The following is a 56,439-nucleotide window of genomic DNA, read 5'->3' on the forward strand; positions in this document are numbered from 1 at the left end:
ACCTGCGCTTGCGTCGACCACGCCGTCCACCCCAGCGCGGGAGCCAGTTCGGCGACCAAGTCCTCCAACCCCGCAGCAGCCACAGCGTCGGCGTGACGCTGGAACGCCGCACCCACACCCACACCCTCGTTGTCGTTGTCGTTGTCGGGGTCGGGGATCGGGGTGGGGCCGCGGCGGGCGCGGCGATAGATCGGGGCCAGGGCGGCCAGGTCACGGATCCGGTTGGCGTGGACAGCGCCGATGATCGCCTGCCCGGCGCGCATCCGCGTCAGCAGCAGGCCCGCGGCCGCGACCTCTTCCCGTTCAGCGCGTACCGCCGCCACCGCCGCCCAGGTCGCGGGGTCGCAGGTGTGCAGCCAGCTGCAGAAGACGGCGACGGCGGTGTCGGTGGCCTCATCGGGACCGGGCAGGGCACGCAGGTGCTCATCGAGGTGGTCATAGACCGCGGCCAGTTCGGTCTGGGTCAGGCCCGCCGGGCCGGGCAGGCCACCGGCGGCTGCGGTGGCGCGGCGGGCGTGGTGGTGACGTTCGGTGCGGGGCCCGCGCATCGGTGGCCGGTTCAGCACCCCGGGGATGCGGACGCGGCGGTGGGTGCGCCGCGGTGGGCGCGCCGGCGGTTCCGCCAACTCACCAGACGATTCACCAGATGGCCCACCAGACAGGTCAGTGGACAGCTCAGCGGACAGCTCGGTAGGGGAGGCGGCGGGCTGGTCAGCACAGGAGTCGGCGGGGACTGTTTCCTCCTGCCTGTTGCTGCGTTCGGCGCCGTCCATGCCGGCAAGTCTATCGCACAGGTGTTCGATCAGACAACCCCCAGTGGGGCTGTGAGCTGGGCTGATGTGGTTTCAGGCGCGGACGCGCAGCCCTCGGGGGGTGGCCGTGAACCCTGCTGCCTCCAGAGCCGTCGCCAGCGGTGAGGAGCCCGGAGTCAGCACCCCCGCGCCGTCGGCCTTCTCCACCGTGAGCCGCCCGAGGGCGCCGTCCCGGACCGCGAGGGCGAGCGCGTCGGCGCCGGCCTGCAGCGCCTCCACCTCCTCGGTGAAGGACAGCAGCGTGCGACCGCCCCGCTCGACGTAGAGCACCAGCTCGCCGTCGAGGAGCACCACCAGTGCCCCGGCCTTCCGGCCGGGCCGGTGGCCCGCGGCCCCTGCCTCCCCGCGCTCACCGCGCTCCGGCCACGGCAGGGCAGCTCCGTAGGGGTTGGCGGGGTCGGCGGCGGCGAGCACCACGGTGCGGGGGCGGTCGGCCTCGGACGTCCCCGGAGCCCCGGGCGCGACCGAACGGCCCTGCCAGTCGCCCCGGCCGATGGTCGACAGCGGCCGCGACGCGGCGCGGAGCCTGTCGACCGCGCCGGTCGAGGCGAACTGCGAGGCGCCCAGCCCCTCCACGAAGTAGCCGCGGCGCACGCGCCCCGCCTCCTCCATGGCCGCCAGCACCCGGTACACGGCGGCGAACCCGCCGGGCAGCCGCTCGGAGGCGACCGCTCCGCGCGTCAGGACGCCGTGCCGGTCCAGGAGCACCTCGGCCGTCACCGAGGCGCGCAGGGTCGGGTCGGGCTCGAGCTCGGGCAGCAGCGACCAGCGGCCCACCGTGCTCGGTGGACCCGTCCTGGGTGCCCCGCCGAACCCGCCACCGGCGCTGCCGGGCCGCCCCAGCCCACCACCGGCGCGGCCGAGCCCGCTGTAGCGCGACCCCGTCCGCCCGTAGCGCGAGCGGGGCGCGGCCCGCGGCCCCTTGTGCGCCGTCTTCCCGCCGGCCAGCCGAGCGCGCAACGGCGCGAGGGTGTCGTTCGTCGCGTACCCGCCCCAGGCGAGGTCCCACAGGACCCGCTCGAGCGTGGCGTCGTCGACACCGCCCTCCTCGGTGGCGTCCAGCGCGGAGGCCACCGAGCGGAAGAAGTGGGCACCACCGTTCCCCAGCACCTCGAGCACCGCCCGGTGGACGTCGGTGAGCTCGAGGGACTCGTCCGGCAGCGCGAGCGTGACCGGTGCGGCGTCGGCGGTGTGCAGCGACACCCACCCGTCGTCGCCGGGCAGCGACCCGTGCCCCTGCCACACGACCTCGCCGGCTGCGGTGAGCTCGTCGAGGAGGGAGCGGGAGTACCGCTCCACGCGCACCGGCAGCACCAGCGACTCCAGGGCGCTGGCCGGGACGACCGCGCCGGCCAGCTGCTCCACGGCGCGCAGCACGCCGTCGGCGCCGCGCAGGCGCGACCCGACCTGCTGCCACGCGGGGAGGAAGCGCGCCAGGTCGCGCGGGGGAACCGGCTCGACCTCGGAGCGCAGCGCCGCCAGCGACCGGCGGCGCAGCAGGCGCAGCACCTCGGCGTCGCACCAGTCGGGTGTGGAGCCGGGGACCCTGCCGTCAGCGCTCAGCGCACCGTCGAGCGCGAGCCGCACCTCGGAGGGGAGCAGGTCGCCCGAGACCACGCGACCCGAGGAGGACAGGCGACGGAGGGCGTCGACGACCACGGCCACGCCGGTCCCCAGCCGCGCCGCCACGGTCGCGGCGGTGAAGGGCACGTGCGTGCGCGCCCAGCGCGAGACCAGGTCGGCCACCGGGTCGGGGACCGGAGCGGTGAAGGCCTCCGGCACGCCCACCGGCAGGGCGGCACCGAGCGCGTCGCGCAGCCGGCCGGCGTCCTCCACGGCCGCCCACCGCTCCTCCCCGGCGATCCGCACCCGGATGACGCGGCGCGAGCCCTCCAGCTCCACCAGCCAGGACGCGGCCTCGTCGGGGGCGGCGGACCGGGCCGCCACCTCGGCGGTGGTGAGGGGACCCAGCACGCGCAGCAGGTCCGCGACGTCCTCCGCGTCGCGGCTGCGGCGGTCCTCGGCGAGCCGTTGCAGCTCGGCCTGGGTGCGGGTCAGCTGCTCGGGGTCGAGCAGGTCGGCCAGTGACGCGCCGTCGCCGCGGCCCAGCAGCTCCGCCAGCAGGGTCGGGTCGAGCGAGAGCGCCGCCGCCCGCTTTTCCGCCAGGGGCGTGTCGCCCTCGTACAGGAACTGCGCGACGTACCCGAACAGCAGCGACCTCGCGAACGGCGACGGCTGCTCCGTGGTCACCTGCACCACGCGGACCGCCCCGGAGCGCAGGTCGCGCAGCAGCGCCTCCAGACCCGGCACGTCGAAGACATCGGACAGCACCTCGCGCGCGGTCTCCAAGACCACCGGGAACGACGGGTACCGGCTCGCGACCTCCAGCAGTTGCGCGGCCCGCTGCCGCTGCTGCCACAGCGGTGTGCGCCGATCAGGACGACGACGGGGGAGCAGCAGCGAGCGTGCCGCGCACTCGCGGAACCGGCTCGCGAACAAAGCCGAACCGCCCAGCTCGGCCGTGACCAGCGCCTCGACGTCCTCCGGTTCGACGAGGACGGCCTCCAGCACGTCCGGCGGCTCGCTGCGGGCGGACAACGGGTCGTCCCAGGCTCCGTCGTGGCTGGAGAGCAAGTCGAGGTCGGGCAGGCGCAGGACGATGCCGTCGTCGGAGGACATCGCCTGCGCGTCGAGACCGAAGCGCTCCCGCAGGCGAGCCGCCAGGGCCAGCGCCCACGGCGCGTGCAGCTGCGCGCCGAAGGGGGAGTGGACCACGACGCGCCAGTCGCCCAGCTCGTCACGGAACCGCTCGATGACGATCGTCCGGTCGTCGGGGAGGTGGCCGGTGGTCTCGCGCTGCTCGGACAGGTAGGCGTGCAGGTTGTCGGCGGCCCATTCGTCCAGTCCCGCGGCCAGCGCCCGTTGGCGGCCGGCGTCGTCGTCGCCCCCGTCACCGAGCAGGGCGCCCATCTCGCGGGTGAAGGCGCCGATGGCGCGGCCCAGCTCGTAGGGGCGGCCCACCGCCTCGCCGTGCCAGAACGGCAGCTTGCCGGGGACGCCGGGTGCGGGGGTGACGAGCACGCGGTCGTGGGTGATGTCCTCGATGCGCCAGGTGGAGGTGCCCAGGGTGAAGACGTCGCCGACGCGGGACTCGTAGACCATCTCCTCGTCGAGCTCGCCGACGCGCCTGCCGGGGCCCTCGCCGGAGGCGAGGAAGACGCCGTACAGGCCGCGGTCGGGGATGGTGCCACCGCTCGTGACCGCGAGGCGCTGGGCGCCGGGGCGGCCGGTGAGGACGCCGGTGGTGCGGTCCCACACGATGCGCGGTCGCAGCTCGGCGAACTCCTCGCTGGGGTAGCGCCCGGCGAGCATGTCGAGCACCGCCTCCAGTACGCCGCGCGTCAGGCCGGAGAAGGGCGCGGCGCGGCGGACGAGGCGCTCCAGCTCGTCGACCGTCACCTCGTCGAGCGCCGTGATCGCCACGACCTGTTGGGCGAGGACGTCCAGTGGACTGGCCGGCACGCGCAGCGCCTCGATGCCGCCGGTGCGCATGCGCTCGGTGACAACGGCTGTCTGCACGAGGTCGCTGCGGTGCTGGGGGAACAGGACACCGCGGCTCGTCGCGCCCACCTGGTGGCCCGCGCGGCCCACGCGCTGCAGCCCGGAGGCCACCGACGGCGGGGAGCCGACCTGGACGACCAGGTCGACCGCGCCCATGTCGATGCCCAGCTCCAGGCTGGAGGTGGCGACGACGGCGGGCAGACGGCCGGCCTTCAGGTCTTCCTCGATGAGGGTCCGCTGCTCGCGGCTGACCGACCCGTGGTGGGCGCGCGCGAGCACGGGCGCATCGGCCGGGAGGCCCTTGGACTGGCCCGCCTGCGCCATGACCTCCGCGGGCGTTCTGCGCGTGGCGGGCTGCTGACCAGCGTCGTAACCTTCACCCTCATCCTCGACTTCAGGTTCAGGGTCAGGTGCGTGGCGTTCGGCCCAGACCTCGTTGAGGCGCGTGGTGAGGCGCTCTGCCACCCGGCGGGAGTTGGCGAACACGATGGTGGAGCGGTGGGCGACCACGAGGTCGACGACGCGCTCCTCGACGGCCGGCCAGATGGACCGGCGCTGCGGCTCTCCGGTGGCGAGCCCCGTGAGGTCTTCCTCGGAGCGCTGCCCCAGCTCGCCCATGTCGGGGACGGCGACCACCACCGACAGGTCCCACGACTTGGCCGACGGGGGCTGCACGATCGTGACGGGGCGCCCGCCCGCCAGGAACCGCGCGACCTCCTCCACGGGCCGGACCGTCGCCGAGAGCCCGATCCGCTGGGCGGGCCGTGCGCCGCCGGCCTCGAGCAGGGCGTCGAGACGCTCGAGGGTCAGGGCCAGGTGCGCCCCGCGCTTGGTGCCCGCCACGGCGTGCACCTCATCGAGGATCACCGTCTCCACGCCGGCCAGCACCTCGCGGGCCTTGGACGTCAGGAGCAGGAAGAGCGACTCGGGCGTGGTGATGAGCACGTCCGGAGGGCGGCGCGTGAAGGCGCGGCGCTCGTCAGCGGGGGTGTCGCCCGAGCGGATGGTCACGCTCACCTCAGGGACGGGGGCCCCCAGGCGCTGCGCGGCGTACCCCATGCCCAGCAGCGGCGAGCGCAGGTTCCGCTCGACGTCCGTGGCGAGCGCCTTCAGCGGCGAGACGTAGATGACGCGCGTGCGGCGCAGCGGGTCTTCCGGGCGGCCCTGCACGGCCAGGCGGTCGAGCGCCCACAGGAACGCCGAGAGCGTCTTGCCCGAGCCGGTCGGGGCGACGACGAGCGCGTGCTGGCCGCTCGAGACGGCCCGCCAGGCGCCTTCCTGCGCCGCGGTCGGGCGCTCGAAGGCGCCGCGGAACCACTCGCGGGTGGGCTCGGAGAAGCGGTCGAGCACGTCGTCCTGCGGCACGTGCTGGATCGTCGCACCGACCACCGACAACGGCCCCTCAGGCGAGCAGCGGCTCCAGCGCTGCGGCGCAGCGGCGTGCTGCGTCGAGGTGGTCGAGCGGGGGTCGCTGGCGCGGTCCGGTGAGCACGACGGCACCCACCAGGGCCGCGTCCCCGCTGCGGACGGGCGCGGCGAGACAGGCGACGTCGTCGTGGACCTCACCCACCTGGACGGCCCAGCCGTGCTCGGCGACCTCGTCGAGGCGCGCCTGCAGCTGGTGGGGGCGGACCACCGTCTCCGTCGTCGTCCTCGTCCTCCTTGCGGTCAGGCACCACGGCGGAGCACAGTGGGACAACCATGAGCCTCGCCCAGGAGAGACAGCTGGGCTCGCCCGTGCCGGTGCTGCGGGTGCTGGACGGCGCCGTCGGGCGGGAGTTCTATGAGCTGCTCGGGTTCGAGCTGCTGTGGGAGCACCGCTTCGAACCCGACATGCCGCTCTACCAGCGCCTCCGCCGCGACGACGTGACGCTGGACCTGTCCGAGCACTACGGCGACGGCGTGCCCGGCACCGTGATCTGGGTGCCGGTGCGCGACGTCCGCGCCCTCCACGCCGAGTTGCGCCCGAAGCTGTGGGCCCACCAGCGGCCCGGGCTGCACGAGGACGCGCCCGGCGGGCCGACGTTCACCGTCGGCGACCCGTACGGCAACCACCTGCGCTTCTGCCAGCCGCCCGAGTAGCGGGGACTAGCGGGGCGGGGGCAGCAGACCGCGGGACATCGCCACCGTCACGGCGGCCGTCCGGTCGTCCACGCCGAGTTTGGTGAAGACGCGCAGCAGGTGGCTCTTCACCGTCGCCTCGCCGATGAACAGTTCCGCCGCGACAGCGGGGTTGCTCAGACCGCGCGCCACGCACGCGAGCACCTCGGTCTCGCGCGCGGTGAGGCGCTCGGCGGCAGGTTCGCGCATCCGCGTGAGCAGCTTGGCCGCCACGGGCGGCGCCAGCACGGTCTCCCCGCGGGCGGCGCGGCGGACGGCGTCGGTCAACACTGCGCGGGGCGCGTCCTTGAGCAGGTAGCCGGTGGCGCCCGCCTCGACGGCACGCAGGATGTCGGCGTCGGTGTCGTACGTGGTCAGCACGAGGATTCGTGATGCTGGATGCGCAGCCTTGAGCCGGCTCGTCGCGGTGACCCCGTCGACCCCCGGCATCCGCAGATCCATGAGGACGACGTCGGGGCGGTGCTCCTCGTAGGCCGCGAGCACGCCCGCGCCGTCGTCGACCTCGGCGATGACGGCGAGATCCGCCTCTGCAGACAGCAGCGCGACGATGCCGGCGCGGACGACGGGGTGGTCGTCGACGACGACGAGGCGCAGCGCGGTCGACCCAGCGGCAGTGGTCATGCGGGCACCCTGACGCGCAGCACGCACCCGGCGCCACCGTCGGTGCGCGCGGTGAGCTCGGCGGACCCGCCGACCTGGGCGGCGCGGGCGGCCATCGCGGCGAGTCCGTACCCGATGCGGGGCCCCTCGTGGTCGCGGAACCCGGTCCCGTCGTCGGTGACGGTCAGCTCGACGCCCTCGACGTCCACGGCCAGGGCGACGGTGGCGTGGGTGGCGGCTCCGTGCCGGCGGGCGTTGCCGAGGCCCTCCTGTGCGGCGCGCAGCAGCACCACCTCCGCCTCGCTGCTCAGCGTCGGCAGCGTCGTGGGCAGGTCGAGGTCGACGGCGGTGCCATCCGTCGCGGTGGTGCGTGCGGCGAGGCGCTCCAGCGCGCTGAGCAGGCGCGCCCCTGGTTCTGCGCCGGTGAGGTCGGGGGGCGTGTGCGCGGCCACGATGGCTCGTGCCTCGGCGAGGTTCGCGCGAGCCGTGGCCTCGATGAGCTCGAGGCGCTGACGCGTCTCGCCGTCCTGAGCTGCTTGGGCGAGCGCCACGATCGACAGGAATCCTTGGGCCAGGGTGTCGTGGATCTCCGCCGCCATCCGCTCGCGCTCGGCGAGCACCCCGCGGGCGTGCTCGGCGGAGGCCAGCTCCGCGCGGGTCGCGGTCAGCTCCGCCAGCAGGGAGGCCCGCTCGTCGCTCTCCCGCACCAGGCCGGTGATCCACAGTCCGAGGACGATCGCGGCAGCCGACTGCAGGAAGGCCGTGGCCAGGGCGTCCGGCACCGCGGACAGCGTCCATCCCGCTTGGCCCAGCTGGACCAGGCCGAGGGCCGCCGGCACGACGATGACGACGACGACCGCCGGCGCGCGCCGGGGTGTCATCGCCCACGCCTGCGGGAAGAACACGAACAGCGGCGCGAGCGCCAGGCCAGGGCTCAGCGCGAGCGATAGCACGACGAGGCAGGCAGCGATGCCCGCCGTGTAGAGCGCGTAGCCCGGCATCGAACACCGGTCGGTCAGTAGGGGCGTACCGACGACGCCGTACAGCACCGCCGCGGCGGTGAGGGCCGCGACGGCCGTGAGCCGCTCGGGCAGCGGCGCACCGGCGAGGGCCAGCACGGCGACGGCCGTGACGGCCAGCACGCCGTACCACGCGGCGTGCCAGCCGACCCGGCTGCGCTCCCAGAAGTCCACTCAGCTGTCCCCGCGGCGGCGCCAGCGGAACGTGGTCCGGCACAGCACCAGGCCCAGCACCGTCCACCCTGCGAGGACCAGGGCGATCAGGCCGAGCTGCCACTCGCCGGCGGGCTCGGCGGCGGCCATGGACTCCGGCAGCAGCGCCGCCCGGAAGCCCTCCGCCATCCACTTCAGCGGGAACACGGCGGCCACGTCCTGCATCCACCCGGGCAGCTGGCTGTAGACGAAGAAGACCCCCGAGATGAACTGCAGCACGAGCACAACGGGCGCCGTCACCGCGTTCGCCGACCGCCCGGTGCGCGGCACGCTCGAGTAGGCGATGCCCAGCAGCGTGCCCGCCGCCGCACCCAGCACCGTGACCCACGCCAGGGTCCACCACTGCTGCGGCCCGGCGGGCAGGTCGACGTCGAACAGCAGGTGCGCGGCCGTCAGCAGCACCGCCATCTGCACGACACCGGTGACGACGACGAGCCCCACCTTGCCGAGGAAGTACGCCGCCGGCGGCATGGGGGTGCCCTCCAGGCGCTTGAGCAGGCCGTCGTCGCGCTCCACCGCGATGGAGATCGCCAGGGACTGGAAGCTCACCAGCAGCACCCCCGAGGCCGCCATCCCCGCGGTGAAGTACTGCGTGAAGCTCACGCCGGGCGCCACGTCGCCGTCGAACACCGACCCAAAGATGAACAGGAAGATGATCGGGAAGAAGACGTTGAAGACGAGCGCGTCCCAGGAACGGGAGAGCTCCGTGAGCTCCACCACCGTCCGCGCCCACGACGTGCGCAGCAGGAACGCGGGGGAGCGGAAGGCCGAGGCGTCGGCGGCGGCGCGGGTGCGCGGGCCCGCCGGCGTGGTCGGGGTCGTCGTCATCGGGACACCTCGGCGGGGGTGAGCAGGGACAGGTAGGCGTCCTCGAGGGTGGGCCTGTGGACGCTGAGACCGTCGGGCTCGCCGCCCGCGGCATGCAGGCGCCCGACCAGCGCCGCCGGCTCGCCCGTCAGCTCGGTGCGCCAGGTGCCCCCGGCGTCGCGCCAGCGGACGGTGGCCGGGGCCCGGTCGCGGTCACCCAGCGTGGCGGGGGTCCCGGTGGCCACGATCCGGCCGCGGTCGATGACGGCGAGCGCGTCGGCGAGCACCTCCACCTCGTCGAGGTAGTGGGTGGTCAGCAGGATCGTCGTGCCGTCGGCGGCGAGCAGCTGCACGAGCGCCCAGAACTCGCGGCGGGCCTCCGGGTCGAAGCCGGTGGTCGGCTCGTCGAGGAAGAGCAGCTCCGGGTCGCCGATGATCCCCAGGGCGACGTCGAGGCGCCGGCGCCTACCGCCGGACAGCGCGCTGGCGCGGGTGCGGGCGTCGTCGGCGAGGCCGACCTGCTCGATGACGGCCTCGGGGCGTCGCGGGTGCGGGTAGAACGTGGCGAACTGGCGCACGACCTCGGTGACCGTGAGGTCGGACAGGTCCTTGGTCGACTGCGCCACGATGCCGATCCGTGCCCGCCACGCGGGTGTCGGGCGGCCCGGGTCGGCGCCCAGCACGCTGACCTGGCCGGACGTGCGGGCGCGGTAGCCCTCGAGCACCTCCACCGTGGTCGATTTGCCCGCTCCGTTGGGCCCGAGCAGGGCGAACACCTGGCCGGCGGGCACCTCGAAGGAGATGCCGTCGACGGCGTGCTTGGGCCCGTAGTGCTTGTGCAGGTCGGTGACCCTCACTGCTGGCTCGCTGCTCATGGGACGAGCGTGCCGGGTGAGCGGGGTGGCGCGGCAGGTGCTGCCGGTGGGTCGGGCCCTCCACCGATCGGTGGAGAGGCTCAGAGATGCCTGGTCGTGAGGTCAGTGGCCGTGATGGCGGCCGTGAGGAGCCAGAGCCGCTCGGCGTCAGCCTCGTCGACGGCGTAGGGCTTCACGCCCCCGTCGTCGACGGTCCCTGTGGGGGCGCTGATCCGGGCGACGTCGCAGTCCTCGAGGTAGAGGCCTCCCCGCCCGTCGAGCAGGGGGGAGGTGACGGCCCACAGGCCCGTCGCCGCTCCCTGGGTCGGTGTCTTGAAGTCGCGCCCGACCACCCTGCCGTCAGCATCGACCCAGCCGAGATCGACCTGCTCGGCGAGGGGGAGGTCCCGCTGGAGCCCAGTGATGATCTTTCCGGGGTGCAGAGCGAAGGCGCGCACGCCACGGTGGCGACCGAGCCGGTCCAGGTGCACCGCGAACAGCGCGTTCGCCGTCTTGGACTGCCCGTACGCGGCCCACTTGTCGTACCCGCCCAGGAAGTGCGGGTCACGCCACCGGACACCGGAGACGTGGTGCCCCGCGGAGGAGTAGACGACCACCCTGGCGCCCGCGCGGGCGAGCAGTGGGAACAGGCGGGTGACCAGCGCGAAGTGGCCGAAGTGGTTGACGCTGAGCTGGTAGTCCCATCCCGGCCCCACCGGTCGCCGAGGAGTCGCCATGACACCCGCCGCGGCGACGAGGACGTCGATGCGGTGGGCCCGGCGGGTGATCTCCTCGGCGACGCGCGCGACGCTCCCGAGGTCAGCCAGGTCGAACCCGTCGACCACGATCGCGCCCTCGATGCCGTGCAAAGCACGCGGCGCCGTGTCGGCGCTGCGGGCGAGGACGAACACCCTCGCCCCCGCTGCGGCGAGCGACCTCGTCGTCTCCAGCCCGAGACCCGAGGTGCCTCCCGTGACCAGGGCGGTCCGGCCGTCGAGGCGGGCTCCGGCCATGACCTCGTCGGCGGTGGAGGCCGCGGAGAACCCAGATCCGAGAGGGTGCTGATCGCTCGACGTCACGACGCCGACGCTAGGATCTAGAGCCCGCTCTAGGTCAACGGAGGGGTTGTGGATCGTGCCGGTCCCGTGGAGTTCTCGATCGGCGAGGTCGCGTCCGCCGTCGGCATAAGCGTTCACGCGCTCCGGTTCTACGAGCGGCGAGGTCTCCTGGTCGGTCCTGTGCGACGCACCGCCGGCGGGCGGCGGCGGTACACCGAGATCGACGTCGACTGGCTCCGTATCTGCATACGCCTCCGCGCGGCCGGCATGCCGCTCACTGCACTGCAGCGGTTCGCTGCTCTCGTGCGCGACGGCCCCGGCAACGAGGGCGAACGCCTCGCTCTGCTCGATGCGCAGCGAGAGCGGGTCGAGGAGCAGATCCGGGCCCTGGAGCAGGCGCGGGAGATCATCGCGTGGAAGGTGGACACCTACCGCCAGCACCTCGAGGGTGGGAACGGCGGCGCCCTCTGGGATCCGGCTGCCGACCGTGAGGCGAACGGCTAGAGGTCGACCTCGACGCGCTTGGTGCGCGAGGTGTGTCCACGGACCACGCTCACGCGGCTGGGTGCCACTCCGAAGTGCTCCGCGAGGGCCTTGACCAGCCCGGCGTTCGCGGCGCCGTCGACGGCGCGCTCGCGGACGTGCACGACCAGCGCGCCGTCGTCGTCGGCCTCGACGAAGGGACCGCGCCGACTGCCGGGCTTGACCCGGACCGTGACCTGCACCTCAGACGAGGGCGGGTCGCTGCTCCGGGACCAGGCGGCCGGTGCGGGCGGCCCATACCTCGAAGACCACGGTGAACAGCGGCGGGACGCTGCACACGAGTGCCGTGACGAGCGTGCCGAAGCTCCAGCGCAGCACGCGCCACGCGATGACCGCGAGGAGCAGGTAGGCGACGAACGCCGCCCCGTGGATCGGGCCGAAGATCTTCACGCCGACCTCGGTGGTGTCCGTTGCCAGGTACTTGAAGTACATGCCGGTCAGCAGGCCGACCCAGGTGAACGCTTCGAAGATGGCGACGGCGGTGAAGGCTCTCAGGGTCAGGCGCTGGCGGCTCGTCAGGGCATCGGTCGCAGGCACCCTCCGATCACACCACGTGGCATGGCCTGCTCGCAGCGCTGGGGGAGGATGGGTGGGATGCGCCACAGTGAGTTCTGGCAGCTGGCCGACGCTGTCTTCGGGCAGGGGTACGCCCGCTCCCTGGCCTCGGACATCGTGCTGAGCGACCTCGGCGGCCGCTCCCCGGTGCAGGCCCTCGATGACGGTGTGCCCCCGCGTGACGTGTGGGTGGCCCTGTGCGACGCCCAGGACGTCCCGGACGACCGGCGCTGGCTCGACCCCCGCGTCAGGCGGGCTTCACGGCCTGGAGGGTGAAGCTCAGCGGCACGCGGTCAGCGGCGTCGCCCGGCAGGGCCCACTCGCCACCAGCGACCTCGACCATATGCGCCATGGCCTGCCAGGGGATGCTGCGGTGCTCCGTCAGGCCTGTGACCTGCAGTCCTGCGGCGAGCACAGCGGTGACGAGCTCACCGAGACCGTGGTTCCACTCCGCGCTGCGGGTGTGCGTGAAGACGTGCTCGGTGGCCACGTAGGTGCCGGGCTCGTCGAAGACCGTCGGCTCCTCGCGCTCGAACCATGGGTAGGAGAGCACCAGTTCACCGTCGGTGCGGTCCTGGTCGAGGGCGTTGAGCGCCGGGTGGCCGTCGCGCACGAGCAGCCGCCCACCGGGGGCGAGCAGGTCCGCCACGAGCTGGGCCCAGTCGGTGATGCGCGGTAGCCAGCACAGGGCGCCGATGCCCGTGTAGACGAGGTCGTAGCGACCGGCGCCGACCGCGGCGAGCACCGCGGCGCCGTCGCTGACGTCAACCTGGTGGTAGTCGATGTCAGCATCGGCGCGCGCGGCCAGGGTGCGCGCCTGCTCCAGGGCGTTGGGGGAGAAGTCGACGCCTGTCATGTGCGCCCCGAGCCGGGCGAGGGAGAGGGTGTCGGTGCCGAGGTGGCACTGCAGGTGGATGCCTCGCTGGCCCGCGATGTCCCCGAGCAGCGGTCTGTCGAACGAGACGACGTCCGACAGGTGCTCCTGGTCGCAGATGAACACCTCGAACCCGTAGTCCGGTGACGCGGCGTGCACGACGGCGCGCTCGTCCCAGGTGGTGAGGTTCAGGTCCACCGCCGCGCGTGCGTCCACCGGGACATGGTGCACGGATTCACTCGTCTCGGGGGAGCAGCATCGCGCCGACGCTCCACGAGCGGTCTTCGGCGTCGTGCCGCAGCCCGGAGGTTCCCCGTCGTTCGCCCCGCTGGAGGACGAGGACCAGGGCGATGACGGCGAGCGCCGGGATGGTGGCGACCAGGGCCAGGATGATGTCCATGGCATGATCTTGACGTTCGGCCATGATTGGCCACCAGTGGCAAAGATGCCACCTGACATCGACTTCCTGCCACGTTCCGTGGGAGGCTGCGTCCGTGGTGATCCGCGATGTCGCCGTCCTCGTCCTGCCCGGCGTGGCTCCCTTCGAGCTCGGCATCGTGTGCGAGCTCTTCGGCCTCGACCGCCGCGATGACGGCCTGCCTTTCTACGACTTCGCCCTCGTCACCGAGCGTCCCGGCCTCGTGAGGACGAATCAGGGGTTCTCGGTGCAGGTCGAGCACGGGCTGGAGCGCGCGGCCTCGGCCGACCTCGTGGTGACCACCCCGGTACCCCGGGGGACGACGGCGAGCACCGAGGTGATCGCGATGCTGCGCGCCGCACACGAGCGGGGCGCGACGTTCCTCGGGGCCTGCAGCGGCACCTACGTGCTGGCCGACGCGGGCCTGCTCGACGGGCGGCGGTGCACGACCCATTGGAAGTACGTCGACGACTTCGCCTCCCGCTACCCCGCGGCGTCCGTGGACTGCGACGTGCTCTACGTCGAGGACGGACCCGTCATCTCCAGCGCCGGGTCCGCCGCCGCGATCGACGCAGGCCTGCACCTACTGCGCCGGGAGCTGGGAGCGGCCGCCGTCGCCACGATCGCCCGGCGCATGGTCGTGCCGCCCCACCGCGACGGCGGGCAGGCCCAGTACATCCCCACCCCGGTGCTCCCGCCGGAGGCCTGCGCCGACGACGACCTCGCCGCCCTCCACGCGTGGGCGCTGGAGCACCTCGCTGAGGACCTGTCCGTGGAGCGCCTCGCCGCGCACGCGCGGATGTCGCCGCGCACGCTGGCGCGCCGGTTCGCCGATGCCTCCGGCACCTCACCGGCGGCGTGGGTGGCGCGGATGCGGCTGCAGCGGGCGCAGGAGCTGCTGGAGACCACCGACCTGCCGGTCGACGAGGTCGCCGCGGCTGTCGGCTGGGGCTCCGGCGCGGTGCTGCGGCATCACTTCAGCCGTCTGGGGACGACACCCCTGGCCTACCGCCGCACCTTCGCCGGAGCCAGCTAGGCCCCGCTGGGAAGCCGCCGTCAGGCGCCGCCCTCCGTGAGGGTCACGGTGGTCGGTGCGAAGGAGGCGCCGACCACGTCGACTCCCTCGTCGGTGAGCGCCTTCAGCGCTGCGGTGACGTAGGTGTCGCTGTAGGCATCGGAGTCGGGCTCCTTGGTGATGACCGTGGCGCCGTCGGCGTTCTTCGTCTGCAGCGCCACCTGCACCGTCTGATCCCACAGGGTCTTGTCGAACGACCCCACCCCCGCCGAAGGACTGGGCCAGATGAGCTTGTTGACCTCGTTGACCTGCCACAGCTGGTGGCTGGCGCCCAGGGTGGAGCCTGCGGCCACGGTGATGTCGCGGGCCTTCTCGGGGTTGTCGCGCGCGAAGACCCAGCCCTTGAGGGAGGCCTTGATGAACGCGGTGGTCTGGTCGGCGTAGGCGGAGTCGGACAGCTTCTCGGTGTTGGCCCAGATCGCGTCCTGCAGCATCGCGGTGCCCACCTCGTTCCAGTCCAGCGTGGTGAGGTCGCTGGGCTGGAACAGCTGGCCGGTGGCGGGGTTCTTCGCCTCGAGCACCTGCGCGTACTCGTTGTAGGTCATGGCCTGAGCAGCGGCGATGTCACCGGCGATGAAGGCGTTCATGTCGAACTGCTGCTGCACCAGCGTGACGTCAGTGGCCGGGTCGAGCCCCGCCTTGGTCATCGCCGCGAACAGCTCGAACTCGTTGCCGAAGCCCCAGTTGCCCACCGTCTTGCCGCGCAGATCGGCCACCGTCTTGATGCCCGCGGAGGCGAAGGAGACCTGCCGGGTGCCGGACCGCTGGAACACCTGGGCGACGTCGGTGATCCCGGCGCCCTGCTCCCGGCTGGCCAGCGCCTTCGGCACCCACGCGATGGCGTAGTCGACCTGACCCTGGGCCAGCACCGTCTGCGGCACGATGTCCGTGCCGCCGTCGACGATCGTCACGTCGAGGCCCTCGGCCTCGTAGTAGCCCTGGTCGAGTGCGGCGAGGTACCCGGCGAACTGGGCCTGCTTGAACCACTGCAGCTGCAGCTTGACGGGCTTGAGGCCGCTTGCCGATCCGCTGGCTCCGCCCGTCGTCGCGGTGCCGGTGGCCGGAGCGTCGGCAGTGCCGCAGGCAGCCAGAGCGCCGGTCCCGGCCGCGGCGAGGGCACCGGCAAGCAGGGAGCGACGAGTGATGGTGCGGGAGCGGTTCATGATGTCCTCCGGTTCCAGGGGGTGGTGAGGCGCTCGGCCGCCAGGGCGGCCGCGTAGAAGAGCAGCCCGAGGGCGCAGGCCGCGGTGACGTAGGCCCACGCCCGCGGGTAGGCGCTGTTGGCCGCGGCGGACGTGATGCGCGAGCCCAGGCCCGACTGCAGGCCGCCGAAGTACTCGGCGACAACGGCGGAGATGACCGCGCCGGCCGCAGCCAGACGCAACCCCGTGAAGACGTGCGGCAGAGCGCCGGGGAGGGTGACGGTGCGGGTGGCGGCCCACCCGCTCGCCGCGCAGGCCCGCATGAGGTCGGCGTGTACCGGCGCGACGGACTGCAGGCCGCGCAGGGCGTTGACGAACACCGGCACGAAGACGACGACGGTGACCACCAGCTGCCGCGGCAGCTCGCTCGTCGCGCCGAACATCGTCGCGAAGATCGGCGCCAGCGCCACGATCGGCAGCGCCGCGACGACCGCCGCCAGCGGTACGAGGGTGCTGCGCAGCCACCCCAGCCGCGCCGCGAGCGCCGCCGCCACCAGCGCGAGCACACTGCCGGCCACCAGGCCCCACAGCGCGTTCGCGCCGGTGGCCAGGGCCGCAGAGACCACCTGCGGCAGGATCGCGCCGAGGGCCTCGGCGATGGCGACCGGGCTCGGCAGCACGAACGGTGCCACCCGGCCCACCGTGACCAGCACCTGCCACGCGGTCAGGGCGAGGACGGCGACGACCACGGGCGCGACCGCTCGCCCCCAGGTGCCGGCCCACCCCGGCAGGACCCGCCTCACGGGCTCGCCACCCGGGCGGGCGCGCGCAGCGCCTCGCGGACCACCGTGGTGGCCGCGAAGAACTCCGGCGACTCCCGCACGTCCGTCGGGGTACCCGTGGCACGCAGGGGAAGGTCGACGTCGACGACGGCGGCGATCCGGCCCGGCCGCGGCGACATGACCACCACCCGATCGGACAGGTACGCCGCCTCCGAGACGGAGTGCGTGACCAGCAGCACCGTCGTCCCCTCGCGCGCCCTGATGCTCAGCAGCTCGTCCTGCAGGCGCTCGCGGGTCATCTCATCGAGCGCGCCGAACGGCTCGTCCATGAGCAGCAGCGCCGGCTTGGCGGCCAGAGCCCGGGCGATGGCCACCCGTTGCTGCATGCCGCCGGACAACTGGCTGGGCCGCTTGTCGGCGACGTCGGCCAGGCCCACCACCTCGAGCAGCTCCTCGGCGCGGGCGCGGCGCTCGCGGGCGCCGACGCCGTGCAGCTCCAGGGGCAGCTCGACGTTGCGGAGCACCGTGCGCCACTCGAGCAGGCCCGCCTGCTGGAACGCGATGCCGTAGTCCTGCGCCTCGCGAGCGGCGCGGGCGGTCTTGCCGGCGACGTGGACGGTGCCTTCGGTGGGGGTGAGCAGGTCGGCGACGAGGCGCAGCAGCGTCGACTTGCCGCAGCCGCTGGGACCGATGAGCGTGACGAACTCGCCGGAGGCGATCGTGAGGCTGACGTCGGACAGCGCCGTCGTCGTCCCGAACCGCTGGGTGACGCCGCTGACCTCGACCATGGCCTTCGCCGACGGGGGGCTCACGCGAGCCGTCCCCGGCGCAGCACCGCGGCGTCGAGCAGCGCGACGAGTCCGGCGGCGACCAGGCCCAGCACGGCGGCGCCGAGCACGGCGGCGTAGACGCGGGCGGGGGAGGAAGTGGCCTGCTGGGCGTACTCGATGATCAGCCTGCCGATGCCGCCGCGGGTGCCGGTGGAGATCTCCGCGACGATCGCGCCGACCACCGCCCCGGCCGCCGCGAGCCGCAGCGCCGGGAGGAGGAAGGGCACCGCAGCGGGCAGCCGCAGGTGGACGAGCTCCTGGCGCCAGCTGGCCGCGCACGAGGCGAACAGCTCCTGTTCCGTGGCGCCTGGTGCGTGCAAGCCGCGCAGCAGCCCGACGGCGATGGGGGAGAAGGACAGGAAGGCGCTGATGACGACGACGGACGCCTCCGGCGACCACGCCCACGAGCCGACCCGCAGCACCCCGCCCCAACCGGCCACGAGCGGTGCCAGCGCGATGATCGGGACGGTCTGGCTGAGCACCACCCACGGCAGGAGCCCCGCTTCGAGCAGGCGGAGCCGCTGCATCAGCAGCGCGAGCACCCCGCCGACGACCGCGCCGAGCAGCAGCCCGAGCAGCGCCAGCCGGAGGGAGTTGAGCGCCCCGAAGAGAACGGCCGCGCCCACGGTCCGCGACCCGGCGACACCAGAGACCTCGGGGGAGCCGAGCGTGGTCAGGACCGTCCACAGGTGCGGCATGGCGCGGTCGTCGGTGCGGGGGAGCAGGCGCGTGGTATCTAGCGACGCGCCGTTGGCGGGCCCGAGCGCCTTGTAGGTCTCCCACAGCACCGCGAGCACGACGAGCGCCGCGACGACGGCACCCACCTGGCGAGCGGCTCGCGTCACAGGGTGTTCGCCGCCTCGACGACGTGCGTGCCGTAGGCGTCGATGACGGAGTCCTTGGCGTCGTGCTGGGCGTACACGGCGAACTGGTCACAGCCCAGCTCGGCGAGCTCGGCGAGCCGCTCCAGCTGAGCGGCCGGGGGGCCGAGCACGCAGAACCTGTCGACGATCTCGTCGGGCACGAAGTCGGCGTGGGTGTTGCCGGCGCGACCGTGCTGGGCGTAGTCGTAGCCCTGCCGGGCGGCGATGTAGTCGCTCAGGGCCCGAGGGACCCCGGCTCCGTCACCGCCGTACTTCGCGACGATGTCGGCGACGTGGTTGCCGACCATCCCCCCGAACCACCGCGTCTGCTCGCGGGCGTGCGCGAGCTGGGCGGCAGAGCCGTCGGTGACGTACGCAGGTGCGGCCACGCAGAACCGGATCGAGGCGGGGTCACGGCCCGCAGCTTCGGCGGCCTCGCGGACCTTCGTGATGGTCCACGCGGCGATGGTCGGGTCGGCCAGCTGGAGGATGAACCCGTCGGCCACCTCGCCGGTGAGCTGCAGGGCCTTCGGCCCGTAGGCCGCCACCCACACCTCCACCGGAGGGGTGCCCTCGGGCACCCACGGGAAGCTCACCGACGCCGCGTGCTCTCCCTGGCCGCGGAGGACGGAGCCGCCGCCGGTGAGGGTGCGGATGGTTTCCACAGACTCGCGCAGCCCGGCGAGCGTGACCGGCTGGCCCTTGAGGGTCCGGACCGCGGAGTCTCCGCGGCCGATGCCGCACACCACGCGGTTGCCGTGCATCTCCGCGAGGGTCGCGAAGGTCGAGGCGGTGACGGTGGTGTCGCGCGTGGCGGGGTTGGTGACCATCGGCCCGACGACTATCCGCTCGGTGGCCTCGAGGATCGTCGCGTGGATGACGTACGGCTCCTGCCACAGCACGTGGGAGTCGAAGGTCCACGCGTGGGAGAAGCCCGCCTGCTCGGCGCGCACCGAGGCTGCCACCACGGCGCGGGCGGGGGGATCGGTCTGGAAGACGACGCCGACGTCCATCAGCGCAGGTAGCTCGAGAGACCGCGGGGCACGAAGCGGCCGTGACCCGCACGGCCGGTCCAGGTGCCGTCGTCCAGCACCACCGACCCGCGCGACAGCACCGTCTTCACGCCGCCCGTCACGGCGAATCCCTCCCACGCAGAGTGGTCGAGGTTCATGTGGTGGGTGTCCTTGGACAGCACGTGCTGGCGCTGCGGGTCGTAGATGACGACGTCGGCGTCCGAGCCCGGCGCGATGACGCCCTTCTTCGGGTACAGCCCGAACATCCGCGCCGGCGTGGTGGAGCAGGTCTCCACCCAGCGTTCGAGGCTGATCTGCCCGGCCACCACGCCCTGGTGAACGAGGTCCATCCGGTGTTCCACCGTCCCCATCCCGTTCGGGATCTTGCGGAAGTCGCCGCGGCCCAGCTCCTTCTGGTCCTTGAAGCAGAAGGGGCAGTGGTCGGTGGAGACGACGGCGAGGTCGTCGGTGCGCAGGCCCTTCCACAGGTCGGCGTGGTGGTTCTCGTGCTTGGTGCGCAGCGGGGGAGAGGCCACCCACTTGGCGCCCTCGAAGGGGTCGCCGTCGGCGGAGACGGCACCGAGCTGGTCTTCGAGGGTGAGGTAGAGGTACTGCGGGCAGGTCTCGGCGAACACGTTGCGGCCGGCGTCGCGGGCTGCGGCGACATGCCCGAGCGCCTGGGACGCCGACAGGTGCACGAAGTACAGCGGCGTGCCGCCGGCCACCTCGGCGAGCGCGATGCACCGGTGGGTGGCCTCGCCCTCCAAGATCGGCGGGCGGGTCAGTCCGTGCCAGACCGGGGTCGTGTCGCCGCGGCCCGCGGCCTGGGCGGCGAGCACGTCGATGGCGATGCCGTTCTCCGCGTGCATCATGATCAGCGCGCCGTTGTCGCGGGCCTTCTGCATCGCGCGCAGGATCTGGCCGTCGTCGCTGTAGAAGACGCCCGGGTAGGCGGTGAAGAGCTTGAAGCTCGTGACGCCCTCGCTGGCCACGAGCCGGTCCATGGCGGCGAGCGCGGCGTCGTCGACCCCTCCCACGATCATGTGGAAGCCGTAGTCGATCGCGGTCTTTCCCTCCGCCTTGGCGTGCCAGGCGGCCAGGCCCTCCTCGACGTCCTGCCCGGTGGTCTGCACGGCGAAGTCGACGATGGTCGTGGTGCCGCCCCAGGCGGCCGCGACGGTGCCGGTGGTGAAGTCGTCCGAGGCCTCGGTGCCGCCGAAGGGGAGGCGCATGTGAGTGTGGACGTCGACGCCGCCGGGCACGACGTAGCAGCCGGTCGCGTCGATGCGGCGCGTCTCGGGGCCGACGATCGCGTCAGCTCCACCGGGGACGTGGAGGCTGGCGATGGTCTCGCCGTCCACCAGCACGTCCATGGGGGCGGCGCCCGTCGTCGTGACGACCGTGCCGCCGTGGATCAGCGTGAGGTTCGACGCGCTCACGGAGTCACCAGGTTCCCGTAGGAGTCCGGGCGGCGGTCTCGGTAGAACGCCCAGCGCTCGCGGACCGTGGTGAGGAGGTCCATGTCGAGGTCGCGGATCACGAGCTCCGGGTCGTACGCGGAGGCGTACTCACCGACGGGCTTGCCCTCCGGGTCGGCGAAGTAGCTGGTGCCGTAGAAGTCGTCGTCGCCGAGGTCCTCGATGCCCACCCGGTTGATCGCGCCCACGTAGTACTCGTTGGCCACGGCGGCCGCCGTCTGCTCCAGCTTCCACAGGTAGTTGGACAGGCCGCGGCTCGTGGCGGAGGGGTTGAAGACGATCTCCGCGCCGTTCAGACCCAGGGCGCGCCAGCCCTCGGGGAAGTGCCGGTCGTAGCAGATGTAGACGCCCACCTTGCCGACGGCGGTGTCGAAGACGGGGTACCCGAGGTTGCCGGGGCGGAAGTAGAACTTCTCCCAGAAGCCCTTGACCTGCGGGATGTGGTTCTTGCGGTACTTGCCGAGGTAGCTGCCGTCGGCGTCGATGACGGCGGCGGTGTTGTAGAGCACGCCAGGCTGTTCCTGCTCATAGATGGGCAGGACGACGACGATGCTGTGCTCCTTCGCCAGAGCCTGGAACCGCTCCACCGTTGGGCCCGGAACGGACTCGGCATAGGCGTAGTACTCCGGGTCTTGCACCTGGCAGAAGTACGGGCCGTAGAAGAGCTCCTGGAAGCAGATCACCTGCGCACCCTGCTCGGCGGCCTGCACGAGGTAGTCCTCGTGGGCCTTGATCATCGATTCCTTGTCGCCGGTCCAGCTGGTCTGGACCAGGGCGGCGCGGACGGTGCGCGGCATGCGGCCTCCGGTGGTGGGTGCGAGTGCGAGGGGGCATGGGTACGCATCGCATGCGTCAGGGGTGTTGCGCTGTGTTTCACCCGCGTGACGGATGGTTGCGGTGTGCGACGGCAGAGTTTCTCGCCGAACCAGCCTCGCGACGTGAGGGATCCGGTCACGATGGGTGTGTGAGTCAGCTACCCACCGTGGCGCCCGCCGCCATGATTCCCGGGCAGCGGTCACGTCCCGAGGCCGAGGCGCTGCCTCCGTTGCTGCGCCCCCGTCGGCGGGAGCGGCCTGCCGGCAGGCGGGGCGGTAGCGCGCTCGTCGTCGGGCTGCTGGTCGCGGCGCTCCTGCTGGCGCTCGGCGCCGTCGCGTACCTGTGGGTGGTCAGCGACGCCTGGCGGGTGCGTGCCGTGGAGGGGGAGGCGCAGCGCGCACAGCTCGTGAGCACGTCGGAGCAGCTCCAGCAGCGTGTCGATGCGCTGCAGAGCGACCTCGCCGCCTCCGACGCGCGCGTGGAGCAGCTGGCCGCCGAGAAGGCCCGCGCCACGGACCTGCGCGAAGCGAGGGACCGCTGAGACGCTCTGCCGTCGTCGTCGTCCTGATGATGATGGGAGCGGCGGTACTAGGAGTGACCACGGCGTGCGGAGCAGTACCACTCGTGCCGCCGACACCGATGGGCAAGGTGGACCCGGTCGCGTCGGCGGCGGGTGCCGTTGCCGCAGCGGACGAGGCGAGCGCGTTGCGCACCGCCGTGCGCGCGTCGGTGCGGGTACGGAGCGTGGGGTGTGCCTCAGTGCGGACAGGGTCGGGATTCGCCGTGGACGCGCACACCCTGGTCACCAACGCGCACGTCGTGGACGGGGCCGAGCAGCTGCAGGTGGATACGTGGGACGGCCAGCAGCTCGCGGTGACGGCGTCGGTGACCGCCACCGTGGCCGACCTGGCCGTGGTGAGGACGGTGGAGGCGCTGCCCGCCACCGTGCCGCTCGCCGCCGTCGACCCGGAGCGCGGGGAGGCGGTCACCGTGGTCGGCTATCCGCGCGGGGAGGCGCTGGCGAAGGCGACCGGAGTGGTCACGGGGTCGGTCGACGACCCCCTGGGCACGGCGGCGGTGCGGGTGCTGCAGCTGGAGGCGGCGGTGGCGCCGGGCAGCTCCGGTTCGGCGGTGGTGGACGACGACGGCGCGGTGGTCGGGGTCCTCTACGCCGGCGCCACCACGGGGCAGGACGCATACGCGGTGCCGGTGGGCACGCTGCGCGCCGCGCTGGCAGCGGAGGGTCCGGCGGACCGCTCAGTCCGCTGCTGAGGCTGCTGGTCGGCTGTCGCTCTGGCTGTCACTGCGGACGACGACGATGCCTGCGAGCACCACGGCTCCGCCGACCAGCTGGACGGCGGACAGGTGCTGGCCCAGCAGCACCCACGCCCACGCGGCGGCGAAGAGCACCTCGGTGAGCGCCACGAACGACGCCGGGGCCGCAGACAGGCGCCGCGCGGCGGCGATGCCGGTGCCGTAGGCGAAGGCGGTGGCGATGGCCACCATGCCGATCAGCACCGACCACCACGGGACGGACGCCCCGGCGAGCATGACGTCGCCGAGGGTGACGCCCATGGGGAGCAGTCCGACCAGCGCTGCGGCCGCGAGGACGGCGGCGCCGATGACCATGCCGACCCAGGCCATGGCCAACGCGGGCACACCGCTGGCGTCGTCAGCGGCGAGCACGAAGTAGACGGCCAGGCAGGCGCCGGCGATGGCGGCCCACACCAGTCCTGGTCCGGCCACGAGGGTGCCGCCGCCGATGCCGAGCACCAGCGCGAGGCCGCCGAGGGCCGCCAACCCGCCGAGGGCGGTGCGCAGGCGGGGGCGCTGGCCGCCGACTGCCCACGCCCAGGCGACGACGAGCAGCACGCTCGCGTACTCGATGAGCAGGGCCAGGGACACCGGCACGGTGGCGACAGCCGCGAAGTAGCCGAGCTGACACCCGGCCATCGCGAAGACGCCGAAGGCCAGCGCACGCCAGCGAGCCCGCCAGAGCAGGTGCCAGCGGCCGCGGAGCTGGGCGACGGCGAGGGGCGCGAGCACGAGGCTGGCGCCGAGCATGCGCACGATGACGGCGGAGCCGGGAGTCCACCCCGCCTGCAGCAGCGCGTTGGCGAAGATCCCGGAGGTGCCGAAGGCGGCGGCGGAGGACAGCGCGAACACCAGGCCGCTGCGGGCTCGGGTCGTGAGCGGCTGCGCCGGGAGGGTGGACGATGCGGGGACGGCGCCCGCCGCTGCTGCTGTCATGAGTCAAACCCCTCTACGCTTGTGACGCCTGGGGTGACCGTAGTGGGGCGCGATGAAAGGAGTCAAGATGCTTTTTGCTCATGACACCGAGCGTGAGCTCGCCGCGCTCGTCGCCATGGTCAACACGCTCGGCCACGTCTCCGGTGACGAGGGGCTGCCTGACGTGGCTGCGCTCGACGCCTTCTGTGCCGAGCACCGCTGGAGTGGCCGGCGCGACCATGACCTCGCCGAGCTCGAGGCCGTCCGGGCCCAACGCCCGCGGCTGCTGGCCCTGTGGGATCTGGCGCTCGCCGGCGACGAGGACGGCTTCGTCGACCTCGTCAACACCCTGCTGTCGGAGGGTCATGCCCTGCCGCAGCTCGTCCGTCACGACGGCTGGGGCTGGCACCTGCACGCCACTCCCGACGACGCCCCCCTCGACCGGCGGATGGCCGTGGAGGCGGGCATGGCCATGGTCGAGGTGGTTCGCCGCGGAGAGCTCAGCCGCCTCCGCCGGTGCTCCGGAGACGACTGCACCGACGTCTTCATCGACCTGTCCAAGAACCGGTCTCGCCGCTTCTGTGACGGCTCGTGCGGCAACCGCGCCGCCGTTGCCGCCTACCGGGCCAGGATGCGGGGGTGAGCCCCTCCGGCGTCGACCCGGTCGCCGCGCTGCAGGCAGCGGTGAGGACGACGACGACGGCGGGTGCCGAGTCCGCGTTCGCTGCGCTGCACGAGGTGCTGGTGGCGAGTTTCTCGCGGGCGTTTGCGCAGCTGGAGCGCGTCGAGGTGCCGGGCTTCCCGCACGCGCTGCTGCTGCGGTGGCCAGGCGCGGGTGGGGCTAGCGGGGAAGTGGCGCCGCTGGTGCTCATGGCCCACCAGGACGTGGTGCCGGCCGGCTCGCTGACGGCGTGGACCCATCCGCCGTTCGCCGGGGTGCTGGCGCCCTCGGCGGAGGGCGAGGCTGTGTGGGGCCGGGGCACGCTGGATGACAAGGGGCCCCTCGTCGTGGTGCTCGCGGCGGTGGAGGCGCTGCTCGCGGAGGGCTTCGTGCCCGCGCGCGACGTGTGGCTGTCGTTCGGGTCCGACGAGGAGACCGGCGGCGCGTCCGCCGTCGCCGCCGTCGAGGTGCTGCGCCGGCGCGGCGCCCGGCCCTGGGCGGTGCTCGACGAGGGCGGTGCCGTCGCCGGGGGAGCCCTGCCGGGGCTGCGGGCGCCGCTCGCGGTGGTCGGGGTGACCGAGAAGGGCAGCACCGTGCTGCGGCTCGTGGCGTGCGGGCGCGGGGGTCACGCGTCGACCCCGGCGCGCAGCGGCCCCGTGGCGAGGCTGGCGACGGCGGTGGTCGCGCTGGAGCGCGCCGAGCGGCGCGCCGCGCTGGGATCGGTGACGCTGCCCGCCGCCACGCGCGAGCTGCTGCGCCGCGTGCTGCCCCCGCCGCTGGGTGGGCTGGCTGCGCGGTTCCCTGAGGTGGCGGGCCGCCTGCTCGTGCTGGCCGGGCCGGAGAGCGCCGCCATGGTCCGCACCACGCTCGCGTTCACCGCGATGCACGGCTCGCAGGCCGTCAACGTCGTCCCCGACGAAGCCTGGGTCGGCGTCAACGCCCGCGTCATGGTGGGGGACTCGGTCGACGACGTCGTCGCGCGCATCCGCCGCGTCGTGGCCCGCTGCGGAGTGGACGTGGAGATTGTCGAGCGCGGCGAGCCCAGCCCCACCTCGCCGTTCTCCGGAGCTGATCCGAAGGACGACGAGGAGGCATTCGCGCTGATCGAGCGGTGCACAGCCCAGGTGTTCCCCGACGCCGTGAGCACGCCCTACGTCGTGATGGCCGCCACCGACGCCCGGGCTTTCGCTGGGCCGAGCGGGATCTCTGACCGCGTCTATCGGTTCTCCCCACTGCGGATGAGCCGCGCGCAGCGCGCGTCGATCCACGGCGTGGACGAGCACGTCGCCGTCGCCGACCTCCACGACGGGGTGCGCTGGACCACCGCGCTCCTGCGGGGCCTGCCGTGAGCACGCCCGGCGCAGCCGCGAGGCGCTCGCTGGTCGCCGTCGTCGGCGTCCTGGTGCTGGTCGAGCTGGTCTCCGGTGTGCTGCAGGCGTTCTACACGCCGCTGCTCACCGACGTCGCCGCCCGGCTGCGCATCCCCGTCGGGGACGTCAACTGGTTCGAGGCGGCCCAGCTGGCGTTCTCCGCGCTCGCGGTGCCTGTGCTCGCCCGGTTGGCGGACCTGTGGGGGCCGCGCGCCGTGCTGCTGCTCTCGGCGTCGGTGACGGCGGCCGGGTCCTGGCTGCTCGTGCTGGCGCCCGGCTTCTGGACGTTCATGATCGGGTGGGTGCTGCAGGGCGCGTACGTCGTGTGGCTGCCGCTGGAGGTGGCGCTGGTGCACCGGCGGACGGCGGGGTCGGCGCAGCAGGGACCGCTCGTGCGGCGCTCCGCGGGCGTGCTCGTGGCAGGGCTGCAGCTCGGGGCGATCCTCGGGGCACTGTCGGCGGGGGCCGTGGCCACCGCGCTGCCGCTGCAGGCGGTGCTCGCACTGCCGGCGCTCGCCGTCACGGCGTGCGTGGTGGTGGTCTGGGTGGGCGTGGAGCGGACCCCCGGCACGGGGTGGCGGACCGGTGGTGGGCTCGATGGACGGGGGCTGGCGCTGCTCGCCGTCGTCCTCGGACTGGTCATGGGGGCGCTCGTGGCCGTACGGCTGCTCGGGGTGGCGAGTCCACTGCCGTGGGGGCTGCTCGCGGCGAGCATTGCGGCCGGGAGGTGGATGGTGCGCGTGGAGGCTCGGACGGCGTCGCCCCTGGTCGACGTGCGGCTGCTCGCGGCGCGAGGTCAGTGGCCGGTGCAGGCGACGGCTTTCCTGTTCGGGGCGAGCGTGCTCGGGGCGCAGGTGCCACTGGCGACGTTCGCACGGACCGATCCGGCGGTGGCGGGCTACGGGCTGGGTGCCGATGCCGCGGGGGTGTCGGTGCTCATCGGGGCGTACCTGCTGGCCATGGTGACCGGCGCGCTGGTGCTGCGGAAGCTGCCGGCGGCCGCGGTGCTGGTGACGGTGGGGTACGCGATGCTCTTCGCGCTGCACGGCTCGACGGCGTCGCTGCTGGCCTGTCTGGTCTTGGTCGGGTTCGGTAACGGGGCACTCGTGGCGGGGCTGCCGGCTGCCGCGGCAGCCGCCGCGCCACCGGACCGGGTGGCGTTCGCCACCGGCATGACCAACACCACCAAGACGGTGGGTGGGGCAGTTGCCTCGGCGGTCTTCGCGGTGGCGCTGGCCTCCACGGGGTCACTGGGTGATCCGGCGGCAGGGGCTGCGCCGCTGGTCGGCTACTACGTGGTGTGGGGTGTGTGCGCGGTGACGTCGCTGGTCTCGGTGGGTTTCCTGGTGTCGAACGCGCGTTCGGCTCGCGGGGGTAGGGTGGCGGTGTGATCGCGGCGGGGGAGCCTTTGTCCACAGGGGCGGGCCTCGTCGCAACGGACTGTCGGTGGTGGCGCCTAGCGTCGTCCCCGAACGCACCGCAGCAGCGCCCGGCCGGTCCGGGTGCCCGTCGACAGGGGTGATCCTCGTGGCCGCACCCGCCGCCAAGACCAACGACAAGTCGAAGTCGCTCGAGTTCGCACTCGCGCAGATCGACAAGCAGTTCGGCAAGAACACCGTCATGCGCCTCGGCGACGAGGTGCGCGAGCCGATGAAGTTCATCCCTACCGGGTCGACGGCGCTCGACGTCGCGCTCGGCATCGGGGGCCTGCCTCGCGGCCGCGTGGTGGAGATCTACGGTCCGGAGTCTTCGGGAAAGACGACCGTGGCGCTGCACGCCGTGGCCAATGCCCAGAAGGCCGGCGGCATCGCGGCGTTCATCGACGCCGAGCACGCGCTCGACCCGGAGTACGCCAAGAAGCTCGGCGTCGACACCGACGCACTGCTCGTCTCCCAGCCTGACACCGGTGAGCAGGCACTCGAGATCGCGGACATGCTGGTCCGCTCCGGCGCGCTCGACATCATCGTCATCGACTCCGTGGCGGCCCTCGTGCCGCGCGCCGAGATCGAGGGCGAGATGGGCGACAGTCACGTTGGTCTCCAGGCCCGCCTGATGTCTCAGGCATTGCGGAAAATGACGGGCGCACTGAATACCGCTGGAACTACGGCAATCTTTATCAATCAGCTCCGAGAGAAAATCGGGGTTATGTTTGGTTCACCCGAGACAACGACTGGTGGAAAAGCGCTAAAGTTTTACGCTTCTGTTCGACTCGATGTTCGTAGAATTGAAACTCTTAAGGACGGTAACGAGCCGGTCGGGAACCGCACGCGCGTCAAGGTTGTCAAGAACAAGTGCTTGGCTGCTGGCTCTCGGATCTTTGACCCGGTGGCCGGTCGTTTCCATCGAATCGAAGACGTCGTGGAGCAGCGACTCCCTATTCACGTGATGGCGGCTGACAAGGCGGGCCAACTGCACCCGGCCCCCGTGATTGGGTGGTTTGAGCAGGGCGAGCAGGACGTGGTCAACGTCATTGTCAAGGGCGGACGCCGTCTCACAGTGACCCCTGACCACCGAATCCTTACCGAGGCTGGTTGGCGAGAGGCTGGTGCGCTCATTCCTGGGGACCGCGTCGCTCTCCCCCGTCAGTTCGGCGGCTTTGGTGATGCCATGCCGGTGACCATCGACCAGGCTCGGATGCTGGGCTATCTCGTCGGTGACGGGTACGTCGGCGGGAAGACTCCGATCACACTGATCTGTCTTGCGGAGGACGTTCAGCGAGACGCTGCGCGGATCGCTGCGGATCACGGATGTGATCCGCACCCACTGCATGGTGGTCAGGTGGCCTTCTCGCATCGTCCCGGAGTGAAGAATGGGCTACTCGCGCTGACGCGAGCCGCGGGCATCTATGGAAAGCTCGCCTGGGAGAAGACCGTGCCTCCGCAGTTGCTGGCGATGGACGCTCATGAGGAGCTCGTTGGAAATTTCCTCGTCGGCTTACTTGAGACCGATGGTCACGTCTCCAGTGAAGTCACCGGCGCAATCCGGGTCGGTTTCACCACAACCTCGGAGCAGCTAGCACATCAAGTCTCGTGGCTGTTGCTGCGGGCGCGCATCGCCTCATCGGTGCGACGTTACGACCCGACGCAGAAGCGACCCAGCGTCGTTGCTGGCCGGGAGATCCGCTCGACGCGTGACTGCTTCGAGGTCCGTATTGCCGGCATGGATAACGTTGCTGCCTTCACTGCGCTAATCCCAGTCGTGGGGCCGCGCTCTGCCAAACTTCTCGAAGAGATCGATCGTTACGACGGGCGACGCCGAGGGAGCCAGCAGGGGTATTTGCCTCAGGGGGTGAAGGCTGAGGTGCTCGCTTACCTTCGCCGTCGTGGTGTCACCGTTCGTGAGGCTGCTGCCATCGTTGGCGCGTCCGCGAACGACATCAAGGGCGGTATGGGGCAGGTCCTCGGAGCTTCGAGGTTGCGGCGGGATCGCGTTAGCGCCCTTGCGGAGGCGTTGAATGACGAATTCCTTCAGACCCTCCTCAATGAGGAACTTGTGTTCGCGAGCGTCATGGCCGTGGAGCCTGCGGGGCGCGCGCAGACCTACGACGTTGAGGTTGAGGAGTTGCACAACCTCGTCGCCGAGGGGGTTGTGGTTCACAACTGCAGCCCCCCGTTCAAGCAGGCCGAGTTCGACATCCTCTACGGGGTCGGCATTTCCCGCGAGGGTGGCCTCATCGACATGGGTGTGGAGCACGGCTTCATCCGTAAGTCCGGCGCTTGGTACACCTACGAGGGAGACCAGCTCGGGCAGGGCAAGGAGAACGCCCGCACGTTCCTGCGCGACAACCCCGACCTCGGCGACGAGATCGAGCGCAAGATCAAGGAGAAGCTGGGTATCGGCCAGCCCAAGGCCGACGGCGCCGATGCGGCGGTGCCGGCCGAGGCGAAGGTCGACTTCTGAGCCGACCGCAGCGCGGGTCGCGTGAGCAGCGGCGTCCCGGCGGCGGCGGCGACCCCGTCGCCGTCGCCCGGGACGTCGTGCTCCGCCAGCTGACCGCTGCGCCTCGTAGTCGGGCGCAGCTGGAGAAGAAGCTGGCGGAGCGCGGCGTACCCGAGGAGGCCGCGGAGCAGGTGCTCGACAGGTTCACCGAGGTGGGCCTCGTCGACGACGCCGCCTACGCCGAGGTCCTCGTCAGGTCCCAGCGCCTCACCCGGGGCCTGGGCCGGCGGGGCCTGGCGCACGAGCTGCGCGCCAAGGGCGTCGACGACGCCACCGCCGCCGCGGCACTGGAGCAGGTCGACGACGACGCCGAGGAGGCGACGGCACGTGACCTCGTTGCACGCCGCATCCGGTCGATGAGCGGCCTGGCGCCCGAGGTCAAGACCCGGCGTCTCGCCGGGATGCTGGCTCGCAAGGGATACCCGCAGGGGCTGGTCATGCGTGTGGTGCGCGAGGCCGTGCGCTCGGAGTCAGATGGCTTGGGGTCAGATGGCTTGGAGTCAGATCACGACGAGCAGTTCGAGCTGGAGGACTGAGGATGGACGTGGTCATCGGCGCTGACGGGCGCCCCCGCTGTGCGTGGGGCACCTCGACCCCGGACTACATCGCCTATCACGACACCGAGTGGGGCTTCCCCGTCTCCGACGACCGGCGCCTCTTCGAGAAGGTCTGCCTGGAAGGCTTCCAATCCGGCCTGAGCTGGCTGACCATCCTGCGCAAGCGGGAGGGCTTCCGCGCGGCGTTCGCCGACTTCGACCACGAGGTGGTCGCCGAGTTCGACGAGCGTGACGTCGAGAGGCTCCTCGCCGACGTCGGCATCGTGAGGCACCGCGGCAAGATCGAAGCGACCCTCAACAACGCGGCGCGCGCCCGTGAGCTGGTCGCCGAGTACGGAAGCATCGCCGCGTACATGTGGAGCTGGGAGCCCGCCGACCGGGCGGTGCGCCCGTTCGAGGTGCGCGCGACGTCACCGGAGTCGACGGCGATGAGCAAGGACCTCAAGAAGCGCGGCTGGCGCTTCGTTGGACCCACGACGGCCTATGCGTTCCACCAGGCCATGGGCCTCGTGAACGACCACGCGCCGGGCTGCGCGGCGCGCGAGGAGGTTGCTGCTGCTCGGGCGGCCTTCACACCGCCGGTCAGCCTCGCTGTCGGGTGACTCAGCCTCGCCGCGGACGCCGGGCGTCTCCCGGCAGACCGAACCGCGTGACGACGCCGGAGGAGAACAGCACCGAGTCCGGCTCGCGCGCGGCGAGGTCGGGGAAGCCCATGTCTGCGAGCAGCGAGTCCTCGAACGCCTCCACGCGGGCGGACCTCAGCGGCCACGGCCCGTGCTCGTTCGGCACGTACCAGGTACGCCCCACGTGCCGCTGGTGCAGACCCCAGCGTGCCGTGAGGCCCCGCGCGAGGCCCTCGTCGTCGTCGGCATCGGCGGGAGGGAGCTGCGCGCCGAGCGACAGCTCGAGCCGCTGGTGCACCCCCGAACGCCGCCCCCGGCCGCGCAGGGCATAGGCGACGCGTTGACCGCTGGGATCGGCACGCCGTCCGAACGCCATCGACGACCAGCGGTACGGCAGCCCGAACGCTGCCCGCGCCCCGGCCACCACCACCAGGCGCGAGCACTCGAGGGTGAGGAAGACGATGCCGCGGCGGCCGGTGTCGTCGACGGAGTACAGGCGCACGTTGGTCTCGAGGAACGTGCCCGCCCAGGGGACTGCGGGGCCGATGGTCCGCGGCCCGAGGCCCGCACCGACCATGCGGAAAGGCACGAGCGCCACGTACGTCAGGTTGCTCGCGGGGTGGACATCCGGGCGCACGCCCGGCGGCATGAGGTGCGCCACCCGCTCCGCCGGCACGGCCCAGTGCAGGAAAGCGGCGTCACGCCACGCCTGCTCCATCATCACGAGGCCGTGCAGGGGTGGTGCGTCGGCGATCGCCTCGGGCTGGATGGCCGAGGTGGGCGGGGTGCTGCTCACAGCCACCTATCCTCGGTGGGTGGTCCTGATCGAGCCTGCCGAGCAGTTCGAGAGTGCAGTGCGCACGTACGCCGTCCGCACCTACGGGTGCCAGATGAACGCGCACGACAGCGAGCGCCTCGCCGGGCTCCTCGAAGACGCCGGCTACTCCCGCGCCGGCGACGACGCCGCGAAGTCGGGCGAGGCCGACGTCGTCGTCCTCAACACCTGCGCGGTGCGGGAAAACGCGGACAACCGCCTCTACGGCAACCTCGGGCACCTCGCTAGCGTCAAGGCGCGCCGGCCCGGGATGCAGATCGCCGTCGGCGGCTGTCTGGCCCAGAAGGACCGCGACGTGATCCTCGCGAAGGCGCCGTGGGTCGACGTCGTCTTCGGTACCCACAACACCCACGCCCTGCCGGCGCTGCTGGAGCGCTCCCGCGTGCAGGCCGAGGCGCAGGTGGAGGTGCTCGAAGAGCTGGAGGTGTTCCCCTCCACGCTGCCGCAGGCGCGCGAGTCCGCCGCCAGTGCGTGGGTGTCGATCAGCGTGGGGTGCAACAACACGTGCACGTTCTGCATCGTGCCGGCGCTGCGCGGCAAGGAGAAAGACCGCCGCCCCGGTGACGTGCTCGCCGAGGTGGAGGCGCTCGTCGCCGACGGCGTCGTCGAGGTGACGCTGCTGGGGCAGAACGTCAACTCCTACGGGACCGGTGTGGGCGGCTTCGGGGACGCTCTTGACGACGCGGCCCGCGGCCGCGGGAACTCGGCGTTCGCCGACCTGCTTCGCGCCGTCGGTCGGGTCGAGGGCATCGAGCGGGTCAGGTTCACCAGCCCGCACCCGGCGATGTTCACCGACGACGTCATCACCGCCATGGCCGAGACGCCGACGGTGATGCCGCAGCTGCACATGCCGCTGCAGTCAGGATCGGACCGCGTGCTGCGCGCGATGCGCCGCTCGTACAGGTCGGAGAAGTTCCTCGGGATCCTCGACCGGGTCCGCGCGGCCATTCCTGACGCGGCCATCAGCACCGACATCATCGTCGGCTTCCCCGGGGAGACCGAGGAAGACTTCGCCGAGACGCTGCGCGTGGTGGAGGCGAGCCGCTTCGCCAGTGCATTCACGTTCCAGTACTCCCAGCGCCCCGGCACGCCCGCCGCGACCATGCCCGACCAGCTGCCCAAGGCCGTGGTGCAGGAGCGGTACGAGCGGCTCATCGCCCTGCAGGAGCGGATCTCCGGGGAGGAGGCCGCCTTCCAGGTGGGGCGGACCGTCGAGGTGCTCGTCGCCGAGGCGAAGGGCAAGAAGGACGGCGCCAGCCAGCGCGTCTCGGGCCGCGCCCGCGACAACCGGCTCGTGCACGTCGGTCTGCCGGAGGGGATGGCGGACACGGACCGTCCGCGCCCCGGGGATCTCGTCACGGTGCAGGTGACACAGTCGGCTCCGCATCACCTCGTGGCAGACGTCCCGGCCGGTGAGGTGTTGCGGGTCCGGCGTACCCGCGGCGGCGACGCCTACGACCGTCGCCAGCTCGCCAGCTGCGGGGTGCCCGGTCGCTCGGTGGGGCTGGGCATGCCCACGCTGCGCCGCGTTCCCGTCTGATCCGGCACGCCCCCGGCGGCGGGTGCATCACGCCCGCCAACGTTTCACCATTGAGCATTGCTTTCCTCATTCGTGAAAGCTAGTGTCCTCGTCAGGCATCCACGCCGTGTCAGTGACGACACCGAGAGGACTCCGATGGACGCAGACGTCGTCATCGTGGGGAGCGGGCCGACAGGCATGGTCCTGGCCGCACTCCTGGGGAAAGCAGGCCGCAGCGTGCTCCTGCTCGAGCGGTACGAAGGGCTCTACCAGCTGCCGCGCGCCGCAGCGTTCGACGACGAGACGATGCGCACCTTCCAGGCGCTCGGTGTGGCCGAGCGCATGCTGCCGGGCACCAACGTCCAGCCTGGCTACGTCTGGGTCAACGGCCAGGACGACGTCCTGCTCGACATCGCCTTCGACAATCCCGGTCCGTGCGGCTGGCCGAGCCAGTTCATGATGTTCCAGCCACACGTCGAAGATGTCCTCAACCAGCTGCTGGCGCAGACCCCCGGCGTGGAGGTCCGCCGCGGACATGAAGTGGTCGGCCTCACCGAGCGCGGCGACAGCGGGCAGACCGACGGTGTCGACGTGGACGTCCGCACCCGCGACGGCGCCACCTACCGGGTGAGCGCACGCTGGGTGGTCGGCTGTGACGGCGGCAACGGCTTCGTGCGGCGGCACCTCGGCGGGGAGCTCGACGAGTACGGCTTCTCCGAGAACTGGCTGGTCTGCGACTTCGAGCTGCGGCGTGAGGTTCCGGGGCTACCCGCCTTCCGCCAGGTGTGCGACCCGGCGGAGCCGATCGCCATCGTCAACATCGGCCCGCGCCACCACCGCTTCTCGTTCCGGCTCGAAGCCGGCGCCGACCGTGCCGCGGTGGTCCGGCCCGAGGCCGTGTGGCCGCGGGTCTCCCGCTACCTCGGGCCGGACGACGCCGACCTCGTGCGCGTGGCCAACTACGCCTTCCAGTCGCGGTGCGTGCGGCAGTGGCGCCGCGGCCGGGTGTTCCTCGCCGGCGACGCCGCCCACGAGATGCCGCCCTTCCTCGCGCAGGGCATGGTCTCCGGCATCCGCGACGCGAGGAACCTCGCGTGGAAGCTCGACCACGTGCTGGGCGGCGGCACCGACGACGTGCTCGACACCTATCAGGCCGAGCGCGAGCCGCACGTGCGCTTCATCCTCGAGAAGGCCATCGAGCTCGGACGCGTCCAGACCGAACGCAACCCCGAGCGTGCCCGCGAGCGCGATACACGGATGCTCGCCGCGCGTCGCGCCCACACCGCCCCCGACAAGCTGCGCTACCCGCCGCTGTCCGGCGGGCTCGTGGAGAACCACGGCCACCTGCTGCCGCAGGGCGTGGTCTCCAGCGCGGAGCGGACGGCGCTGTTCGACGACGTCGTCGGCACCGGCTGGCGCCTGGTGGTGAGCTCCCCGCAGGTGCTCGACGCGCTGTCGGTCGAAGCCCGCGAGGGCCTCGCAGCCCTGGGATGCCGTGACGTGGTCTTCTGCCTCTCCGGCACGTTCGGTGGCGCGCCCCTCGCCGACACCGGCGGCGTCTACAGCCGCTTCTTCTCCCAGACCGGCAGCGTGGCCGCCCTCGTGCGCCCCGACGGCTGCGTCTATGGCCTCGCTCACGACGAGGCCGAGCTCGTGGCGACCACCAAGGGCCTCCTCGGCGCCCTGGCGCTGGCCTGACCCTCGGCCGGAGAACTGGCCCGTCAACGATCCCTGAGGAGCACGACCATGCACGGAAAGATCGCCCTCGAAGAGCACGTCGCCATCCCCGAGACCCTCCAGGACTCGGCGGGCTTCGTCCCCGGTACGTACTGGGAGGAGCTCCAGGCGCGGCTGCTGGACGTCGACGACCAGCGCCTCAAGCTCATGGACGCCCACGGTATCGAGGTGATGATCCTCTCGCTCAACGCCCCCGCGGTGCAGGCCATCCCGGACCGGGCGCGAGCTGTCGAGGTGGCCCGGCGTGCCAACGACCACCTCGCGCAGGTCTGCGCCGACCACCCGGACAGGTACCGGGCGTTCGCGGCGCTGCCCCTGCAGGACCCGGACGCCGCGGCCGAGGAGCTGCAGCGGTGCGTGACCCAGCTCGGCTTTGTCGGGGCGCTGGTCAACGGTTTCACCCAGGACGCCGCGCCCGGCGGTGGCCAGGAGCCGCTCTACTACGACCTGCCCCGGTACCGGCCGTTCTGGGCCGAGGTGGCCCGGCTCGACGTGCCGTTCTACCTGCACCCGCGCAACCCGCTGCCCCAGGACGCGCGGATCTACGGCGGTCACCCGTGGCTGCTGGGGCCCACGTGGGCGTTCGCCCAGGAGACCGCTGTGCACGCGCTGCGCCTCATGGCGTCCGGGCTGTTCGACGAGCACCCGTCGCTACAGGTGGTGCTGGGGCACATGGGTGAGGGGATCCCGGCCATGCTGTGGCGGATCGACCACCGCAACGCGTGGGTCGACGTCCCCAAGACCTACCCGGCGCAGCGTCGCTTCGTGGACTACTTCCAGCAGAACTTCCACATCACCACGTCGGGCAACTTCCGCACGCAGACGCTCATCGATGCGCTCCTGGAGCTCGGCGCGGATCGCATCATGTTTTCCACCGACTGGCCGTTCGAGAACGTCGACCACGCCGCCGACTGGTTCGACGCCGCGAGCATCTCCGAGCCCGATCGCCTCAAGATCGGACGGACCAACGCGGCACGGCTCTTCGGGCTGGAACCGTGATGCAGGGCTTCACCCACGCGCAGGGGCCGCTACGCGTGGTCTTCGGGCGCGGAGACCGGTCACGTGCCGGTGAGGAGGTCGCTCGGCTCGGGTGCGAGCGAGCGCTGGTGCTCAGCACGCCGGGCCGCGCCGCCACCGCCGAGGAGGTGCGTGGCCATCTCGGCGGCCGCGCCGTCGCCACGTTCGACGGCGCACGCCGGCACACCCCCGTCGAGGTCACCGAGACCGCCTTGGAGGTGCTGCGCGATGCCCGCGCCGACTGCGTCGTCGCCGTCGGCGGTGGTTCCACCACGGGCCTGGGCAAAGCGCTGGCAGCACGCACCGGTGTGGCCCAGGTGGTGATCCCCACGACGTACGCGGGCTCGGAGGTCACCGAGGTGCTCGGGGAGACCATCGGCGGCGTCAAGACCACGCGGCGGGGCCCGGAGATCCTGCCCGAGGTGGTGATCTACGACCCCGAGCTCACCGACTCGCTCCCGGTGTCGCTCAGCGTGACGAGCGGGCTCAATGCCATGGCCCACGCCAGCGAGGGCGTGTACGCCGGCGACTCCACCCCGCTCACCACGCTCATCGCCCTGGAAGGGCTGCGGGCGCTACGCGACGCGCTCACGGGGCTCACCGGCGTGCAGGGGACGGGCGAGCACGCCCGAGAGGACGCCCACAGGGACGCCCGAGATCACGCCCTCTACGGCGCATGGCTGTGCGGCCTGGTGCTCGGCGGCGTCTCGATGTCCATCCACCACAAGCTGTGCCACACCCTCGGCGCGGCGCTGGACCTGCCGCACGCTGAGACGCACGCGGTGTTGCTGCCGCACACCACGGCATTCGTCGAACAGGCACTTCCCGAGGCGCTCGCGCCGGTGGGCGCGCTTTTCGGGGGGAGCGCTGGAGCGGGCCTGCACACCTTCGCCGCCTCCCTGGGGGCCCCCACGCGCCTGGCAGACCTCGGCGTCGACGACGGCGACCTGGACGACGTCGCGACCCTGGCGACGGCCAACCCCTACTGGAGCCCGCGGCCGTTCACCCGCGACGACGTCCGCGCACTGCTGCAGCGGGCCTGGGAGGGCGTGCTGTGACCGGGTACTTCACCCCCGACAGGTCGGTCGAGGTGGTCACCGGCAGGACCAGTGCCACCGCGGATCCCCGGACGGCGGAGGTGGTGGCGAGCCTCGTCGAGCACCTGCACGCCTTCGTGAAGGACGTCGAGCTCACCCAGGGGGAATGGCAGCGGGCGGTGGACTTCCTCACCGCCACCGGCCGCACCTGCACCGACGAGCGGCAGGAGTTCGTCCTGCTGTCCGACGTGCTGGGGATCTCGATGCTGGTCGACGCCGTCGCCCACCCCCGACCCCGCGGCGCCACCGAGAGCACCGTCCTGGGGCCGTTCCACGTCGAGGGCGCACCCCAGCGGGCCATGGGCGACGACATCTGCCTCGACGGGCTGGGGGAGAGCTGCCTGTTCGAGGGACGGGTCCTGGACCTCGACGGCGCGCCGGTGGCCGGGGCGTGCCTGGACGTCTGGTCCGACAACGCCGAGGGCTACTACGACGTCCAGCAGCCTGATGTGCAGCCGCGGTGGAACAACCGCGGCCGCTTCATCACCGGCGCCGACGGGCGGTACTGCTTCCGCGGCATCAAGCCCACGGCGTACCCGATCCCTGACGACGGACCTGTCGGGCAGCTCCTGGCGGCTCTCGGCCGCTCGCCCTACCGCCCGGCCCACCTGCACCTCATCGTCACGGCCCCCGGCTTCCGGCCGCTGGTCACCCACACGTTCGTCGACGGCGACGAGTACCTCGGGTCCGACGCGGTGTTCGGGGTCAAGGAGTCGCTGATCGCGACCTACACCCTCACGCCGCAGGGCCCCACCACCTGGCGGTCGACGTTCGACGTCGTCCTCGCACCAGATCACCCCACCGACCAGCCCCACCAGTAGAAACCCACGAGAAGGCAGGCACCCAATGAAGGGCAGCACCGCCGCACCCCGTCACACCGGTCACGCGACCGCTGACAGGACAGTCCTGGTCCTTGCAGCGTCGTTCGCCGCGATGGAGGGCTTCGACCTCGCCGTGTACGGCGTGACCGTCCCCTCGCTCCTCAAGGATCCGGCCCTGGGCGCCAACCCCGCGGCAGCTGGCAGCGCCGGGGCGCTGGTCGCCGTCGGGATGCTCCTCGGCGCAGCTCTCTCGGCGGCACTGATCCGCCGCTTCGGCAGCCGCGCCCTGCTCTTCGGAGGGGCGGCGCTGTTCTCCGTCGGCATGCTCGCGTGCGCCGTCGCCGTGTCGTCGTTCGAGCTGTTCAGCGCCGCGCGCTTCGTCGTCGGTGTCGGGCTGGGCATCGTGCTGCCGACCGTCACCGCCTACGTGGCCGACGTGTCCGCTCCGGACCGGAGGGCGCGCAACGTCGGGCTCATGATGGCCGGCTACGCCGGTGGCGCGCTCATGGCACCGCTGCTCGGCGCCGCGCTCCTGCCCCTGGTCTCCTGGCACTGGATGTACGTCGTCGGCGTCCTGCCAGCCCTGGTGCTCCTCCCGCTGGCAGCCAAGCGCCTCCCCGAGAGCCCGGTCACGCCGGGGCACGTTGCTCACTCGGGAAGCGCTCGGTCCGGCAGCGCCCCATCACGCGGAGACCTGCTCGGTCTCAAGCTCCTGCTGGCCCCCGGCGTGCGTCTGGCGACCGTGCTGTTCTGGGTGGTCTCCTTCTGCGGGCTGCTGCTCGTGTTCGGCATCAGCACCTGGCTCCCCACGATCATGCAGGCCGCCGGCTACTCGCTCGGGTCCGCGCTTCTCCAGACGGCCGCCATGTGGACCGGTGCCGGCATCGGCATGGTGCTCGGGGGTCGCCTCGCGGACCGGGTGGGTGTCAAGCCTGTCGTCGTCGGAGCGTTCCTGGCGGGCACGCTGAGCCTTCTGGTCATGAGCACCGCACCCTCGCTCGGAGTGCTCTTCGCGGCGATGTTCGTCAGTGGGCTGGGCTTCATCGGCTCGCAGGTGCTCACCAACGCGTTCATCGTCACCCGCTACCCCGACCACCTGCGGGGACCGGCGATCGGATGGGCGCTGTCCGTCGGGCGGCTCGGCGCCATCGCCGGCCCGATCATCGGCGGCGCTGTGCTCGCGTCGTCGCTCGGAGTGGCGTTCAACTTCTACGTCTTCGCCATCCCGGGTGTGATCGGGGCGGCGCTCGCCGCGGCGGTGCCCGTCATCCGAGCTCGGCGCGCGACCCAGCAGCACACGACCGGTTCGGCGTCCGACGGGGTGTCCGTCACCGCGCCTGCGACGGAAGCTGCCTGACCGCTCCGTAGCATGCGAGCCGTGTCCGACGGCGCGCAAACCCCCGATGACGACGATGCCCTGGCTGGCCGCGGTGACTCCGCGGCCCGCCAGGGCATCCAGTCCGTCGAGATCGCGGTCCGCGTGCTGCAGGCCCTCGAGGAGGGCCGGGGACCGATGACCCTGACGCAGGTGGCCACCGCCGCGGGGATGTCCGCGAGCAAGGTGCACCGGTATCTCGTGAGCCTGGGGCGCGGAGGGCTCGTCAGCCAGTCGCAGCAGTCCGGCGCCTACGACCTGGGGGTCGGCATGCGCCGGCTGGGGGTGGAGGCTCTGCGCCGCGTCGACGAGGTGTCCCTCGCGTCCGAGCACCTGCCGGGCCTGCGTGACCGCACCGGGCACGCCGTCAACCTCGCGGTCTGGGGAGACCGCGGGCCGGTGCTGGTCCGCTGGTTCTACGGCGCCCACCCGCTACCGGTGACCGTACGGGTGGGAGCCACGATGCCGCTCCTGGCCTCGGCGGTGGGCCGCGTCTACCTGGCGCACCTGCCGGACGCGGTCACCGGTCCGGTGCTCGCCGCTGAGCCCGGTGCCGATCCGGCCGAGGTGGCCCGAGTGGCCGCGGAGGTGCGCAGCACGGGGGTGGCGGTGGCCTCCGGGACGCTGATCCCCACGCTGACATCGGTGGCCGCCCCGGTCTTCCCGGCCGGCGGTTCGGCGCCGCTCGCCGTGGCGCTCGCCGTGCCGTCGAGCCTGGCCACGCCTGCGCTCCTAGCTGCGCTCGAGGACGAGCTCCTCGCCGCGACCGCGGAGATCACCGCTGATCTCGGCGGGGCGCTGCCTGCTGCGCGACGCGCCGAGTAGTACTCCGGCGACGACGACGGCGCCGAGCGCCACCTCACGCCACGGCGTCGCCTCGCCGAGCAGCACGTGCGCGGCCAGCATCCCGATCACCGGCACGAGCATCGAGAACGGCGCCACCGAGCTTGACGGGTGCTGTGCCATGAGCGCCGACCACACCACCTGGCCCACCAGCGTGGCGATGAGCACGGTGAACGCCAGCCCTGCGATGGCCAGCAGCCCGGTCGGCGTGCCCAGCCCCGTGAACGCCCCGGCGATCCGCGCCGGCCCCTCGAGCGCGAGCGAGGCGAGGGCTAGCGGCAGCGGCGGTACCACGGAGACCCACAGCACCAGCTGCAGCGACTCGGTGGCCGACGGCGGCACACCGAGCGCCACCCGGTTCCGCCATGCGAGCCGCGAACCCAGGTTGCCGAACGCCCACCCGAGCCCGCCCAGCAGCGTGAGGACCACCGGGAGCAGCGTCGCAGCCCCGCCGAGCTCGGCCCGTGACACGGCGATGCCCGCCAGTCCGGCGACGGCGACGGCGACGCCCGCCACCTGCCGGCCACTGAGCCGCTCCCGCAGCAGCACCCCGGCGAGCACCACGGTGAACGGTGCCGACGACTGCAGCACGAGTGACGCCAGCCCGGCGGGCATGCCCACGGTCATGGCCGTGTAGAGGAAGACGAACTGCGCCACCCCGAACCCCGTGCCGTACGCGAGCAGCCAGCGCAGCGGCACCCCGCGGGGGCGTGGCACGAAGAGCACCACGGGGACGGCGATGACGGCGAACCGCACCGCCGCGCACAGCAGCGGCGGGAACTGCTCCAGCGAGGCGTGGATGGCGATGAAGTTCAGCCCCCACGTCACGGCGACGAGGAGCGCGAGGAGACGGGCGGTCAGCGGCACAGGTCCAGCATCGGATCACCTGCACCGTGAAGTCTATCGATGGTTACGACACAGACGATATAGTAGTACTTCACACTAGGGTGGCCGATTGCCCATGATCACGGGGGAGGTGGGTGCTGTGGACGTGAGAGCGCTCGAAGCCCTGCGTGCCGTGAGGTCGCAGGGCGGCGTGACGCGCGCCGCCGCCGTCCTCCACCTGACCCCCTCGGCCGTGAGCCAGCACCTGGCCTCCCTCACCCGCCAGGCCGGCGTTCCGCTCACCGAGCGCGTCGGGCGCGGGCTGCGACTCACCCCCGCCGGGCTGGCACTCGCGGACGCTGCCGACGACGTCGCCGTCGCCCTGGAGCGTGCTCGCACCGCCGTCCTCGACGCCCACCAGGCACCCACCGGGCCGGTCCGCGTCTCTGCCTTCTCCTCCGGCGCCGAGCTGCTGCTGCCGGGTCTGCTCACGCGGCTGGAGGGCAGCGGGGTGGAGGTGGAGTGCACGGACGAAGACGTGCCCCTCGACGACTTCGCGCCGCTGACGGACCGGATCGACGTCGTGATCGCCCACCGTCCCGAAGGCGAGCTCGCGTGGTCAGCGCCGGGAGCGAGCGCCGGAGTGCGCGTGGTGCCGCTGCTGCGGGAGCCGCTCGACGTCGCCGTCCCCGTCGGCCACCCGCTGGAACTCAGCGCCCGGGCCGACGGCGGTGTGCGCCACGCCGACCTCGCCGGGCAGCGGTGGATCGCCGTGAAGGAAGGCTTCCCCGTGGGGGAGGTACTGCGGGCCGTGCTCGCGGGAGGACCTGTGGACGGCGAACCACCCCGCGTGGTCTCACGCATCAACGACTTCCACGTGGTGCTGGAGCTGGTGGCCGCGCGCCATGGCCTCTCGCTGCTGCCGCGCTACACGTGCGGGCGCCACCCGGGGGTGCGGCTGCTGCCGCTGCTCGACGTGCGTGCCGGCCGTCAGATCGACGCGCTGGTGCGCGCCGACACCGCCGAGCGGCCCGTGGTACGCCGCGTGCTCAGCGAGCTGACGGCGCTGGCCCGGAAGCTGGCTGGCGCGTGAGCGCCCGTGCATCCAGCCACGCGGTGAGGTCGTCGGCGGCCAGCGGGCGGCTGTGCCAGTACCCCTGCGTGACGTCGCAGCCGATGGCGGTGAGGGCGGTCAGCGTGGCCTCGTCTTCCACGCCCTCGGCCACCAGACGCATGCCGAGCTCGTGGGCCAGATCGATGGTCGCCCGCACGATGGTGGCGGTGCGCTCGTCGTCCAGAAGCCTGCGTGTGAACGCCCGGTCGAGCTTCAGCTCGCGCGCCGGCAGGTGGTTGAGGTGCGCCAGGGAGGAATACCCGGTGCCGTAGTCGTCGATGGACAGCTCGATGCCGCGGTCCACCAGCTGCGCCGCCACCTCCAGGCCGTGGACGGCGTCGCTGACCAGCCCGGTCTCGGTGACTTCCAGGACGAGTGCGCTGGCGGGGAGCAGCCGGGAGTCGAGCACGTCGTCGACCACGTCCAGCAGCCGCGGCCAGTCCAGGCAGCTCGCGGAGAGGTTCACCGCGACCCGCAGGTCGTGGCCGTGGGCGCGCCAGAGGGCGGTCTGGGTCACTGCCTGGCGCAGCACCCGTTCGGTGAGCTCGGGGAGCAAACCGTGCTCCTCGGCGAGGTCGATGAAGGCCACCGGCTGCAGGAGGCCGAGGTCCGGGTGGTCCCAGCGCACCAGCGCCTCCACGCCGCTCGCGGTGCCGTCGGCGTCGAGCTGCGGCTGGAAGTGCGCGACCACGCGTCCTGCAGGGGCCCGGTCATCGGACGCGTCGCCGGCGGGTGCGCCGAGCATCGTGCGCAGGTCGTCGAGGAGGCGCTCGCGCTGGCGCGCGCCGGCGTCGATGGCCTCGTCGAACAGACGCAGTCCGCCACCGTTGCGTTTGGCCAGCTGCATGGCGACGTCGGCCCGCCGCAGCACCTCGCCGGCGGGGAGCCCGCGCTCGCGGGTGGTGAGGCCAGCGCTGGCGCCCAGGCGCACCAGGCGGTCACCGACGGTGATCGGTGAGGTGATGGCAGCCATCACCTTGGAGGCCCTTTCCTCGGCCCGGGCTGCGTCCACGTCGAGCAACAGCAGCGCGAACTCGTCAGCGCCGAGGCGCGCGAGCACCCGGGGGCCGCTGGAGGCGCGGCGCAGCCTGTCGGCCACCACACGCAGCACCTCGTCGCCCACGGCCTGGCCGCAGCGGTCGTTGACGCCCTTGAAGTCGTCGAGGTCGATGAGCAGCAGCGCGCCCTGGGCGTCGTGCTCCAACGCGTCGCGCATCCCCCGGCGGCTGAATAGGCCCGTCAGCGCGTCACTCGCCGACACGCGCCGCTCGTCGAGCAGGCGGTTCATCTCCACGGACAGCACGGACATGCGTACGGCGCCCGCGAGCAGCATGCAGAGCACCAGGATCCACGCGCCGTCCGGGAGCTCGGGGGCCCAGGCGGCGTGGTCGACGGCGAGCAGCACGCACGACAGCGACAGCACCGCTGCGGAGACCGCGCGCAGGGTCCGGCGGGGCGGATCGACGGCCGTGCGCGCCGAGGCCGGACTCACCGCAGCGACGCTGAGCAGACCGATGGCGACCAGGCGCAGCACGCCCACGATGCTCGCCGCCAGCCCCTCGGTGGGCAGCGCCTGGGTCGCGGCCAGTAGGCCCAGCACCTCGCTGACGACGAAGCACACCAGCGCCGCCGCCGCGATGTCGAGGCGCGCGTCCCTGCGCCGGCCACGCAGCAGCACCACGGCGACGGAGAACAGCCCCAGGGCCAGGGCCAGGGCCGCGCGGTTGACGAGGGCCAGCGCACCGACGGGGCCGATGCCGAAGCGTTCCGTCCAGGGCGCCAGGAACAGGAGCATCACCGCCGCACCCGTGGCGCTGACGAGCAGCGCATCGATCCACAGCCCGCGCGGCACCCCTTCGGTGGTGCGGCGCACCAGCAGGTGGAGCCCTGCGAGCACCAGGGTGTACCCCAGGGGTACCGAGAGCATGAGCCACGGATAGTCCACGTACGCGCTGGGTGGCAGGACGGTGCCGCCGTCGCCGGTGGCTGCCGCGGCAGCCGCGCGCAGCATCACCGAGACGAGCATGCCCGTCGAGATCAGCAGCCACGGCAACCGCCCGTCCGGGCGGCGCGCCAGCGAGCAGACGCACAGGAGCACCACCGAGGCGGCTCCCAGGATCAGCGAGAGGGCACCGGCGACGGCGGACGTCCACGGCAGCACCGCCAGCAGCGCGTACCCGACGAGCGCAGCCCCGGTGGTGACCACGACCAGCGAGCGCAGGCGAAGCCGCCGTGAGCTCGTGCTCACCGTGGCACCCCGACTGCTCACCGCGCTCCTTCTCTCGACGCCTTGTCGCCCATCGACCCGCCGGTGATCTTCCTTGAGCGACGATCCACCAGTTGGACGACCCGCGCGGCGCGTCCGTCGCCTACGGTGCCGGGCGATGGACCTGCACGGCGTCACCGCCCTCGAACCCGCCGGGCCTGTGCTCGACGGCGCCGCTGCGCTGCAGCCCGGCGACGTCTGGCTCGCCGGCGGCACCTGGTTGTTCTCCGAGCCACAGCCCGGGGTGAGACGGTTGCTCGACCTCACCTGTCTGGGGTGGGAACCGGTGGTTGTCGACGACGACGGCGACCTGCGCGTCTCCGCGACGTGCACGATCGAGCAGCTGACCTCCTGGGCCTCGGCGACGGAAGACACCCCGAGTCTCATCGCGCAGTGCGCCGACGCGTTCCTCGCCGGGTGGAAGGTGCAGGGTGTCGCCACCGTCGGCGGCAACCTCGTCACCGCACTGCCAGCGGCACCGATGGTGTCGCTGCTGGCGTCGCTCGACGGTGTCGTGGAGCTGTGGACGCTGGGTGCTGGTGCTGGCCCTGCTGCTGGGCTGCGCCGCCGGTACCTGCCGGTCGCGGAGCTCGTCACCGGAGACCACGTCACGGCCCTCGCCCCCGGCGAGCTGGTGCGTGAGGTCGTCGTCCCCGCGTCGTCCCTGGCGGCACGCACCGCGTTCCGCCGGGCGACCCTCACGCCGCTGGGACGCTCCGCGAGCCTCGTCGTCGGCCGGCTGGATGGTTCGGGCGAGCTCGTCGTCACCGTGACCGCGGCGACGCAGGCGCCGCTGCAGCTGCGCTGGCCGTCGTCGTCGCTGGGTTCAGCTGATGCCGCAGCGGATGCCGTGGAGGCCGCCGTCGACGGGGCTGTTGACTTCTCCGAGCCCCGGCGGACCTGGCACGACGACGTCCACGGCCACCCCGCGTGGCGCCGCGCGATGGCGCTCGCGCAGGTCCGCGAGGTGGTGCAGGAGCTGCTGGAGGAGACGCCATGAGCGCCGTCGTCAACGGCCGACCCGACGAGCGCGAGCCCCGCCCCGGCCAGTGCCTGCGCACCTGGCTGCGCGAGGGCGGCTGGACGGGCGTCAAGAAGGGCTGCGACGCCGGCGACTGCGGCGCGTGCACCGTCCACGTCGACGGCCGCGCCGTCCACTCCTGCCTCTACCCGGCGCTCCGCGCGCAGGGCAAGGCCGTGACCACGGTCGAAGGGCTGGCGACCGCGGAGGCCCTGCATCCCTGCCAGCGGGCGTTCCTCGACGCGCAGGGCTTCCAGTGCGGCTTCTGCACCGCCGGGATGCTCATGACGACGGCGGCCCTCGAGCTCCACCAGCACGACGACCTCGAGCGGGCGTTCAAGGGCAACCTGTGCCGCTGCACCGGGTACCGCTCGATCCGCGACGCCCTCGCCGGGCGCACCACCGTGGAGAGAGACCCGGCCGCCGGCGCCGCCGTCGGGCGGAGCATCCCCGCGCCCGCCGGGCCCGCCGTCGTCACGGGCGCCGCCCGCTTCACCCTCGACGAGGCCCCGCCGCCCGGGATGCTGCACCTGTCGGTGCTGCGCTCCCCGCACGCCCACGCCCGGGTGGTGTCCGTGGATGCCACGGCTGCGCTGGCGGTGCCCGGGGTGGTGCGCGTCATCACCGCCGACGACGTCAACCCCGTGCCGCACTCCTCGGCGCGCCACCACCTCATGACCGACGACCCCGACGACACGCTCGTGCTCGACAGGACCCTCCGCTTCGTCGGGCAGCGCGTGGCGGCCGTGGTGGCGGAATCGGTGGGCGCAGCCGAGGCGGGCGTCGCGGCGCTCGCGGGGGGCGTCGAGTACGAGGTACTGCCAGCCGTGTTCGACCCCGAGATCGCCATGCACCCGGCGCGCACGGGCGCGCCGGTGCTCCACGGCGACAAGGACCCGACGCTCACGCGCATCGCCCGTCCGCAGGACAACGTCGTCGCCGAGGTCCACGGTCACCTCGGTGACGTCGAGGCAGGCTTCGAGGCCGCGAAGGCGGCCGGCGGCGCCGTCGTCGAGGGCACCTGGCGCAGCCAGCGGCTCGCGCACGCCGCCCTGGAGACCATGGCCGCGCGGGCGTGGGTCGAGGGAGATCTTGCTGAGGGCCTCCGGCTGGTGGTGAGGACGTCGACGCAGACGCCGTTCCTCACCCGCGACGCGCTCGCCGTCGTCCTCGGATTGGATCGGGAGCAGGTCCGCGTGGTCGCCGGGCGCGTGGGCGGCGGGTTCGGTGGCAAGCAGGAGATGCTCACCGAAGACCTCGTCGGCCTCGCCGTGCTGCTCACCGGGCGACCGGTGCAGTGGGAGCTGACGCGCACCGAGCAGTTCGCGGCCACCACCACGCGCCACCCCATGGCCGTCACCGCGCAGCTCGGCGCGCTGCCCGACGGGACGCTCACCGCGATGTCGGTGCGCGTGGTCTCGAACACGGGCGCGTACGGCAACCACGCACCCGGCGTGCTCTTCCACGGCTGCGGGGAGTCGATTGGCGTGTACCGCTGCCCCAGCAAGCGCGTCGACGGGTGGGCGGTCTACACCAACACCCCGCCCTCCGGGGCGTTCCGCGGGTACGGGCTGTCGCAGCTGGTGTTCGCCGTGGAATCCGCCATGGACGAGCTCGCCCGGGAGCTCGGGATGGACCCGTTCGAGCTGCGGCGGCGCAACGCCGTCGTCCCCGGTGACCCGATGACCGCCACGACGGATGAAGAGGACGACGTCGTCTACGGCAGCTACGGCCTCGACCAGCTGCTCGACCGGGTGCAGGAGCTCGTGGCCGCCGAGCGTTCAGCGGTGAGGGCGCAGGCGCCGGCCGGGTGGTCGGTGGGCGAGGGCATGGCGATCTCGATGATCGACACCGTGCCGCCGCGAGGGCACCACGCCGACGCCGTCGTCGCCCTGATTCTCGGTGAGGAGGACGACGACGGCGACGGCGACGGCGACGGCGAGGCGGTGTACGAGCTGCGCGTCGGCACAGCGGAGTTCGGCAACGGCACCACCACCGTGCACGCCCAGATCGCGGCGACCGCGCTGTGGACGACGCCGGACCGCGTGCGGGTGCGTCAGTCCGACACCGACGTCTTCGGGGCAGCAGGGGGCCACGACACCGGCGCGTTCGGCTCCACCGGCACGGTGGTCGCCGGGCGGGCCGTGAACGCGGCGGCCGATGCGCTGGCATCGCTGCTGGTGGCGCGGGCGGCGGCAGGCGCGGGCGTGCCGCCGCAGGCGTGCCGGCTCGATGGTGACGCCGTCGTCGTCGCCGGATCCCGAGTGCCGCTCGTGGACCTCGTGCGGGCCGCCGCGGCAGACGGGGTCGAGCTCGTGGGGAGCGGGGAGTGGGGCGGGACGCCGCGCTCGGTGGCGTTCGACGTGCAGGCGTTCACGGTGGCGTGCGACCCGGCCACCGGTGAGGTGCGGATCCTGGCGTCGGTGCACGGCGCCGACGCCGGCGTGGTGGTCAACCCCGAGCAGTGCCGCGGCCAGATCGAGGGCGGTGTCGCGCAGGCCATCGGCGCGGCGCTGTACGAGGAGGTCCGCGTCGACGACGCCCCCGGCGGCACCGGCGCGGTGACCAACCCGTCGTTCCGCCAGTACCACATCCCCACCTGGGCTGACGTGCCGCCGACGACGGTGCTGTTCGCGGACACGTCCGACGCTGTCGGGCCGATGGGCGCCAAGTCGATGAGCGAGAGTCCCTACAACCCGGTTGCTCCCGCGCTGGCCAACGCGGTACGTGACGCGACGGGAGTGCGGTTCCACCGGCTCCCGATGGCGCGGGACACGGTGTGGCTCGCCTGGCAGGGGCAGGACGGCCATGGACCCGTGGGATGACGCCGTGCGCTTGCCGCCTGGCGCAGGATGCGTGAGTGATCGTGTGGATCTGCTCGTGGAGCTCCCGGATGTACCCCTGGCTGAGCGCCGCTACCGGAGCCGGGCTGTCCCTCGCCATCGTGGCGCCCGTCGGCTGGATCATGGGCGGCAGCGTCCTATCGAGCGCTGTCGCCTACGCCGTCCCGGTCGTCATCGGTGGCGGTGTGGGTCAGCTCCTCCGCAAGCTGCAACTTCGACGTCAGCGGCAGGAGGTCGAGCGGGCCGAGGGGCTCACCGACGAGCAGTGGCGGGCTGGTGAGCTCGTGCTGAGGCGTGGGGCAGGGCCTGCCTCGGCCGCTGAACACGAGGCGGCGCTACACCTCGCGGCAGCACACAGGCGCGAGCTGGGCAGTGTCCTCGTGGAGCGATAGGCCCTCGGGCTGCTGGTGCTAGTGGGCGCGGTGCTCGCGGTCTCCGACACGCCGCGCTGGCTCGTTCCGCTGGCGATCGTCGCTGCGGTCGGTGGCGTGGGCGCTGTCGAGAGGCGGCGTCTCGACCATCGCTGTGACGAGCTGCTCACGCAGGTGGCCGCCCGACCATGATCACGGGCGGGTCAGTCCCCGCCGCCGCCACCGCCGCCACCACCGTCGGAACCGCCCGAGCCGAAGCCTCCGTCGCCTCCGCCACCGAACCAGCCGCCGCCTCCGAAGGAGCCACCGTCTCCGTGGTGGCTGTGATGGCCGTGCCCGCTGGTGGAACCGCTGTCGTAGCCGCCCGAGTCGCTGCCGACGAAGGGCGCCGTGCTGCCGTCGGCCCGTCGCCGCCCGTTCCGCGGTGACCTGATGCTCGAGGCGTTGGACAGCGCGGCGATGAGGCCGACGACGGCGAAGACCGCGATACCGAAGACCACCAGGCCCGGGTGCATGGCCGGAGGCTACGGCCGAGTGGCGGCGTCGTACAGACCGCGGCGCTTCATGGCCTCGCCGTAGAGCGCCAAGCCAGCGTTGACCAGCACGAGACCCGCTGTCCCCTCGGCCACCCAGCGCAACAGCGGCGACCCCGACGAGCGCCGCGCGGAGGCGTCGAGCGTCACGCACAGCCCGGTCCCGACCAGCAGCATCCCGCTGGGCGCGAGGCGCTTCCAGACGGAGAGGTCTTCCTCGGGAGTCGGTGTGCCCTCAGAAGTCTGTGCCACCGCGCTCACCCCTTCCGCAGGTGCTGGTCGAAGAACGCCTCGATCCTTGCCCATGCGTCCGCCGCGGCCTCGGGGTCCGGTCCAGCGCCGATCACCCGCTGCGTCACCGGGCGCAGCAGCCGCGGGCCGTTGGGAGCGTCGTTGAGGAAAGAATGGCCGGCGGTGGGGTACTCGCGCACGTCGTGTGGCACCCCGGCGTGGGTGAGGGCCCGGTCCAGCCGGTCCGCTGCGCCGCGCAGCGACGCGTCTCGCCCGCCGTAGCTGCCGACGACGGGGCACGCCCCCGCCAGCAGCGTGTCGAGCTCGGCGTCGGAACCTGGCAGCCGGCCGTAGTTCACCGAGGACGCCGCGTAGGGTCCGCCCGGCGCCGACGGGCTCGCCAGCTGCAGCGCGAAGCCCCCGCCCATGCAGAAGCCGAGCACCCCGATGCGGCCCGTGCACTCCGCCAGCGCGAGCAGCTGCTCGCGGGCCGCCTCGACGTCCTCGAAGGCGCGGCCGTGCCCCGCGGCCAGCGTCCGGAACGTGGCGACGAGGCACCGCCGCGCTCCTCCGACCGTGTAGAGGTCGGGCATGAGGGCCAGGTAGCCGGCCTCGGCGAGGCGCTCCACCTGGCGGCGCATGACGTCGTCGATGCCGTAGGCCTCGTGCACCACCACGACGCCCGGCCACGGGCCCACCCCGTGCAGCTCGCGCGACGGCACTCCGAGCAGGCCGTGCAGCTGCGGGCTGCCGCCCGGATGCGGTTCCAGGCGGACGTCGGTCAGCCGGACGCCGCTCGCCGTCGTCGTACCTGTCGATGCGCTGCTCATGCGAACGTCAAGAGCAGCAGGACGACATTGAGGACGACGACGGCCGCGACCGCCAGCAAGGCCAGCGCCCGCACGAGCGGGCTGTTGGCGTGCTCGCCCATCACGGCGCGGCTCGAGGTCAGCCGCAGCAGGGGAACCAGCACGAATGGGATGCCGAAGCTCAGCACTACCTGGCTCAGCACGAGCGCCTGCGTCGGGTCGACCCCGGCCAGCAGCACCGCGAGGGCCGGGACGAGCGTGAAGACGCGGCGGACGAGCAGCGGCGGCACTCGTCGTCGCAGCGTGCCCCAGATGACGGCACCGGCCTGCGACCCGACCGACGTGGAGGCCAGCCCGGACGCCAGCAGCCCCACCGCGAACAGCAGCCCGACCGCCGGTCCCAGCGCGGAGTCCACGGCGGCGTGCGCGCCCTCGAGGGTGTCCGTTCCCGCGACGCCGCGCAGCGACGTCGCGGCGAGCAGCAGCATCGAGATGTTGACGACCCCGGCCAGCACGAGTGCCGCGACCACGTCGGTGCGGGTGGCGCGCAGCACCCGCGGGACGCGGTCCGGGGTGACGGCGCCGCCGTGGTGGTCGCGCGCCAGACCGGAGTGCAGGTAGATGGCGTGCGGCATGACCGTGGCGCCGAGCATGCTCGCGGCGAGCAGCACCGTGTCGGGCCCGTCGAAGCGGGGGACCAGCCCGGCGGCCGCCTCGGCCGGGTCTGGCGGGGCCACGACGAGACCGGCCACGAAGCCCACCGCGATGACGCCCAGCATCGTGATGATCACCGCCTCGAAGCGGCGCACGCCGTCCGCGGTGTTGAGCGCCAGCACCGCCGTGGAGACGACACCCGTGATGACCCCGCCGATCCACAGCGGCAGCCCGAACAGCAGGTGCAGTGCCACCGCACCGCCGATGACCTCGGCGACGTCGGTGGCGATCGCCACCGCCTGGGCCTGGCTGAAGAACGCGAGCCGCCCGCGGGGCCCGAGCCGGTCTCGGAGGTGCTCGGGAACGGTGCGCCCGGTGACCACCCCGAGCTTCGCGGACAGGTACTGCACCAGCACCGCCATGGCGTTGGCCACGACGAGCACCCACAGCAGCAGGTAGCCGTACTGGGCGCCCGCCGTGAGGTTGGCGGCGACGTTGCCCGGGTCGACGTAGGCGACAGACGCGACGAACGCCGGACCCAGCAGATGCAGGAGCTTCCGCTCCGGAGCGCGTGTGGCGGTCGACGTCACCCCGTCAGGGTGCCAGAGGTTTCGGTTGGCCGAAACCTGGCTGGTTCGGGTTCCAGCGCCGCGAGGTCGCGCCGCGCGGCGAGCAGGTCGTGGCCCAGTGCCTGCGCCAGCTCCCCACCGCCCGCGAGCGGCAGCGCGGCGGCGCAGCCGACCGTGCGGCCAGCGGGCTTCGTCGTCGTCGTCGTACTGAGCGTGGTGCTGGTTGTGGTGGCGAGGGCGGCGGGGGAGCGCAGCCTGCTGACCAGCACACGCGGCGCGTCGAGCGCGTCCCACGTCGGCGAGCCCGGCCCCAGGGCCACCGACTGCCGCAGCCACGGCGCCCCGGCGAGGTCCGCCCGCAGCGTGCCGCGCCAGCTGCCCGGCGCCTCCCGCCACCGCCCGAGGACCGTCACCTCGGTGAGGTCGAGCGCGCCGCCTTCGTCGACGGTGGCGGTCGTCACCGCGTGCAGGTCACTGCCGCGGACCGCCACGAGCGGCTCCAGCGCCACGTCGAGGTGACCGCCCTCGGCCACGCGCAGGCGCAGGTCGATCCGTGCCGGCCGACCGGAGCGGTCGGGCATCGACAGCGTCGCTGCGACACCGCGCAGCAGCAGCCGGGCACCCGGTTCGACGACGACGTCGACCTCTACCGTGTCGCCGCCCAGCGGGCCCGCGCCCGTGCCCACGAGGTGCACCTCGTCGGGCCCCGTGCGGCGCGCGTTGAGGATGCCTTCGGCGCGGTTGGTCAGCAGGCGAGTGGTGCCCCCTTGGCCGGATACCGCGACGAGCTCAACCCTGGTGCGCACTGGCGAGCTCGCGCCGCTTCGCCAGCAGCTGCTGCACCCACGCCGCGACGGGCGTGGCGCCCGGGTCTTCCCGCAGGCTCGTGAACGCCACCGGCCGCTCGCCGCGCAGCGCGGTGGCGTCGCGGTCCATCACGCTGAGGTCGGCGCCGACCATCGGCGCGAGGTCGGTCTTGTTGATGACGAGCAGGTCGGAGGTGATGACGCCCGGCCCGCCCTTGCGGGGCACCTTGTCACCCCCGGCGACGTCGACGACGAAGATCTGAGCGTCCACCAGGCCGTAGCTGAAGGTGGCGGTGAGGTTGTCACCGCCGGACTCCACGAGCACGACGTCGGGGTTGAAGGAGTCCTCCAGGTCTTCGACGGCGTCGAGGTTCATGGCGATGTCGTCGCGGATGGCGGTGTGCGGGCAGGCTCCCGTCTGCACGGCCGTGATGCGCTCGGCGGGGAGCACGCCGTGACGGATGAGGAAGTCGCCGTCTTCGGTGGTGTAGATGTCGTTGGTCACCACGGCCATGTCGAGGCCGGCGCCCTCCGGGCCGAGTGCGCGGCACAGCGCCGCCACGAGCGCGGTCTTGCCGGAGCCGACCGGGCCGCCGATGCCGATGCGCAGCGGGCCCGACGGCGGGCGGTGCGGCGTGGCGACGGGCGCGTGCGTGTGGGGGATGCCGTGCTGGTGGGCGTGCGCGTGGGCGTCGTCGTCGTGAGAGAGGGGGTTGCCGTACCGGTCCTGCGGGGCCGGGTGGGTGTGCGGCGGCTCGGTGAAGCGCAGGTGGGCGGCCACATCGGGCTGTGCCGGGGTGTGGTCGAGGTCGGGGGTGCGCTCAGCGCCCGTCGGCTGGGAGTCCATGCGAGGTCCTTTCACGAGGCGAAGAGCTTGTCCTGGCGCGGCGCGTGCCGCGTCACCAGGAGGTCGGTCAGGGGATCGGACTCCGCCGGGACCTCGTCGCCGCGGGCCACGGCCTCGGAGGCGTCGGTGGCGAGGGCGTCCTGGAGCGGGCCCAGGGAGGCGAGGACGGCGGCCACCGTGACGGGGTCGAGCCCGAGCAGCCGCGCCGCAGCCGTGGCCGTGGCGGTACCGGTGAGGTAGAGCGCCACGAGCGCGGCGTCGCGGGGAGAGCCGCCGGCTGCTGCGGTGGCCACCCCGATCGCCAGCGGGTGGTGCGGCGCCCGGGCCACCTGCCCGAGCGCCGCCCATGCCGCGGAGGGCCACGCCACGGAGGCAACGCGCACCAGGCCGCGGCCCTGTGCGCGGGACGCCTCGCGTGCGGCCGGAGCCGGCAGGCGGACCTCCGCCTCGCCGTCGAGCACGCGCAGCGTGTTCGCGTCGGGCGCGGCGCACGACGCTGCCGCAAGGTGCGCCGCCACCACGCCCGCGGTGAGCAGGCGGCGGCGCAGCAGCGTGCCGAGGGAGGCCTCGTCGCGGACGTACCCGTCCACCACGGCCTGCTCCGTACCGCCGGAGTGAGCGTGTCCACCTGCGGGCAGGCGCGAGTCGGCGAGAGCGAGCAGTGACGCGAGCGTCACGCGGGTGGCCGTTCGTCCATGATCACGGTTGGAGGGTGGATCAGAAGAGGAAGTACCGCTGCGCCATGGGGAGCGCGGCGGCGGGGGACTCCTCGACGACGTCACCGTCGATCCGGACCGTGAACGTGTCGGGGTCGACCTCGATGCGCGGCAGCGCGTCGTTCTCGGGCATGTCCGCCTTGGTGAGCTTCCGCACGTCCTTGACGGCCACGAGACGCCGCTGCACACGCAGCCGGTCGGCGAGGTCGTGATCGAGTGCCGTCGGCGCCACGAAGTGCACCGACGTCGCCGCCGCTACCGGTGCCGCCGCCCCGAACATCGGCCGGGGGAGCTGCGGCTGCGGCGTGGGGATGGACGCGTTGGCGTCGCCCATGGCCGCCCAGGCGATGAAGCCGCCCTTGATGACGACGTGCGGGCGGACCCCGAAGAACGCCGGGTCCCACAGGACGAGGTCAGCGAGCTTGCCCGACTCCACCGAGCCGACCTCGCCGTCCAGCCCGTGGGCGATGGCCGGGCAGATCGTCGTCTTGGCCACGTAGCGGCGGGCGCGGAGGTTGTCGTCACCGCCGGGGCCGGACGGATCACCGGCGAGGGCGCCCCGGCGCACCTTCATGGCGTGCGCCGTCTGCCACGTCCGCAGCACCACCTCGCCGATGCGCCCCATCGCCTGGGAGTCCGAGCCGATCATCGAGATGGCGCCGAGGTCGTGCAGGACGTCCTCCGCGGCGATGGTGCTCGGCCGGATCCGGCTCTCCGCGAAGGCCAGGTCCTCCGGGATCCGCGGGCTCAGGTGGTGGCAGACCATGAGCATGTCGAGGTGCTCGTCGATGGTGTTGACGGTGTGCGGCCGCGTCGGGTTGGTCGAGCTGGGCAGCACGTTCGCGTGCGAGGCCACCGTGATGATGTCCGGCGCGTGACCGCCCCCGGCACCCTCGGTGTGGTACGCGTGGATGCCCCGCCCGGCGATGGCGCTCAGCGTCGACTCGACGAACCCGGCCTCGTTGAGGGTGTCGGAGTGCAGTGCCACCTGGATGCCGTGCTCGTCCGCGGCGCGCAGCGCGGCGTCGATGACGGCTGGCGTGGAGCCCCAGTCTTCGTGGAGCTTCAGTCCCGAGGCCCCCGCCAGCAGCTGCTCCTCGATGGCCGCGGCGGAGGTGGTGTTGCCCTTGCCGAGAAGTGCCACGTTGACGGGCCAGCCGTCCATCGCCTCGAGCATGAGCGGGGTGTGCCAGGCGGGCGTCACCGTCGTCGCCTTGGTGCCCTCGGCGGGACCGGTGCCGCCGCCGATGAGCGTGGTGATCCCGTTGCCGAGTGCCTCGGGCACGATCTGCGGGCAGATGAAGTGGACGTGGGAGTCGACGGCGCCCGCGGTGAGGATCTTGCCGTTGCCGGCGATGACCTCCGTCGACGGGCCGATGACGAGGTCGGGGTGGACGCCGTCCATCGTGTCGGGGTTGCCGGCCTTGCCGAGCGCCACCACGCGCCCGTCGCGGATGCCGACGTCGGCCTTGACGATGCCCCAGTGGTCGAGCACCACGGCGCCGGTGATGACGGTGTCGAGAGCGCCCTCGGCGCGGGTGGTGCGGGCCATGCCCATCGACTCGCGGATGACCTTGCCGCCGCCGAAGACCGCCTCCTCACCGGAGAGGCCGGGGCCGCCGCAGCGGTCTTCCTCGACACGGATCAGCAGGTCGGTATCGGCCAGGCGGATACGGTCTCCGACGGTCGGCCCGAACAGCGCGGCGTACCGCTCGCGCGAGATGTCAGCCATCAGCGCTGTCCTCCGAGATCACCGGGCGCGGGCAGGGTCAGGCCGGGCACCACGCGTGCTCCGGCCAGCGGCACGAGCACGACCTCGCGCTCGACGCCCGGCTCGAACCGCACGGCGGTGCCGGCGGCGACGTCGAGCCGCAGGCCGTGCGCCGCCGTCCTGTCGAAGGACAGTGCCGTGTTGGCCTGGGCGAAGTGGAAGTGGGAGCCCACCTGGACGGGCCGGTCACCGGTGTTGACGACGACGAGCGTGGTGCGCGGGGCACCAGGCAGCGTGGCGACCGGCTCGGCGTTCTCGGCGACCAGCACCTCTCCGGGGATCACGGGATCGGCTCGTGGACGGTGACGAGCTTGGTGCCGTCGGGGAAGGTGGCCTCGACCTGCACCTCGTGCAGCATCTCCGGCACACCGTCCATGACGTCCTCACGGGTGAGCACGCCCCGGCCCGCCGACATGAGGTCGGCGACGGTGCGGCCGTCACGGGCCCCCTCCAGGAGGAAGGAGCTAATGACGGCGACGGCTTCGGGGTGGTTGAGCCTCAGGCCTCGTTCACGCCGTCGTCGCGCCAGGTCGGCGGCGTAACTGAGCATGAGGCGCTCGGTCTCGTGCGGGGTCAGCAGCACGGGCTGACGCTAGCCGAGCCGCTTCCGTCTCGGGGAGGTCGGTGTCGAAGGGGGTGCTGACGCGCGGACGACGCCGGCGCAGGCGCGGACCGAGCCGCCCCTCGACGGCAGCGCCGGCGCGCACCATGAGCACGCCGAGCAGCGAGCCGGCCAGCAGGTCGCTGAACCAGTGGAAGCCCAGGTAGAGGGACACCACGGTCATGACGGTGCTCGGCACGACGACGGCGACGAGCGCGCTGGAGCGGCGGATGCGGGTGCCCCGTGCCCGCGCGACGAGCAGGACCAGCAGGGCCGCCGCGGAGGCGGCGTTGGCCGCGTGGCCGGAGGGGAACGCCTGGCCGTTCGGCACGAACAGGGACGGGTCACCGGTGATGGCCAGCCCGCGGTCCAGGGTGAACTTGGCGATGGCGATGACCACGTTCA

The 56,439-nt window shown here is 72.7% G+C and carries 57 protein-coding genes (1 of these 57 only partly in view); 23 read left to right on the forward strand and 34 right to left on the reverse strand.

Annotated elements, in window-relative coordinates; genetic code table 11:
- The 3 genes from BXY45_RS12940 to BXY45_RS12950 all read right to left on the reverse strand — a co-directional run.
- Positions 1–548, reverse strand: a 548-nt coding sequence (locus tag BXY45_RS12940) for a hypothetical protein (RefSeq protein ID WP_146211193.1), incomplete at its 3' end; no start/stop codon positions are given.
- A gap of 297 nt (positions 549–845) precedes the next feature.
- Positions 846–5,738 (reverse strand): ATP-dependent helicase, encoded by a 4,893-nt coding sequence (locus BXY45_RS12945; protein ID WP_109775014.1) that lies wholly within the window; start codon positions 5,736–5,738, stop codon positions 846–848.
- A gap of 37 nt (positions 5,739–5,775) precedes the next feature.
- Positions 5,776–6,072 (reverse strand): IclR family transcriptional regulator domain-containing protein, encoded by a 297-nt coding sequence (locus BXY45_RS12950; protein WP_109774934.1) that lies wholly within the window; start codon positions 6,070–6,072, stop codon positions 5,776–5,778.
- 2 nt (positions 6,073–6,074) lie between these two features.
- Between BXY45_RS12950 and BXY45_RS12955 the strand changes: the two genes are divergently transcribed.
- Positions 6,075–6,455, forward strand: coding sequence for a glyoxalase superfamily protein (locus BXY45_RS12955; RefSeq protein ID WP_109774935.1), 381 nt, complete (start codon positions 6,075–6,077; stop codon positions 6,453–6,455).
- Between the two features lie 6 nt (positions 6,456–6,461).
- Here BXY45_RS12955 and BXY45_RS12960 read toward each other — a convergent pair whose 3' ends face one another.
- The 5 genes from BXY45_RS12960 to BXY45_RS12980 all read right to left on the reverse strand — a co-directional run bounded on the left by BXY45_RS12960 (position 6,462) and on the right by BXY45_RS12980 (position 11,066).
- Positions 6,462–7,115, reverse strand: a complete 654-nt coding sequence (locus BXY45_RS12960; protein ID WP_109775015.1) for a response regulator — start codon at positions 7,113–7,115, stop codon at positions 6,462–6,464.
- Positions 7,112–8,287, reverse strand: a complete 1,176-nt coding sequence (locus tag BXY45_RS12965; protein ID WP_109774936.1) for a sensor histidine kinase — start codon at positions 8,285–8,287, stop codon at positions 7,112–7,114. Before BXY45_RS12965 ends, BXY45_RS12960 begins: the two co-directional genes overlap by 4 nt.
- Positions 8,288–9,154: an ABC transporter permease gene (locus tag BXY45_RS12970; RefSeq protein WP_109774937.1), complete on the reverse strand. Its 867-nt coding sequence runs from the start codon at positions 9,152–9,154 to the stop codon at positions 8,288–8,290. It lies immediately after the preceding gene.
- Positions 9,151–10,008 (reverse strand): ABC transporter ATP-binding protein, encoded by an 858-nt coding sequence (locus tag BXY45_RS12975; protein WP_109774938.1) that lies wholly within the window; start codon positions 10,006–10,008, stop codon positions 9,151–9,153. The genes BXY45_RS12970 and BXY45_RS12975 overlap by 4 nt, the downstream gene beginning before the upstream one ends.
- Positions 10,009–10,088: 80 nt before the next feature.
- Entirely contained in the window at positions 10,089–11,066 is a 978-nt protein-coding gene (locus BXY45_RS12980) for an oxidoreductase (RefSeq protein WP_109774939.1), read from the reverse strand.
- 66 nt (positions 11,067–11,132) lie between these two features.
- Between BXY45_RS12980 and BXY45_RS12985 the strand changes: the two genes are divergently transcribed.
- A complete protein-coding gene (locus BXY45_RS12985; RefSeq protein ID WP_245961791.1) occupies positions 11,133–11,549 on the forward strand; it encodes a MerR family transcriptional regulator in 417 nt (138 codons plus the stop codon).
- Here the strand turns inward: BXY45_RS12985 and BXY45_RS12990 are convergent.
- Entirely contained in the window at positions 11,546–11,770 is a 225-nt protein-coding gene (locus BXY45_RS12990) for a DUF167 domain-containing protein (protein ID WP_109774941.1), read from the reverse strand. The two genes, BXY45_RS12985 and BXY45_RS12990, sit on opposite strands and share 4 nt — an antisense overlap.
- Before the next feature lies 1 nt (position 11,771).
- Complete coding sequence (locus BXY45_RS12995) at positions 11,772–12,125, reverse strand: DUF3817 domain-containing protein (protein ID WP_211319537.1); 354 nt, start codon at positions 12,123–12,125, stop codon at positions 11,772–11,774.
- Between the two features lie 57 nt (positions 12,126–12,182).
- On the opposite strand from BXY45_RS12995, the gene BXY45_RS13000 reads away from it, so the two are divergent.
- On the forward strand, positions 12,183–12,419 hold the full coding sequence (locus BXY45_RS13000) for a DUF3046 domain-containing protein (RefSeq protein WP_109774942.1): 237 nt from the start codon (positions 12,183–12,185) through the stop codon (positions 12,417–12,419).
- On the opposite strand, the gene BXY45_RS13005 is transcribed toward BXY45_RS13000, so the two are convergent.
- Together BXY45_RS13005 and BXY45_RS24225 are read right to left on the reverse strand one after the other, a co-directional pair.
- Positions 12,391–13,233: a class I SAM-dependent methyltransferase gene (locus BXY45_RS13005; protein ID WP_218566925.1), complete on the reverse strand. Its 843-nt coding sequence runs from the start codon at positions 13,231–13,233 to the stop codon at positions 12,391–12,393. The two genes, BXY45_RS13000 and BXY45_RS13005, sit on opposite strands and share 29 nt — an antisense overlap.
- Before the next feature lie 19 nt (positions 13,234–13,252).
- The gene (locus tag BXY45_RS24225; RefSeq protein ID WP_218566926.1) at positions 13,253–13,417 is read right to left on the reverse strand and encodes a hypothetical protein; all 165 of its coding nucleotides are present in this window, start codon (positions 13,415–13,417) and stop codon (positions 13,253–13,255) included.
- 97 nt (positions 13,418–13,514) lie between these two features.
- Here BXY45_RS24225 and BXY45_RS13010 point away from each other — a divergent pair, with 97 nt between their 5' ends.
- The gene (locus tag BXY45_RS13010) at positions 13,515–14,471 is read left to right on the forward strand and encodes a helix-turn-helix domain-containing protein (protein WP_109775017.1); all 957 of its coding nucleotides are present in this window, start codon (positions 13,515–13,517) and stop codon (positions 14,469–14,471) included.
- Positions 14,472–14,491: 20 nt separating this feature from the next.
- Here the strand turns inward: BXY45_RS13010 and BXY45_RS13015 are convergent, their stop codons facing one another.
- Genes BXY45_RS13015 through BXY45_RS13045 form a run of 7 tightly spaced genes read right to left on the reverse strand, consistent with a single transcriptional unit; the run spans position 14,492 to position 21,415 of the window.
- Entirely contained in the window at positions 14,492–15,673 is a 1,182-nt protein-coding gene (locus BXY45_RS13015) for an ABC transporter substrate-binding protein (protein ID WP_109774944.1), read from the reverse strand.
- Complete coding sequence (locus BXY45_RS13020; RefSeq protein WP_211319539.1) at positions 15,670–16,455, reverse strand: ABC transporter permease; 786 nt, start codon at positions 16,453–16,455, stop codon at positions 15,670–15,672. The genes BXY45_RS13015 and BXY45_RS13020 overlap by 4 nt, the downstream gene beginning before the upstream one ends.
- Positions 16,452–17,222 (reverse strand): ATP-binding cassette domain-containing protein, encoded by a 771-nt coding sequence (locus BXY45_RS13025; RefSeq protein ID WP_109775018.1) that lies wholly within the window; start codon positions 17,220–17,222, stop codon positions 16,452–16,454. The genes BXY45_RS13020 and BXY45_RS13025 overlap by 4 nt, the downstream gene beginning before the upstream one ends.
- Before the next feature lie 20 nt (positions 17,223–17,242).
- Positions 17,243–18,109 carry an ABC transporter permease gene (locus BXY45_RS13030; RefSeq protein ID WP_109774945.1) on the reverse strand — a complete coding sequence of 289 codons (867 nt, stop codon included), beginning with the start codon at positions 18,107–18,109 and terminating at the stop codon, positions 17,243–17,245.
- Entirely contained in the window at positions 18,106–19,140 is a 1,035-nt protein-coding gene (locus BXY45_RS13035; RefSeq protein WP_109774946.1) for a TIGR03842 family LLM class F420-dependent oxidoreductase, read from the reverse strand. The genes BXY45_RS13030 and BXY45_RS13035 overlap by 4 nt, the downstream gene beginning before the upstream one ends.
- Positions 19,140–20,579: a dihydropyrimidinase gene (gene hydA / locus BXY45_RS13040; protein WP_245961792.1), complete on the reverse strand. Its 1,440-nt coding sequence runs from the start codon at positions 20,577–20,579 to the stop codon at positions 19,140–19,142. The genes BXY45_RS13035 and hydA overlap by 1 nt, the downstream gene beginning before the upstream one ends.
- Positions 20,576–21,415, reverse strand: a complete 840-nt coding sequence (locus BXY45_RS13045) for a nitrilase-related carbon-nitrogen hydrolase (protein ID WP_109774948.1) — start codon at positions 21,413–21,415, stop codon at positions 20,576–20,578. The genes hydA and BXY45_RS13045 overlap by 4 nt, the downstream gene beginning before the upstream one ends.
- A 167-nt stretch (positions 21,416–21,582) precedes the next feature.
- On the opposite strand from BXY45_RS13045, the gene BXY45_RS13050 reads away from it, so the two are divergent.
- Complete coding sequence (locus BXY45_RS13050) at positions 21,583–21,975, forward strand: hypothetical protein (protein WP_109774949.1); 393 nt, start codon at positions 21,583–21,585, stop codon at positions 21,973–21,975.
- Positions 21,976–22,058: 83 nt separating this feature from the next.
- The gene (locus BXY45_RS13055; protein WP_170131494.1) at positions 22,059–22,706 is read left to right on the forward strand and encodes a S1 family peptidase; all 648 of its coding nucleotides are present in this window, start codon (positions 22,059–22,061) and stop codon (positions 22,704–22,706) included.
- On the opposite strand, the gene BXY45_RS13060 is transcribed toward BXY45_RS13055, so the two are convergent.
- The gene (locus tag BXY45_RS13060) at positions 22,692–23,684 is read right to left on the reverse strand and encodes an EamA family transporter (RefSeq protein ID WP_109774951.1); all 993 of its coding nucleotides are present in this window, start codon (positions 23,682–23,684) and stop codon (positions 22,692–22,694) included. The two genes, BXY45_RS13055 and BXY45_RS13060, sit on opposite strands and share 15 nt — an antisense overlap.
- 67 nt (positions 23,685–23,751) lie before the next feature.
- Between BXY45_RS13060 and BXY45_RS13065 the strand changes: the two genes are divergently transcribed.
- The 6 genes from BXY45_RS13065 to BXY45_RS13090 all read left to right on the forward strand — a co-directional run bounded on the left by BXY45_RS13065 (position 23,752) and on the right by BXY45_RS13090 (position 30,792).
- Positions 23,752–24,306, forward strand: a complete 555-nt coding sequence (locus BXY45_RS13065) for a CGNR zinc finger domain-containing protein (RefSeq protein WP_109774952.1) — start codon at positions 23,752–23,754, stop codon at positions 24,304–24,306.
- Positions 24,303–25,673 carry a M20/M25/M40 family metallo-hydrolase gene (locus BXY45_RS13070; RefSeq protein ID WP_109774953.1) on the forward strand — a complete coding sequence of 457 codons (1,371 nt, stop codon included), beginning with the start codon at positions 24,303–24,305 and terminating at the stop codon, positions 25,671–25,673. The genes BXY45_RS13065 and BXY45_RS13070 overlap by 4 nt, the downstream gene beginning before the upstream one ends.
- Positions 25,670–27,085, forward strand: a complete 1,416-nt coding sequence (locus BXY45_RS13075; protein WP_109774954.1) for an MFS transporter — start codon at positions 25,670–25,672, stop codon at positions 27,083–27,085. The genes BXY45_RS13070 and BXY45_RS13075 overlap by 4 nt, the downstream gene beginning before the upstream one ends.
- Before the next feature lie 136 nt (positions 27,086–27,221).
- Entirely contained in the window at positions 27,222–29,594 is a 2,373-nt protein-coding gene (gene recA, locus BXY45_RS13080; RefSeq protein ID WP_109775020.1) for an intein-containing recombinase RecA, read from the forward strand.
- Between the two features lie 77 nt (positions 29,595–29,671).
- On the forward strand, positions 29,672–30,169 hold the full coding sequence (locus BXY45_RS13085) for a regulatory protein RecX (protein ID WP_245961793.1): 498 nt from the start codon (positions 29,672–29,674) through the stop codon (positions 30,167–30,169).
- Between the two features lie 2 nt (positions 30,170–30,171).
- Positions 30,172–30,792: a DNA-3-methyladenine glycosylase I gene (locus BXY45_RS13090; protein WP_109774955.1), complete on the forward strand. Its 621-nt coding sequence runs from the start codon at positions 30,172–30,174 to the stop codon at positions 30,790–30,792.
- Between the two features lies 1 nt (position 30,793).
- On the opposite strand, the gene BXY45_RS13095 is transcribed toward BXY45_RS13090, so the two are convergent.
- Positions 30,794–31,609 (reverse strand): YqjF family protein, encoded by an 816-nt coding sequence (locus tag BXY45_RS13095; protein ID WP_245961794.1) that lies wholly within the window; start codon positions 31,607–31,609, stop codon positions 30,794–30,796.
- Here BXY45_RS13095 and miaB point away from each other — a divergent pair.
- From miaB to BXY45_RS13130, 7 genes are all read left to right on the forward strand, one after another.
- Positions 31,581–33,188 carry a tRNA (N6-isopentenyl adenosine(37)-C2)-methylthiotransferase MiaB gene (gene miaB / locus BXY45_RS13100; protein WP_109774956.1) on the forward strand — a complete coding sequence of 536 codons (1,608 nt, stop codon included), beginning with the start codon at positions 31,581–31,583 and terminating at the stop codon, positions 33,186–33,188. The genes BXY45_RS13095 and miaB overlap by 29 nt on opposite strands.
- A gap of 135 nt (positions 33,189–33,323) precedes the next feature.
- Positions 33,324–34,865, forward strand: a complete 1,542-nt coding sequence (gene mhpA / locus BXY45_RS13105; protein ID WP_109774957.1) for a bifunctional 3-(3-hydroxy-phenyl)propionate/3-hydroxycinnamic acid hydroxylase MhpA — start codon at positions 33,324–33,326, stop codon at positions 34,863–34,865.
- Positions 34,866–34,913: 48 nt separating this feature from the next.
- Positions 34,914–35,903, forward strand: coding sequence for a gamma-resorcylate decarboxylase (gene tsdA / locus BXY45_RS13110; RefSeq protein ID WP_109774958.1), 990 nt, complete (start codon positions 34,914–34,916; stop codon positions 35,901–35,903).
- Positions 35,903–36,979: a maleylacetate reductase gene (locus tag BXY45_RS13115; protein WP_109775023.1), complete on the forward strand. Its 1,077-nt coding sequence runs from the start codon at positions 35,903–35,905 to the stop codon at positions 36,977–36,979. The genes tsdA and BXY45_RS13115 overlap by 1 nt, the downstream gene beginning before the upstream one ends.
- The gene (locus BXY45_RS13120) at positions 36,976–37,839 is read left to right on the forward strand and encodes a dioxygenase family protein (protein ID WP_109774959.1); all 864 of its coding nucleotides are present in this window, start codon (positions 36,976–36,978) and stop codon (positions 37,837–37,839) included. Before BXY45_RS13115 ends, BXY45_RS13120 begins: the two co-directional genes overlap by 4 nt.
- 25 nt (positions 37,840–37,864) lie before the next feature.
- Positions 37,865–39,196, forward strand: coding sequence for an MFS transporter (locus tag BXY45_RS13125; RefSeq protein WP_109774960.1), 1,332 nt, complete (start codon positions 37,865–37,867; stop codon positions 39,194–39,196).
- A 21-nt stretch (positions 39,197–39,217) separates the two neighbouring features.
- Entirely contained in the window at positions 39,218–40,039 is an 822-nt protein-coding gene (locus BXY45_RS13130; RefSeq protein WP_211319542.1) for an IclR family transcriptional regulator, read from the forward strand.
- Here BXY45_RS13130 and BXY45_RS13135 read toward each other — a convergent pair.
- A complete protein-coding gene (locus BXY45_RS13135) occupies positions 39,947–40,924 on the reverse strand; it encodes an EamA family transporter (RefSeq protein ID WP_109774962.1) in 978 nt (325 codons plus the stop codon). The genes BXY45_RS13130 and BXY45_RS13135 overlap by 93 nt on opposite strands.
- Before the next feature lie 118 nt (positions 40,925–41,042).
- Between BXY45_RS13135 and BXY45_RS13140 the strand changes: the two genes are divergently transcribed.
- Entirely contained in the window at positions 41,043–41,975 is a 933-nt protein-coding gene (locus BXY45_RS13140) for a LysR family transcriptional regulator (protein ID WP_109774963.1), read from the forward strand.
- Here the strand turns inward: BXY45_RS13140 and BXY45_RS13145 are convergent.
- Complete coding sequence (locus tag BXY45_RS13145) at positions 41,932–44,244, reverse strand: putative bifunctional diguanylate cyclase/phosphodiesterase (RefSeq protein ID WP_109774964.1); 2,313 nt, start codon at positions 44,242–44,244, stop codon at positions 41,932–41,934. The genes BXY45_RS13140 and BXY45_RS13145 overlap by 44 nt on opposite strands.
- Before the next feature lie 136 nt (positions 44,245–44,380).
- On the opposite strand from BXY45_RS13145, the gene BXY45_RS13150 reads away from it, so the two are divergent.
- From BXY45_RS13150 to BXY45_RS13160, 3 genes are read left to right on the forward strand one after another with little or no spacing between them, the layout of a single operon-like run.
- Complete coding sequence (locus BXY45_RS13150; RefSeq protein WP_109774965.1) at positions 44,381–45,262, forward strand: FAD binding domain-containing protein; 882 nt, start codon at positions 44,381–44,383, stop codon at positions 45,260–45,262.
- Positions 45,259–48,108, forward strand: a complete 2,850-nt coding sequence (locus BXY45_RS13155; RefSeq protein ID WP_109774966.1) for a molybdopterin-dependent oxidoreductase — start codon at positions 45,259–45,261, stop codon at positions 48,106–48,108. Before BXY45_RS13150 ends, BXY45_RS13155 begins: the two co-directional genes overlap by 4 nt.
- A 35-nt stretch (positions 48,109–48,143) precedes the next feature.
- A complete protein-coding gene (locus BXY45_RS13160; protein ID WP_109774967.1) occupies positions 48,144–48,518 on the forward strand; it encodes a hypothetical protein in 375 nt (124 codons plus the stop codon).
- Between the two features lie 182 nt (positions 48,519–48,700).
- On the opposite strand, the gene BXY45_RS23850 is transcribed toward BXY45_RS13160, so the two are convergent.
- The 11 genes in view from BXY45_RS23850 to BXY45_RS13215 are tightly spaced (at most 40 nt apart) and all read right to left on the reverse strand, a layout consistent with a single transcriptional unit that may run on beyond the window.
- On the reverse strand, positions 48,701–49,012 hold the full coding sequence (locus BXY45_RS23850; RefSeq protein WP_177524087.1) for a hypothetical protein: 312 nt from the start codon (positions 49,010–49,012) through the stop codon (positions 48,701–48,703).
- Positions 49,013–49,021: 9 nt separating this feature from the next.
- Positions 49,022–49,282 carry a hypothetical protein gene (locus BXY45_RS13170; protein WP_146211194.1) on the reverse strand — a complete coding sequence of 87 codons (261 nt, stop codon included), beginning with the start codon at positions 49,280–49,282 and terminating at the stop codon, positions 49,022–49,024.
- A 5-nt stretch (positions 49,283–49,287) separates the two neighbouring features.
- Positions 49,288–50,091, reverse strand: coding sequence for a dienelactone hydrolase family protein (locus BXY45_RS13175; protein WP_109774969.1), 804 nt, complete (start codon positions 50,089–50,091; stop codon positions 49,288–49,290).
- Positions 50,088–51,314, reverse strand: a complete 1,227-nt coding sequence (locus BXY45_RS13180) for an Nramp family divalent metal transporter (RefSeq protein WP_109774970.1) — start codon at positions 51,312–51,314, stop codon at positions 50,088–50,090. The genes BXY45_RS13175 and BXY45_RS13180 overlap by 4 nt, the downstream gene beginning before the upstream one ends.
- A complete protein-coding gene (locus BXY45_RS13185) occupies positions 51,311–52,099 on the reverse strand; it encodes an urease accessory protein UreD (RefSeq protein ID WP_109774971.1) in 789 nt (262 codons plus the stop codon). Before BXY45_RS13185 ends, BXY45_RS13180 begins: the two co-directional genes overlap by 4 nt.
- Positions 52,083–52,946 carry an urease accessory protein UreG gene (gene ureG, locus BXY45_RS13190; protein WP_211319543.1) on the reverse strand — a complete coding sequence of 288 codons (864 nt, stop codon included), beginning with the start codon at positions 52,944–52,946 and terminating at the stop codon, positions 52,083–52,085. The genes BXY45_RS13185 and ureG overlap by 17 nt, the downstream gene beginning before the upstream one ends.
- Before the next feature lie 11 nt (positions 52,947–52,957).
- Positions 52,958–53,623: an urease accessory protein UreF gene (locus BXY45_RS13195; RefSeq protein WP_109774972.1), complete on the reverse strand. Its 666-nt coding sequence runs from the start codon at positions 53,621–53,623 to the stop codon at positions 52,958–52,960.
- Positions 53,624–53,663: 40 nt separating this feature from the next.
- Positions 53,664–55,394, reverse strand: coding sequence for an urease subunit alpha (locus BXY45_RS13200; RefSeq protein ID WP_109774973.1), 1,731 nt, complete (start codon positions 55,392–55,394; stop codon positions 53,664–53,666).
- Positions 55,394–55,717: an urease subunit beta gene (locus BXY45_RS13205; RefSeq protein WP_109774974.1), complete on the reverse strand. Its 324-nt coding sequence runs from the start codon at positions 55,715–55,717 to the stop codon at positions 55,394–55,396. Before BXY45_RS13205 ends, BXY45_RS13200 begins: the two co-directional genes overlap by 1 nt.
- Entirely contained in the window at positions 55,714–56,016 is a 303-nt protein-coding gene (locus BXY45_RS13210; protein WP_109774975.1) for an urease subunit gamma, read from the reverse strand. The genes BXY45_RS13205 and BXY45_RS13210 overlap by 4 nt, the downstream gene beginning before the upstream one ends.
- On the reverse strand, positions 55,943–56,439 hold the 3' portion of the coding sequence (locus BXY45_RS13215; RefSeq protein ID WP_109774976.1) for a phosphatase PAP2 family protein. 364 nt of this gene lie beyond the right edge of the window; 497 of the gene's 861 nt are visible here — the last part of the coding sequence; its start codon lies beyond the right edge, outside the window; its stop codon occupies positions 55,943–55,945. The genes BXY45_RS13210 and BXY45_RS13215 overlap by 74 nt, the downstream gene beginning before the upstream one ends.

It is taken from the genome of Quadrisphaera granulorum (assembly GCF_003149145.1).
GTDB lineage: Bacteria > Actinomycetota > Actinomycetes > Actinomycetales > Quadrisphaeraceae > Quadrisphaera > Quadrisphaera granulorum.

What these genes read in the sequence shown, in the direction of transcription:
- BXY45_RS12955 (WP_109774935.1), top strand. Translation starts at nt 6,075, where the DNA reads ATGAGCCTCGCCCAGGAGAGACAGCTGGGCTCGCCCGTGCCGGTGCTG.
- BXY45_RS12960 (WP_109775015.1), bottom strand. Translation starts at nt 7,115, where the DNA reads ATGACCACTGCCGCTGGGTCGACCGCGCTGCGCCTCGTCGTCGTCGAC.
- BXY45_RS12970 (WP_109774937.1), bottom strand. Translation starts at nt 9,154, where the DNA reads ATGACGACGACCCCGACCACGCCGGCGGGCCCGCGCACCCGCGCCGCC.
- BXY45_RS12975 (WP_109774938.1), bottom strand. Translation starts at nt 10,008, where the DNA reads ATGAGCAGCGAGCCAGCAGTGAGGGTCACCGACCTGCACAAGCACTAC.
- BXY45_RS13000 (WP_109774942.1), top strand. Translation starts at nt 12,183, where the DNA reads ATGCGCCACAGTGAGTTCTGGCAGCTGGCCGACGCTGTCTTCGGGCAG.
- BXY45_RS24225 (WP_218566926.1), bottom strand. Translation starts at nt 13,417, where the DNA reads ATGGACATCATCCTGGCCCTGGTCGCCACCATCCCGGCGCTCGCCGTC.
- BXY45_RS13015 (WP_109774944.1), bottom strand. Translation starts at nt 15,673, where the DNA reads ATGAACCGCTCCCGCACCATCACTCGTCGCTCCCTGCTTGCCGGTGCC.
- BXY45_RS13025 (WP_109775018.1), bottom strand. Translation starts at nt 17,222, where the DNA reads ATGGTCGAGGTCAGCGGCGTCACCCAGCGGTTCGGGACGACGACGGCG.
- BXY45_RS13035 (WP_109774946.1), bottom strand. Translation starts at nt 19,140, where the DNA reads ATGGACGTCGGCGTCGTCTTCCAGACCGATCCCCCCGCCCGCGCCGTG.
- BXY45_RS13045 (WP_109774948.1), bottom strand. Translation starts at nt 21,415, where the DNA reads ATGCCGCGCACCGTCCGCGCCGCCCTGGTCCAGACCAGCTGGACCGGC.
- BXY45_RS13060 (WP_109774951.1), bottom strand. Translation starts at nt 23,684, where the DNA reads ATGACAGCAGCAGCGGCGGGCGCCGTCCCCGCATCGTCCACCCTCCCG.
- BXY45_RS13065 (WP_109774952.1), top strand. Translation starts at nt 23,752, where the DNA reads ATGCTTTTTGCTCATGACACCGAGCGTGAGCTCGCCGCGCTCGTCGCC.
- BXY45_RS13090 (WP_109774955.1), top strand. Translation starts at nt 30,172, where the DNA reads ATGGACGTGGTCATCGGCGCTGACGGGCGCCCCCGCTGTGCGTGGGGC.
- miaB (WP_109774956.1), top strand. Translation starts at nt 31,581, where the DNA reads ATGGCCGAGGTGGGCGGGGTGCTGCTCACAGCCACCTATCCTCGGTGG.
- mhpA (WP_109774957.1), top strand. Translation starts at nt 33,324, where the DNA reads ATGGACGCAGACGTCGTCATCGTGGGGAGCGGGCCGACAGGCATGGTC.
- tsdA (WP_109774958.1), top strand. Translation starts at nt 34,914, where the DNA reads ATGCACGGAAAGATCGCCCTCGAAGAGCACGTCGCCATCCCCGAGACC.
- BXY45_RS13115 (WP_109775023.1), top strand. Translation starts at nt 35,903, where the DNA reads ATGCAGGGCTTCACCCACGCGCAGGGGCCGCTACGCGTGGTCTTCGGG.
- BXY45_RS13125 (WP_109774960.1), top strand. Translation starts at nt 37,865, where the DNA reads ATGAAGGGCAGCACCGCCGCACCCCGTCACACCGGTCACGCGACCGCT.
- BXY45_RS13150 (WP_109774965.1), top strand. Translation starts at nt 44,381, where the DNA reads ATGGACCTGCACGGCGTCACCGCCCTCGAACCCGCCGGGCCTGTGCTC.
- BXY45_RS13155 (WP_109774966.1), top strand. Translation starts at nt 45,259, where the DNA reads ATGAGCGCCGTCGTCAACGGCCGACCCGACGAGCGCGAGCCCCGCCCC.
- BXY45_RS23850 (WP_177524087.1), bottom strand. Translation starts at nt 49,012, where the DNA reads ATGCACCCGGGCCTGGTGGTCTTCGGTATCGCGGTCTTCGCCGTCGTC.
- BXY45_RS13175 (WP_109774969.1), bottom strand. Translation starts at nt 50,091, where the DNA reads ATGAGCAGCGCATCGACAGGTACGACGACGGCGAGCGGCGTCCGGCTG.
- ureG (WP_211319543.1), bottom strand. Translation starts at nt 52,946, where the DNA reads ATGGACTCCCAGCCGACGGGCGCTGAGCGCACCCCCGACCTCGACCAC.
- BXY45_RS13200 (WP_109774973.1), bottom strand. Translation starts at nt 55,394, where the DNA reads ATGGCTGACATCTCGCGCGAGCGGTACGCCGCGCTGTTCGGGCCGACC.